Origin of the sequence: Algoriphagus hitonicola (assembly GCF_900113375.1) — a bacterium.
Classification (GTDB): Bacteria; Bacteroidota; Bacteroidia; order Cytophagales; family Cyclobacteriaceae; genus Algoriphagus; species Algoriphagus hitonicola.
In genome coordinates this window covers 1-57,671 of the sequence record NZ_FOPC01000012.1, presented here as the reverse complement: position 1 = coordinate 57,671, position 57,671 = coordinate 1, and the positions used below count along the sequence as shown (strand labels likewise).

At 40.9% G+C, this 57,671-nt stretch carries 57 protein-coding genes and 1 tRNA gene (1 of these 58 running past the window's edge); 17 read left to right on the top strand and 41 right to left on the bottom strand.

Annotation, left to right across the window (positions count from 1 at the left end; all coding sequences use genetic code 11):
- On the top strand, positions 1-267 hold the final stretch of the coding sequence (locus tag BM043_RS15470; protein WP_245753053.1) for a metallophosphoesterase. The gene continues 966 nt to the left of window position 1, outside the view; only the last 267 of its 1,233 coding nucleotides appear in the window; its start codon lies beyond the left edge, outside the window; the stop codon is at positions 265-267.
- Between the two features lie 245 nt (positions 268-512).
- On the opposite strand, the gene BM043_RS15465 is transcribed toward BM043_RS15470, so the two are convergent.
- The 3 genes from BM043_RS15465 to ettA form a co-directional block, all read right to left on the bottom strand.
- Positions 513-920: a hypothetical protein gene (locus BM043_RS15465; RefSeq protein WP_092793283.1), complete on the bottom strand. Its 408-nt coding sequence runs from the start codon at positions 918-920 to the stop codon at positions 513-515.
- A 534-nt stretch (positions 921-1,454) separates the two neighbouring features.
- A complete protein-coding gene (locus BM043_RS15460) occupies positions 1,455-2,648 on the bottom strand; it encodes a 6-bladed beta-propeller (RefSeq protein WP_092793281.1) in 1,194 nt (397 codons plus the stop codon).
- Positions 2,649-2,933: 285 nt separating this feature from the next.
- Positions 2,934-4,613: an energy-dependent translational throttle protein EttA gene (ettA, locus tag BM043_RS15455; protein WP_092793280.1), complete on the bottom strand. Its 1,680-nt coding sequence runs from the start codon at positions 4,611-4,613 to the stop codon at positions 2,934-2,936.
- Positions 4,614-4,743: 130 nt separating this feature from the next.
- Here ettA and BM043_RS15450 point away from each other — a divergent pair, with 130 nt between their 5' ends.
- Positions 4,744-5,991 carry a DUF349 domain-containing protein gene (locus tag BM043_RS15450; RefSeq protein WP_092793403.1) on the top strand — a complete coding sequence of 416 codons (1,248 nt, stop codon included), beginning with the start codon at positions 4,744-4,746 and terminating at the stop codon, positions 5,989-5,991.
- Between the two features lie 77 nt (positions 5,992-6,068).
- A complete protein-coding gene (locus BM043_RS15445; RefSeq protein ID WP_026952747.1) occupies positions 6,069-6,290 on the top strand; it encodes a DUF2795 domain-containing protein in 222 nt (73 codons plus the stop codon).
- A gap of 61 nt (positions 6,291-6,351) precedes the next feature.
- Here the strand turns inward: BM043_RS15445 and BM043_RS15440 are convergent, their stop codons facing one another.
- The 5 genes from BM043_RS15440 to queA all read right to left on the bottom strand — a co-directional run bounded on the left by BM043_RS15440 (position 6,352) and on the right by queA (position 10,947).
- Positions 6,352-7,074 (bottom strand): LytR/AlgR family response regulator transcription factor, encoded by a 723-nt coding sequence (locus BM043_RS15440; protein ID WP_092793278.1) that lies wholly within the window; start codon positions 7,072-7,074, stop codon positions 6,352-6,354.
- Positions 7,071-8,111, bottom strand: a complete 1,041-nt coding sequence (locus BM043_RS19730; protein WP_245753052.1) for a sensor histidine kinase — start codon at positions 8,109-8,111, stop codon at positions 7,071-7,073. Before BM043_RS19730 ends, BM043_RS15440 begins: the two co-directional genes overlap by 4 nt.
- Positions 8,112-8,139: 28 nt before the next feature.
- Positions 8,140-8,973, bottom strand: coding sequence for a LiaF transmembrane domain-containing protein (locus BM043_RS15430; RefSeq protein ID WP_092793277.1), 834 nt, complete (start codon positions 8,971-8,973; stop codon positions 8,140-8,142).
- Between the two features lie 121 nt (positions 8,974-9,094).
- Complete coding sequence (locus BM043_RS15425; protein WP_092793275.1) at positions 9,095-9,784, bottom strand: 2-C-methyl-D-erythritol 4-phosphate cytidylyltransferase; 690 nt, start codon at positions 9,782-9,784, stop codon at positions 9,095-9,097.
- 113 nt (positions 9,785-9,897) lie between these two features.
- Positions 9,898-10,947 (bottom strand): tRNA preQ1(34) S-adenosylmethionine ribosyltransferase-isomerase QueA, encoded by a 1,050-nt coding sequence (queA, locus tag BM043_RS15420; protein WP_092793273.1) that lies wholly within the window; start codon positions 10,945-10,947, stop codon positions 9,898-9,900.
- A gap of 125 nt (positions 10,948-11,072) precedes the next feature.
- On the opposite strand from queA, the gene BM043_RS15415 reads away from it, so the two are divergent.
- Positions 11,073-12,320 carry an ABC transporter permease gene (locus BM043_RS15415; RefSeq protein WP_092793271.1) on the top strand — a complete coding sequence of 416 codons (1,248 nt, stop codon included), beginning with the start codon at positions 11,073-11,075 and terminating at the stop codon, positions 12,318-12,320.
- A 63-nt stretch (positions 12,321-12,383) separates the two neighbouring features.
- On the opposite strand, the gene recA is transcribed toward BM043_RS15415, so the two are convergent.
- Complete coding sequence (gene recA, locus BM043_RS15410) at positions 12,384-13,412, bottom strand: recombinase RecA (protein ID WP_092793268.1); 1,029 nt, start codon at positions 13,410-13,412, stop codon at positions 12,384-12,386.
- 178 nt (positions 13,413-13,590) lie between these two features.
- Here recA and BM043_RS15405 point away from each other — a divergent pair, with 178 nt between their 5' ends.
- From BM043_RS15405 to tsf, 9 genes are all read left to right on the top strand, one after another.
- Entirely contained in the window at positions 13,591-14,373 is a 783-nt protein-coding gene (locus tag BM043_RS15405; protein ID WP_092793265.1) for a DUF3108 domain-containing protein, read from the top strand.
- A 150-nt stretch (positions 14,374-14,523) separates the two neighbouring features.
- The gene (locus BM043_RS15400; protein WP_092793400.1) at positions 14,524-15,216 is read left to right on the top strand and encodes a response regulator transcription factor; all 693 of its coding nucleotides are present in this window, start codon (positions 14,524-14,526) and stop codon (positions 15,214-15,216) included.
- 2 nt (positions 15,217-15,218) lie between these two features.
- A complete protein-coding gene (locus BM043_RS15395) occupies positions 15,219-16,298 on the top strand; it encodes a sensor histidine kinase (RefSeq protein WP_092793262.1) in 1,080 nt (359 codons plus the stop codon).
- Between the two features lie 164 nt (positions 16,299-16,462).
- On the top strand, positions 16,463-16,957 hold the full coding sequence (locus BM043_RS15390; RefSeq protein ID WP_092793260.1) for a hypothetical protein: 495 nt from the start codon (positions 16,463-16,465) through the stop codon (positions 16,955-16,957).
- 104 nt (positions 16,958-17,061) lie between these two features.
- Positions 17,062-17,772 (top strand): RluA family pseudouridine synthase, encoded by a 711-nt coding sequence (locus tag BM043_RS15385; protein WP_092793258.1) that lies wholly within the window; start codon positions 17,062-17,064, stop codon positions 17,770-17,772.
- A 167-nt stretch (positions 17,773-17,939) separates the two neighbouring features.
- Entirely contained in the window at positions 17,940-18,383 is a 444-nt protein-coding gene (gene rplM, locus BM043_RS15380) for a 50S ribosomal protein L13 (protein WP_092793256.1), read from the top strand.
- 12 nt (positions 18,384-18,395) lie between these two features.
- The gene (gene rpsI, locus BM043_RS15375) at positions 18,396-18,782 is read left to right on the top strand and encodes a 30S ribosomal protein S9 (protein WP_092793254.1); all 387 of its coding nucleotides are present in this window, start codon (positions 18,396-18,398) and stop codon (positions 18,780-18,782) included.
- A 39-nt stretch (positions 18,783-18,821) separates the two neighbouring features.
- Complete coding sequence (gene rpsB, locus BM043_RS15370) at positions 18,822-19,583, top strand: 30S ribosomal protein S2 (protein ID WP_092793252.1); 762 nt, start codon at positions 18,822-18,824, stop codon at positions 19,581-19,583.
- Between the two features lie 152 nt (positions 19,584-19,735).
- The gene (tsf, locus tag BM043_RS15365; RefSeq protein ID WP_092793249.1) at positions 19,736-20,566 is read left to right on the top strand and encodes a translation elongation factor Ts; all 831 of its coding nucleotides are present in this window, start codon (positions 19,736-19,738) and stop codon (positions 20,564-20,566) included.
- 183 nt (positions 20,567-20,749) lie between these two features.
- On the opposite strand, the gene BM043_RS15360 is transcribed toward tsf, so the two are convergent.
- The 12 genes from BM043_RS15360 to BM043_RS15305 form a co-directional block, all read right to left on the bottom strand.
- The gene (locus BM043_RS15360) at positions 20,750-21,949 is read right to left on the bottom strand and encodes a phosphoglycerate kinase (protein WP_092793247.1); all 1,200 of its coding nucleotides are present in this window, start codon (positions 21,947-21,949) and stop codon (positions 20,750-20,752) included.
- Between the two features lie 109 nt (positions 21,950-22,058).
- Positions 22,059-23,024 carry an L-threonylcarbamoyladenylate synthase gene (locus BM043_RS15355; RefSeq protein WP_092793245.1) on the bottom strand — a complete coding sequence of 322 codons (966 nt, stop codon included), beginning with the start codon at positions 23,022-23,024 and terminating at the stop codon, positions 22,059-22,061.
- Complete coding sequence (locus tag BM043_RS15350; protein WP_092793397.1) at positions 23,017-23,658, bottom strand: tetratricopeptide repeat protein; 642 nt, start codon at positions 23,656-23,658, stop codon at positions 23,017-23,019. Before BM043_RS15350 ends, BM043_RS15355 begins: the two co-directional genes overlap by 8 nt.
- Before the next feature lie 102 nt (positions 23,659-23,760).
- Entirely contained in the window at positions 23,761-24,198 is a 438-nt protein-coding gene (locus BM043_RS15345; protein WP_092793242.1) for an acyl-CoA thioesterase, read from the bottom strand.
- Positions 24,199-24,207: 9 nt separating this feature from the next.
- Positions 24,208-24,759 carry an NUDIX hydrolase gene (locus BM043_RS15340; protein WP_092793240.1) on the bottom strand — a complete coding sequence of 184 codons (552 nt, stop codon included), beginning with the start codon at positions 24,757-24,759 and terminating at the stop codon, positions 24,208-24,210.
- Positions 24,756-25,352 carry a hypothetical protein gene (locus tag BM043_RS15335; RefSeq protein ID WP_092793238.1) on the bottom strand — a complete coding sequence of 199 codons (597 nt, stop codon included), beginning with the start codon at positions 25,350-25,352 and terminating at the stop codon, positions 24,756-24,758. Before BM043_RS15335 ends, BM043_RS15340 begins: the two co-directional genes overlap by 4 nt.
- Positions 25,345-27,267, bottom strand: a complete 1,923-nt coding sequence (locus BM043_RS15330; protein WP_092793237.1) for a RecQ family ATP-dependent DNA helicase — start codon at positions 27,265-27,267, stop codon at positions 25,345-25,347. The genes BM043_RS15335 and BM043_RS15330 overlap by 8 nt, the downstream gene beginning before the upstream one ends.
- A complete protein-coding gene (locus tag BM043_RS15325; protein WP_092793394.1) occupies positions 27,268-28,044 on the bottom strand; it encodes an enoyl-CoA hydratase/isomerase family protein in 777 nt (258 codons plus the stop codon).
- 60 nt (positions 28,045-28,104) lie between these two features.
- Positions 28,105-30,033 carry a ComEC/Rec2 family competence protein gene (locus BM043_RS15320; RefSeq protein WP_092793235.1) on the bottom strand — a complete coding sequence of 643 codons (1,929 nt, stop codon included), beginning with the start codon at positions 30,031-30,033 and terminating at the stop codon, positions 28,105-28,107.
- An 86-nt stretch (positions 30,034-30,119) separates the two neighbouring features.
- A complete protein-coding gene (locus BM043_RS15315; RefSeq protein WP_092793232.1) occupies positions 30,120-30,692 on the bottom strand; it encodes a DUF3575 domain-containing protein in 573 nt (190 codons plus the stop codon).
- Positions 30,693-30,728: 36 nt separating this feature from the next.
- Complete coding sequence (locus tag BM043_RS15310; protein ID WP_092793227.1) at positions 30,729-31,163, bottom strand: GNAT family N-acetyltransferase; 435 nt, start codon at positions 31,161-31,163, stop codon at positions 30,729-30,731.
- Positions 31,129-32,121: a PhoH family protein gene (locus tag BM043_RS15305; RefSeq protein WP_092793224.1), complete on the bottom strand. Its 993-nt coding sequence runs from the start codon at positions 32,119-32,121 to the stop codon at positions 31,129-31,131. The genes BM043_RS15310 and BM043_RS15305 overlap by 35 nt, the downstream gene beginning before the upstream one ends.
- A 103-nt stretch (positions 32,122-32,224) precedes the next feature.
- Between BM043_RS15305 and BM043_RS15300 the strand changes: the two genes are divergently transcribed.
- The 3 genes from BM043_RS15300 (at position 32,225) to BM043_RS15290 (ending at position 33,758) form a co-directional block, all read left to right on the top strand.
- Positions 32,225-32,995 (top strand): SAM hydrolase/SAM-dependent halogenase family protein, encoded by a 771-nt coding sequence (locus tag BM043_RS15300; RefSeq protein ID WP_092793222.1) that lies wholly within the window; start codon positions 32,225-32,227, stop codon positions 32,993-32,995.
- Positions 32,996-32,997: 2 nt separating this feature from the next.
- Positions 32,998-33,297, top strand: a complete 300-nt coding sequence (locus BM043_RS15295; protein ID WP_092793220.1) for a putative quinol monooxygenase — start codon at positions 32,998-33,000, stop codon at positions 33,295-33,297.
- A 377-nt stretch (positions 33,298-33,674) separates the two neighbouring features.
- Positions 33,675-33,758, top strand: a tRNA-Leu gene (locus BM043_RS15290).
- Positions 33,759-33,827: 69 nt separating this feature from the next.
- On the opposite strand, the gene BM043_RS15285 is transcribed toward BM043_RS15290, so the two are convergent.
- The 20 genes from BM043_RS15285 to BM043_RS15185 all read right to left on the bottom strand — a co-directional run bounded on the left by BM043_RS15285 (position 33,828) and on the right by BM043_RS15185 (position 57,198).
- Entirely contained in the window at positions 33,828-34,568 is a 741-nt protein-coding gene (locus BM043_RS15285; protein ID WP_092793218.1) for a hypothetical protein, read from the bottom strand.
- Positions 34,569-34,730: 162 nt separating this feature from the next.
- A complete protein-coding gene (locus tag BM043_RS15280) occupies positions 34,731-35,615 on the bottom strand; it encodes a hypothetical protein (RefSeq protein WP_177188496.1) in 885 nt (294 codons plus the stop codon).
- 35 nt (positions 35,616-35,650) lie between these two features.
- Positions 35,651-36,055, bottom strand: a complete 405-nt coding sequence (locus BM043_RS15275) for a hypothetical protein (protein WP_092793215.1) — start codon at positions 36,053-36,055, stop codon at positions 35,651-35,653.
- Positions 36,052-36,348 carry a helix-turn-helix domain-containing protein gene (locus tag BM043_RS15270; RefSeq protein WP_092793214.1) on the bottom strand — a complete coding sequence of 99 codons (297 nt, stop codon included), beginning with the start codon at positions 36,346-36,348 and terminating at the stop codon, positions 36,052-36,054. The genes BM043_RS15275 and BM043_RS15270 overlap by 4 nt, the downstream gene beginning before the upstream one ends.
- A gap of 94 nt (positions 36,349-36,442) precedes the next feature.
- Positions 36,443-37,165, bottom strand: a complete 723-nt coding sequence (locus BM043_RS15265) for a hypothetical protein (protein ID WP_143189556.1) — start codon at positions 37,163-37,165, stop codon at positions 36,443-36,445.
- Between the two features lie 238 nt (positions 37,166-37,403).
- Positions 37,404-37,853 carry a terminase small subunit gene (locus BM043_RS15260; protein WP_092793210.1) on the bottom strand — a complete coding sequence of 150 codons (450 nt, stop codon included), beginning with the start codon at positions 37,851-37,853 and terminating at the stop codon, positions 37,404-37,406.
- Positions 37,854-37,951: 98 nt separating this feature from the next.
- A complete protein-coding gene (locus tag BM043_RS15255) occupies positions 37,952-39,850 on the bottom strand; it encodes a P-loop NTPase fold protein (protein ID WP_092793208.1) in 1,899 nt (632 codons plus the stop codon).
- 45 nt (positions 39,851-39,895) lie between these two features.
- Positions 39,896-40,699: a pentapeptide repeat-containing protein gene (locus BM043_RS15250; protein ID WP_143189555.1), complete on the bottom strand. Its 804-nt coding sequence runs from the start codon at positions 40,697-40,699 to the stop codon at positions 39,896-39,898.
- A 60-nt stretch (positions 40,700-40,759) separates the two neighbouring features.
- Entirely contained in the window at positions 40,760-41,992 is a 1,233-nt protein-coding gene (locus BM043_RS15245; protein WP_092793206.1) for a GIY-YIG nuclease family protein, read from the bottom strand.
- On the bottom strand, positions 41,985-43,922 hold the full coding sequence (locus BM043_RS15240; RefSeq protein ID WP_092793204.1) for a DEAD/DEAH box helicase: 1,938 nt from the start codon (positions 43,920-43,922) through the stop codon (positions 41,985-41,987). Before BM043_RS15240 ends, BM043_RS15245 begins: the two co-directional genes overlap by 8 nt.
- 243 nt (positions 43,923-44,165) lie before the next feature.
- On the bottom strand, positions 44,166-45,611 hold the full coding sequence (locus tag BM043_RS15235) for an ATP-binding protein (protein WP_092793203.1): 1,446 nt from the start codon (positions 45,609-45,611) through the stop codon (positions 44,166-44,168).
- 133 nt (positions 45,612-45,744) lie between these two features.
- The gene (locus BM043_RS15230) at positions 45,745-46,260 is read right to left on the bottom strand and encodes a hypothetical protein (protein ID WP_143189554.1); all 516 of its coding nucleotides are present in this window, start codon (positions 46,258-46,260) and stop codon (positions 45,745-45,747) included.
- Between the two features lie 4 nt (positions 46,261-46,264).
- Positions 46,265-49,039 (bottom strand): class I SAM-dependent DNA methyltransferase, encoded by a 2,775-nt coding sequence (locus tag BM043_RS15225; RefSeq protein WP_092793200.1) that lies wholly within the window; start codon positions 49,037-49,039, stop codon positions 46,265-46,267.
- A 20-nt stretch (positions 49,040-49,059) separates the two neighbouring features.
- Positions 49,060-49,650, bottom strand: a complete 591-nt coding sequence (locus tag BM043_RS15220; protein WP_092793198.1) for a hypothetical protein — start codon at positions 49,648-49,650, stop codon at positions 49,060-49,062.
- A gap of 172 nt (positions 49,651-49,822) precedes the next feature.
- Positions 49,823-51,001, bottom strand: a complete 1,179-nt coding sequence (locus tag BM043_RS15215; RefSeq protein WP_092793196.1) for a hypothetical protein — start codon at positions 50,999-51,001, stop codon at positions 49,823-49,825.
- A gap of 607 nt (positions 51,002-51,608) precedes the next feature.
- Positions 51,609-52,874, bottom strand: a complete 1,266-nt coding sequence (locus BM043_RS15210) for a tyrosine-type recombinase/integrase (protein WP_092793194.1) — start codon at positions 52,872-52,874, stop codon at positions 51,609-51,611.
- Between the two features lie 415 nt (positions 52,875-53,289).
- Entirely contained in the window at positions 53,290-54,027 is a 738-nt protein-coding gene (locus BM043_RS15200) for a hypothetical protein (RefSeq protein WP_092793190.1), read from the bottom strand.
- Positions 54,028-54,039: 12 nt separating this feature from the next.
- A complete protein-coding gene (locus BM043_RS15195) occupies positions 54,040-55,563 on the bottom strand; it encodes a class I SAM-dependent DNA methyltransferase (RefSeq protein WP_092793188.1) in 1,524 nt (507 codons plus the stop codon).
- Between the two features lie 9 nt (positions 55,564-55,572).
- The gene (locus BM043_RS15190) at positions 55,573-56,640 is read right to left on the bottom strand and encodes a hypothetical protein (RefSeq protein WP_092793186.1); all 1,068 of its coding nucleotides are present in this window, start codon (positions 56,638-56,640) and stop codon (positions 55,573-55,575) included.
- Positions 56,641-56,643: 3 nt separating this feature from the next.
- Positions 56,644-57,198: a restriction endonuclease subunit S domain-containing protein gene (locus BM043_RS15185; protein ID WP_143189553.1), complete on the bottom strand. Its 555-nt coding sequence runs from the start codon at positions 57,196-57,198 to the stop codon at positions 56,644-56,646.
- 220 nt (positions 57,199-57,418) lie between these two features.
- On the opposite strand from BM043_RS15185, the gene BM043_RS15180 reads away from it, so the two are divergent.
- Positions 57,419-57,671, top strand: a 253-nt coding sequence (locus tag BM043_RS15180; protein WP_143189494.1) for a transposase, incomplete at its 3' end; no start/stop codon positions are given.

Below are 57,671 nucleotides of genomic sequence, written 5' to 3'. Positions count from 1 at the left end.
CATTTCGATGAGCAGGTAAAGAATTTCTCTCAATTTATTCATCTCACCCTGAGTGGACATACTCATGGAATGCAGTTTGGGATCGAAATACCGGGCTGGGTCAAATGGAGCCCTGCCTCCTTTCGCTATCCCAAATGGGCTGGACTCTACGAAGAAATGGGGCGCTTCTTACATGTGAATCGGGGTTTTGGATTTCTTGCTTTTCCGGGACGGGTGGGAATTTGGCCGGAGATTACGGTATTGGAGTTGAGGAGGAAAAAGGGGTAATCCGAATTTCCTCGAATGTTATAATCATCAAAAGGAAAAAGCTTGTGTTAGTATTACACAATATCTTGTAGTACCAAAACAAGCCTTTTAAATTAATTGAAATTCAAAAATTTAGCTAGTTGAATTTCTTTCTATTTCGTATCACTTCCATAAAAAAAGCAATTGCTCCCCATGCAATAACTACTCCCAAAACCCATGTGGGCAGTGGAAAATGAAAGCATTCAGGTATTTGTATGGTTTTTGACTCATTTTCGCTTCAATAAATATCGAATATGCCCATTTGGGTAGCCTTTAAGCAAAGTATCACCGGAGAAGCCATATCGGATTTTCTGGCTACCTTGTCCAGAGTCTATTATTAAAACTTCGTTATTTTCAGTTTTCCAGGAAAACGTAGGAATAGAAGCATAATCCAAAGGCTCATTGATACCACGACTTTTCATATCATCCCTCAAAAATTGAGGATCTAAAATGTACTTGCCACTTTTTGTGAACGTTTCTACATAGTTTTTACCAAAGAGCATATCTCTTTGGATTTCACCTGTACCATTGGTAGAATATAAAGTAATCCACTGTCCTATCAATCTAGGATCCCGCTCTGCCTTTTGGCCGAAGGAAAAAAGTCCAATCAAAATCACGATTGAAAGGTATCTCATATTTTAAAATTCAAATCATTACTTTTTCTCCTTCAACCCAATTCGAAGCGCTATTCCCTGCGAGAAAACCAGAAAAACCATTGCAATCGCAGTAAAATTAGGAACATGATTTCTCCCTTCCATCCACACGCCACTTTGCCATTAGGAAAGGCCTCCGATGACCAAAGCTATCAGAATCATGGCTATGTGAAATCTAAATCTTCGCTGACTCATCGGCTGAAATCATTTTTTAACAATTTCTCAAACAAGCTTTTAAAAAGCAACATCTTATAAAATTTAATTGGGAGGAAAATTGTGAGTTCCCGATCAATAGCTAAATCTACTCTATTGATTATTTAACTAAAGAGGAAACAGGATGACGTTGATCCAGACTCCAATTAAGAGATAGACCACTTTTTGCCAAAAATCTTAGTTTGAGGTATCTAAAGAAAGAAAACATAAAAATCAATATTAGCGGGAATATAAAAAAGTGGGGTCATAGACATTAAATTTCCGTAGAAAAGAAAAGTGAAGAAATTGGAGAAAGGGCTAAAATTAAGGCCATTTCAAATTAACACTTTGTTTAAATCGATAAATGAACAGTATCGGATTATCATCTTTTTGGATATTCAGGGCTCTCAGTTTTTTTAAATAAACATTATCTTTTTCATCGATTCTTTCCAAAACATCAATTAACATTGGTGCCTCCAACATGAATATATAAAATCCTGGTTGAGCAGTAAGACCCGCACTCATCCCTATTGAATTGATATTTGGCAAGACCGCAAAGTCGTTTTCTATTTTTTCAACCGGATATGCGATATCCGACTTCTTATCCCAAATGGCCATTTTTGAAATAGGTCCATCACCATACCCTATAAATAGAAAATCAGGATGAACCTGAACTGCATTAGCAAAGTAAGTTAGATTTTGACTTCGGGCCAGGTTTAGTCTACCCTGGTCAGAGCCAGTACTTATTTTCGAATAGTCTATTTCTCGCTCAGAAAGTCGAACTCGATAAATGGTCTTCAGTAGATCATTTTCAAAATCCAAGAAATGTGGATTTTCTACATCAGAAAAATAAAACCCTTTACCATCCCATTTCGGAAAAAAGTAATTTTCCTTTCCCATCCCATATTTAGATTGGTCCTGAGAGAGGAATTTTTCATCCAACTTAATTTCTTCTAAAAGCTCAAAATCCGAATCAAAAACCAAAATCTGATTGGTGGTTTTTGATTCATTTTCTCTGGCAAAATAGTAGTTGCCATTCAACAGCTTAAAATCTTTTAATGGCCCCAAGGTATCCAAATTCAAATCTTGCCCCAGTTGCTCTGAAAATTTCTGATAAACCAGTTTATTTGTCGCACTGCTATACAACACAAATTCGTCTTTTGACAAAAGTTGAATATTTCGCTGGAATTTATATTCCCCGGGTCCTTCTCCCTCAGTACCCAAAAATTGAATTAGGCTTCCTTCCCAATCGTAAAGATAAATCTTCTGGGTACTCCTTTTATCTGTTATCAACATATGATTTTCATCTAAAAAAAGCTCACTTACCTCCCCGATCAATTCCCGATTATCTAAAGGGACAATAAAACAGGTGTCAAAAAACTGACTGGCTTTGAAATTTACAGGTTGATCTAAATCGATAAAAATTTCTTTGACTTGGATATCACCAGTTTTCTCAGAATTGGATTGGCAAGCAAAACCAGTTACTAAGAAGACTATGAAAAGTAAAAACCCCCTCATTTTTCTTTCATTTTTGGAAAAGGTACTAAAGACAATTGTACTATCTCAGTCTCTATTTCTAGTTCAAAGTTAAAGTAAGTTAACCGATAGTCAGGCTATTTCGAATTTAAGGCAAATAAACCCACTGAATATTCACAACACGGCATCATGCTTTAGAATAAAAATGATTTTAAATGACTGGTTTTTAATTATTTAACTTTTAAAACCTTAAAAAACCCCTCGAAGATTTCTCTTCAAGGGGTTTGGTTTCAGACTTCTGACTTTTTGCCAATTGCAGCTGCGCACTTATTTCAGGTTCTTATACCGAATCCGCTTCGGCGTCACATCACCGAGGCGCTTTTTCTTATTCTCTTCGTAGTCGGAGAAGTTACCCTCAAACCAATACACCTGAGAATCTCCCTCGAAAGCCAAAATATGGGTACAAATCCGATCCAAAAACCACCGGTCGTGGGAAATAATCACCGCACAGCCTCCGAAGTTTTCTAAAGCTTCCTCTAAAGCCCGAAGTGTATTCACATCAAGATCGTTGGTCGGTTCATCAAGAAGAAGTAAGTTTCCGCCTTCCTTGAGGGTAATGGCCAAGTGAACGCGGTTTCGCTCCCCACCAGACAGCACCCCAACTTTTTTCTCCTGATCAGAGCCTGCAAAGTTGAACTTGGATACATAAGCACGAGAATTAACCTCCTTATTTCCCAGCTTCATCAGCTCATTCCCTTCGGAAATCAGCTGATACACCGTTTTATTTGGATCTAGTGAATCATGCTCCTGATCGACATAGGCTAGCTTTACGGTTTCCCCTACTTCGAAATTCCCGGAATCGGCTTTTTCCTGTCCCGTGATCAATTTGAAAAGTGTAGATTTTCCTGCACCGTTTGGACCAATGATCCCTACAATACCTCCCTGAGGCAGTGAAAAGCTAAGGTCTTCAAACAACAGTTTATCTCCAAAAGCCTTGGATACATGATTTGCCTCGATGACTTTAGAGCCCAATCTCGGTCCCGGCGGGATAAATAATTCCAGCTTGGCTTCTTTCTCTTTTGCTTCCTCACCGACCAGTTTATCATAAGCATTGAGACGGGCTTTCCCTTTGGATTGACGAGCTTTGGGCGACATTCGGATCCATTCAAGTTCCCGCTCTAGCGTTTTTTGACGCTTGGATTCGGTTTTTTCCTCTTGCTTGAGACGCTGTTGCTTTTGGTCTAGCCAAGAAGAATAATTTCCTTTCCAGGGAATTCCCTCGCCACGATCGAGTTCGAGAATCCATCCTGCTACATTATCGAGGAAATATCGGTCGTGCGTCACAGCGATGACAGTTCCTTTATAGTTTTTCAGATGTTGCTCCAGCCAATGCACCGATTCTGCATCGAGGTGGTTGGTAGGTTCGTCAAGCAACAGGACATCCGGTTCTTGAAGCAAAAGCCGGCAAAGAGCCACGCGTCTCTTTTCTCCACCGGATAGGTTGGCGACATTGGCCTCAGCCGGAGGAAGACGCAGCGCATCCATGGCCTTGTCCAGCATGACATCAAGCTCCCAGGCATTGGCAGCATCGAGTTTCTCCTGTACCTCTCCTTGACGCGTGATCAATTTATCCATCGCATCCGGATCCTCCATCAGGGCCGGATCCATAAATTTCTCATTGATTTCCTCAAACTCCTTCAATAAATTGACGGTATCTGCCACTGCCTCTTCGACTACTTCTTTTACTGTTTTGGTAGGATCGAGTATGGGTTCCTGCTCCAGCATCCCTACGGTATAGCCGGGCGAAAACACGACTTCTCCCTGATATTCCTTATCCACCCCGGCAATAATGCGAAGAAGGGAGGATTTACCTGAGCCATTGAGGCCGAGAACGCCGATTTTGGCACCGTAAAAAAATGAGAGGTAGATATCTTTCAGGACTTTTTTCTGTGGTGGATAGATCTTGGAAACACCCGCCATGGAAAAGATGATTTTTTCTGCACTCATGAGTTGAATTTTTCTTGAAAATTTGCGTTAAACAGCAAAGATGCAAAAAAAGCTCTTTCTTAGGATAAGTGCTTTTGAATTAATTAATTTGCGGAAAATTGAGAACGACCACCTAACCTACTGTAGCGCAATGGAGCATCCCTACGGATACATTAAAGACAACAAAGTATATTTAAAAGGATTTCTGGGAAAGGCGGACAGGGAGATCGGCGAAGTAAAAGAGGATGAGGCCTCTACGATTGCCTATTTTGAAGGTCGTTTTGAGCAAATCAAAGAGAAAGTCGAAAAACTCAAATCCGATATTGCGGAAAATCAAAACAAGGGTTCCTTCTTGATGAAACTGATTCACCTACGGGACTCCCTGTATGAATCTGATGCCCTGGGTGATTTTATTCCCCTAATCGATGAACTCAATCAGCAGGAAGTCTACCTAAATGAAATCATCCAAGCCAATCGAGCTAAAAATCTTGAGGTAAAAAAAGTCCTTATCCAAGAAGCAGAATCCATGCGGGATGATACCGACTGGAAAGCGACCACCGAATTTTACAAAGATCTGAAAATGCGCTGGATCAAAACCGGTCCGGTGGATAAAGAAATCGAAGAAGAAATAGAGCAGGAGTTTAATGACCACGTGCAGCACTTCTTCGAAAACAGAAGACATTTCTTTGAGGGATTGGCTTTGCAGGCAGAGGAAAACATCAAAGTCTATGAAGCGCTCGTCGAGCAAGCTCGAGAGGCACATGATCTTCCTGATGCCAAAATGGCTTTCGAAATCAGCAAAAAAATCCAAAAAGAATGGAAATCAGCCGGTAAAGTTCCCGCCGAGAAGCGACAGCCGCTTTGGGATGAATTTTCGAAGCTGAACAACCGGATCTTTTCCCGCTATCGCAGGGCTTTGAATCCTGGGCCTCAAATGCATCCTCGCGAAGTAATGAAACAGGTCGAAAGCTTAACCGAGGAAATCAAAAAACTAGCAGGACAGCCCACCAGCTACGAACTGATCGGCCGGGCAAAGGAAATCCAGCAAGAATGGCGAAAGCTTCCTCCCCGAAAACCCAAAGACTCAAATTTATTGGCCAGATCTTTTCAGTTCTTTTCTGACATCGTTTTTGAGAAGGCATTTCTGGAAAAACTCCTTCATGGAAAATACCCGGACTTTGATCAAAAACCCGAAACGGAACAAAATCAGATCAAAGTCGCTTTACTCAAAGACCTCCTTCACCGGGATCAGACAGAATATGAGACTGCTCAAAATAATACAGACAATTTTCAAGTCAGGAGCAGCGATTTTGAGATCATGATGAAGAAAAAACTATCGGCACTGAAGCGGAAAGTTGACGTAAAAAATTACATTTTGAAGCAACTTTCTTTTAAATAATCAGTACACGATTACATATCTAAAAAAAAGGATAATTTTGCAACCTTAAAAATCCGGAACTACTTAAAACAAACACTATGTACTGGACACTTGAACTAGCTTCCTATTTAGAGGACGCTCCCTGGCCAGCCACCAAGGATGAGCTGATTGACTATGCCATCCGATCTGGCGCTCCGCTAGAAGTAGTAGAAAATCTTCAAGAATTGGAAGATGATGGAGAACCTTATGAGACCATCGAAGAGATTTGGCCGGATTACCCGACCAAAGATGACTTCTTCTTCAACGAGGACGAATATTAATACCAAAGCCCCGGATATTTTCGGGGCTTTTTTCGTTTTATTTGGTTAATCCTAATTTTTCTCATACGCCTAACACCTGTCTCAATCTCCCATAACCGGTTTTGCTTACGGGCAGCTTTTCCCCGTTTTTCAGAAAAACCAAGTAACTATCTTTCTCGTAGGGTTCGATCCGTGTGACCGCATTGACATTGAGCATGTAAGATCGATGGATCCGCGCAAAGCGATCCGGTGCCAAGGCTTCCTCCAATGATTTCATGGTCATTTTTTTCAAAAATTTACCTTTCTCCGTGTAGATGGCAATGTAATCATCCGCCCCTTCGAAATACAATACTTCTGAGACCGCTATGATTTTGATCTCATTTTTGACCCGAACGACCAGTCGATTGCTTTTCTCGGCCATTTCCTGAAGTCCCGAAGTCGGACGGGGAGCTCCTTGAGTGGCTAGAAACTTTTGGATGGCTTGATTAAATCGCTCCTGAGAAAATGGTTTTAACAGATAATCAATGGCTTTGGTATCAAAGGCTTTAAGGGCATATTGATCAAATGCCGTGGTGAAAATTACCGCAGGAGCCTCATCGAGTAGCTCGAGCATTTCAAAACCGGTGATTTTTGGCATCTGCACATCCAAAAAAATCAAATCCGGTTGATGTTTCTGTATGGCTTTTAGCCCTTCAAACCCGTCTGAGCATTGCTCCATCAGCTCAAACTGGGCATATTCGGATAAAAATTCCCTGACTACACTCGCAGCCAAAGGTTCATCGTCGATAATTAAGGTACGGATCATTTCAGTTGTGGGATTTTTAACTCAATACTAAAAGTGGAATTTTTTGCTTCCTTAGTCAATAAATCATTTCTTCCAAAAAGTAAATACAGCCTTCTCTCTACAGAGGAAAGTCCAAAACCGGTCCCATCCTGTGCGGGAGTTTCTGGATCGTAAGGATTTTCGATCATGATAATTAAATAATTTTGCTTTTTGGCTGCTTTGATAAGGATATTTACCTCTCCGGTGATGCCATAGAGTCCGTGTTTAATCGCATTTTCCAAAAGGGGCTGAATCAAGAGTTGAGGCAATTGCATTTGAGAAGCTTCCTCAGAAACCTCAAATTCAACCTGCAATCGATGGCCGAATCGGACTTTTTCGATCTCCAGATATAATTTTAAATAGGCCAATTCCTCCTCCAAACTAATCCAGGTTTGATGATCTTTTCGGATTGTTCCTCTCAAAAAATCAGATAGCTGCAAAACCATTTCTCTGGCTTTTTTGGATTCGGAAACCACCAGCGCATTGATTGAATTCAAACTATTGAAAAGAAAATGAGGCTGGAGCTGCTGCCGCAATTGAGTCAACTCGGCCTCTTTGGATAGCTCCATGATATGCAACTCACGCTTTTGACTAGCCTCCTGCTGCTCCAGCTTGGAAACCACGATGGCAAGCAACGTGACCATTGCCTCCATTATGGCGAGAATAGCCCACCGCAGGTAAAAATGATCCCCGAGCAATTTTCGATATAAATCATCTTCCTCAAAAATCCATGCCCCCACATATCGATGAAGCAATGTCCCGATCAAACTCAAAATCAAAGGTAAAATTAAAAGCAGCCAAGTATTTGCCCCCTTGGGAATGTAAAAGCTAAAAATACGATCAAGCACAACGACACCGCCTAAAAAAGCAAGGGCGTAAACCAAGGCATCCGTAAAAGCTAGAGCCAAACTCAATCCATAATAATTCAGAATCGAGGCGGTGACCAGAAGCCAGATCAAACCGGCTCCTTGAATCACCCAATTAGCGCGTGATGGAGTAGAGAATGCCTTGGAAAACAAATCGCTGATTTTTTAAAAGAAAAGGTCGTTAAAATGATTTGATTTCCAAACCTCCGAATAAAATCGTTCCTCTCAAGACCAATACCTTATCCGTATCGACTTCTGACTGACGGTAAATTCGCTTGTCCTCTACCCCGGCAGCAATATTGGTCACCTCGGTACGCACATCCCAGTGAGGAGGCACAATCAGTTTCATTCCACCAAAAATCACATCCACCTGCATGGTTTGAACTCCCTGTAGGTCTGCCTGAGACAGGTCCAAATCTATTCCTCCAAAGGCGGCAGTAAGTTTCCCGCCTTGAAAGTTTTTGGATAAAATCCGCTTATTTACTCCACTCAATATCGCATCGATATTCGCTTTGTCCGAATACGAAATCCCAGAAGTGCCTCCTATTCCGGATTTACTGCTTCCGAGGGTTGGTTCTGTCTCTATCGTATCACCCGAATGTTCGGTAGAGGCGAAGGAAGAAGAAGAACTTTTGAAAGATTTTTGTTGCATTTTAGACATCACGTCATCCATCACCCTATTTTCTTTTTGTTTTTGGGTAATCAAATAGATCCCCAAAAGAATCAGACCAATCGGTAGGATATATTGCTCCAAGCCAAGGTCAAAACCAAACTCCCGCTCTGCTAGAAAATAAAACCCAAAGCCAAGCATGACTGCTCCAAAGAAAGATTGAAATTGATGTTTAATCAAAACGATGGTACCGATAGCAATAAGAATCATGGGCCAGGAAAGAATCCAGCCGGGAAAGAAAATCCCCAGTTTGCGTAGTAGAATCAGGATACCTACTCCTAAGATGATAAATCCGAATATGAGCCCGCTTTCATTATTGGATTTAGGATTAGAATAATTTGCCATTTGCTTTTTGGTTTAAATGATATCCAAAAGTAGGTCTACTGCCAAAAATGACCGCATGGTCTTCGTCTAAAGCGAGAAAAAGTCGGTAAATGCTGCAAAAAAGTCGGTAAAGCCCAAACTGTTATATCTTGGGTGTTTTAGAGAGATTGATCAAAAAATCAGCATAAACCATATCCTCGGGTGTGGTCAGTTTGATATTTTCGGGATTGCCGGGGATAAGACTTACCTGCCAGCCCTGATGCTCATAGACTGTGGCATCATCGGTAAATTGTGGCAATTCGGTAACCTGGAAGGCTTTGCGAATTTTTGCCAACTGAAAGGTCTGCGGTGTCTGAACCAGTCGGAAATACTGCCGTTCCTGAAAAAATGATTTGCCGTCATCGGTGAGTTTACGGATGGAATCTTTTAAGGCTACTACTGCTATCGCACTCCCCGAGCGAGCAGCCTCTTCAAAACTCGCGGCAACCACTTCTTCTTTGACAAAAGGCCTAACTGCATCGTGGATGGCCACCAAGCCTTCATCAAAAGAAATACTTTTCAATCCATTTCGTACAGACTGAAACCGGGAGTTTCCTCCTGCCACACGATGATGGGGAACAGTAAATTGATGATTCTTTACTAATTCTTCCCAAAGCTCAAAGTCCGACTCAGGCAAAACAACAATCAGTTCTATGCTTGGGTCCACTCGATAAAATACCTCCAGCGTATGCATCAATACCGGTTTGCCTGCGATTGGCAAATATTGTTTTGAAATAGACCCACCCATTCGGGTTCCTTTTCCTCCTGCGACGAGTACGGCGGCTTTTTTCATGCTTCTAAATTTCAAGCAATTTAGTTTATTGTAATCAAATGGGCTGTTACTCCAGAATCACTAAAAAATGAAGTCGAAAAAAAAGCTCCCGGTTGGGAGCTTTCTGAATCTTTTTATAAAATCAACATCGCATCTCCATAGGAGAAGAAGCGGTATTTTTCTTTGATGGCCTCTTTATAAGCTTTCATAATCAAATCATATCCTCCAAAAGCAGAAGCGGTCATCAAAAGAGTTGACTCTGGCAAATGGAAATTGGTGATCAGCGCATTGGCGATTTTGAACTCGTAAGGTGGAATGATAAACTTATCTGTCCATCCACTGGAAGCTTTCAGATGATTGCTTGCAGTCACTGATGATTCCACGGTTTTTAACACAGTAGTTCCGACAGCTACGACTCGCTTTTTATGATCCAAGGCTTCATTGACCAATTTTACGGTAGCATCCGGAATGTTATAATTCTCAGAATCCATTTTATGCTTGGTCAGGTCTTCTACGTCCACTTGTCTAAAAGTCCCCAATCCCACGTGAAGCGTAATCGGAGTTACTTCCACACCCTGCAATTCCAGGCGCTTCAATAGATGAGGAGTGAAGTGCAAACCTGCCGTTGGAGCAGCTACAGCACCCACATTTTTAGCAAATACCGTCTGGTATCGCTCGCGATCTTCCGGCTCAATTTTTCGTTCGATGATTTCCTTGAGAAGTGGAGTCTCACCTAAAGTATCGATGGTCTTGTGAAATTCCTCTTCCGTGCCATCAAATAAGAAGCGGATTGTTCTTCCTCGCGAGGTCGTATTATCAATCACCTCAGCTACCAAATCCGAATCTCCAAAATAAAGCTTGTTCCCAACCCGGATTTTACGAGCTGGATCTACCAATACATCCCAAAGCCGAAGCTCAGGATTCAATTCTCTTAATAAAAAAACTTCGATTTCAGCACCTGTTTTTTCCTTATTTCCATACAGTCTGGCCGGAAAAACCTTGGTATCGTTGGTTACGAAAACATCTCCTTCTCCGAAATATTCGATAATGTCCTTGAAAGTTTTGTGCTCGATTTCCCCGGTTTTACGATGAACCACCATCAGCCTCGACTCGTCTCGGTTGTCTGTGGGATAAAGGGCAATTAACTTCTTGGGGACGTCAAATTTGAAATCAGATAATTTCATATATAAGCTTTAGATATCTACGCTTGATTAAATCTTTTAGAATAACTCTAAAAAATGCAAAGATAATAACAATAATCTCCAATTTCACGTAACTTGACAAATTGTTTTAACCAACTATTCAAAGCATGCTTTTTTTCCGACTTACCTGGGAAAGTTTTCTATTTGCCTTTAGTGCATTGAAATCCAATCTTACCCGGACGATTTTGTCCTTATTGGGGGTGACTGTAGGGATTTTTGCCATTATTGCGGTATTTACGCTCGTCGATTCGTTAGAAAACAACATCAAATCCTCCTTCTCTTTTCTCGGGACTAACGTGATTCGCATCGACCGTTTTCCTTTTGATGGACCCCCCCAAAACAGACCTTGGTGGGAATTTATCAGACGTCCCTATGCCACGGTTTCGGAATACCGGTTTTTAGAAGAAAATCTTCAAAACGCCGAGGGAGTGACCATTTCGGCATCTGCTCGCACTACCATGCAGGCTGGTAGCAATGCCTACGAGGGTACGCAACTTTCCGGAATAGCCTACACCTATCAGGATGTTTATGATGTAGCCTTGGAGGAAGGCCGGTATTTCACAGAAGTGGAAGTGGGAGGTGCCAGAAATCTGGCGATAATCGGTAAAAAAATTGCAAACACGCTCTATCCCAATCAGTCGATCATTGGCGAAGAAATAAAAATCCGAGGCTTGAAATTCATCGTCGTTGGGGTGTTGGAGGAAGAGGGCGAAGGCCTCTTTGACCTACCCTCAAAGGATGAAGCCTGTTTGATTCCATACGGAGCCTTCAATAAACTCTACTTTACAGGTAGAAATGGAGTTGAGCCCAATATAGCTGTCAAAGGAATGGAAGATGACATTGGCTTGGTGGCTTTAGAAAATGAAATGATTGGCTTGCTCCGCGCAAAAAGAGGACTGAAACCCACGGAGGAAGATAATTTTTCTCTAAACAAAACTGAGTTTATCCAAAATACCATCGGATCGATATTTGACGTGATTTCTTCTGCAGGCTGGGTGATTGGAGGCTTTTCCATTTTGGTGGGAGGATTTGGCATTGCTAATATTATGTTTGTTTCGGTGCGGGAGCGAACCAACATTATCGGCATCCAAAAGTCCCTCGGGGCAAAAAATTACTTTATCCTTTTTCAGTTTCTGTTTGAGGCGGTTTGCCTTAGCCTGATAGGTGGGGGCACAGGAATCATTCTCGTGTATTTCCTGAGTTTCATTCAGCTAGGAAGTTTGGATTTGATCCTTTCATTCCAAAACATCATTCTTGGCCTCGGAGTATCTTCCATCATTGGCGTAGTGTCTGGAATAGTCCCGGCCACACTTGCTGCACGGATGGATCCCGTAGAAGCAATTCGTACCACCTAATCCAGTTCTTTAGAAATAAAAAAGGGAGGCCGAAGCTTCCCTTTTTTTATCTCCTGTTGGTCTTTATTCTTCAACCGCATCTTTTCCAACTTTAGGCAAAAGTCCAGATGCCGATTTGATTTTAAGCTCCAATTCGTCCATCAATTCCGGATTATCCAGCAGTAGATTCTTTACCGCATCCCGGCCCTGACCGAGCTTCTCTCCATTGTAAGAGAACCAGGATCCGGCTTTTTTGATGATGTCAAACTCCACTCCCAAATCAATGATTTCGCCGACTTTGGAGATTCCCTGTCCGTACATGATGTCAAATTCAACCACTTTAAATGGAGGTGCTACTTTATTTTTGACCACTTTGACTCGGGTACGGTTGCCAAGAATATTATCCGCACTTTCTTTGATTTGACCGATTCTTCGGATGTCCAATCGCACGGAAGCGTAGAATTTCAGGGCATTACCGCCCGTAGTGGTTTCTGGATTACCAAACATCACCCCGATTTTTTCCCGAAGCTGATTGATAAAGATGCAAGAGCACCCGGTTTTGTTGATTGCGCCGGTGAGCTTTCGCAAAGCCTGGGACATCAATCGGGCCTGAAGTCCCATTTTGCTGTCCCCCATTTCTCCTTCGAGCTCGCCTTTGGGTACCAATGCCGCCACGGAGTCAATCACAATAATGTCTATCGCTCCTGATCGGATCAAATGCTCAGCGATTTCCAGCGCTTGCTCCCCATTGTCCGGCTGTGAGATCAACAGGTTTTCGATATCGATTCCCAGTTTTTCGGCATAGCTTTTATCAAATGCATGCTCGGCATCGATGAAGGCTGCCAAACCTCCTGCCTTCTGCGCCTCGGCAATGCAATGCATGGTCAAGGTCGTCTTACCGGAAGATTCCGGACCATAGATCTCAATGACCCGTCCGCGGGGAATTCCCCCTATTCCCAAGGCCATATCCAAACCTAGAGAACCCGTAGAAATGGCGGGAACGTCTTGCACTTTATTATCACTAAGCTTCATCACGGTACCTTTACCGTAGGTTTTTTCCAACTTATCGATGGTCAGTTGAAGCGCTTTTAATTTTTCTGCGTTATTACTCATTTATTTAGGATTTTAAAAGAATGAAAACAATGAATTTACAAGAAGAGAATCCATTTGCCAAAACTGGCTTACTTTTGAATTCGGATACCAAATTCGTACTTTTCGTCACTATTCGGCACGTTTTTTCGTATTACCTATAAAAATAACTTCTTTTTGTCAGGTATTGTCAAAAAAAATCATGATTCAGTTTAGATTACTCCTTCTCTTCTTTCTTTTACCAACTTTGGGCTTGACTCAGCAAGCACCGACCGTTCCTTTTACATTTGGAGAGGAGCTGAATTTTGAAGTGAGTTATGGCTGGATCAATCTCGCGGATGCCAAAATGCAAGTCAGCAATCAACCCCATATCCACGACCAAAAACCGCATTACAAAATCGACGTGTATGGACAGACCAAAGGTGCGGCGGCACTTTTTGGCAGGGTCAATGACAACTGGGGAACCTATTGGGACGGTGATACTCGGCTGCCTAAAATCTCCTATCGTCACATTGAGGAAGGCAAATACCGAAAGCATGAAAAAGTCTTCTTTGATCAGAAAAATCGAAAAGCCAAAATGCAGCTTTTTGACCGGGAAAATAAGGTGTTGACAGAAGTCAAAGAGTTTGACTTACCGGGACAGGTGCAGGATTTGGTCAGTGGATTTTATTATCTGCGCAGTTTGGATCTTCGAGATATTAAGGCTGGAGATTACGTCACGATCAAAGGTTTCTTTGATAAAGAAATATATAACATAAAGTTAATCTTTGAAGGGACCGAACGCATCAAAACGGAGCTCGGCGAGAAGGACACCTTTATCTTTTCTCCCCAAGTTCCCAAAAACAAACTCTTCCGCGGAGAATACCCGGTAAAAGTGTGGGTCACACAGGATCAGAACAAAATTCCTGTTAAAATCAAAGCAAACCTGTTTTTAGGTTCGCTTAATTTTGACATTATCTCCGCTAAGGGATTACGGTATAATTAGGAAACATTCGGGTAATTTTCGGGTAATATTTACTCACTTTTTCAATTGGCCTTCCTTCAAAAGCAAAATCAAACCCTAAGTGATGACAAATTGTTTGGTGGGTATGCTAGAATATTGTTTAATTTTATCCAGCAAACAAGAACAATCCAAATGGGCGAAAAACAGAAAATCAAAGTTCTGGTCGTAGATGACGAACCGGATATCGTTGAAATTCTTAAATACAACCTGCAAAAAGAGGGATACGATGTAGCCACCGCAGAAGACGGAATCAAGGGGGTCAAGACCGCTTCCAAATTTCTACCTGATGTCATCCTTTTGGATATCATGATGCCCAATCAGGACGGAGTGGAAACCTGTCTTCAGCTTCGGCAGATTCCAGAGTTGAAAAACACCTTTATTATTTTTCTGACTGCCCGAATGGAAGAATACTCCGAAGTAGCCGCTTTTGACGTGGGTGCTGATGACTACATCACCAAGCCAATCAAACCCCGGGCTTTGATGAGTAGGATCGCAGCGCTTTTCCGCAGGGAATCCAAAAAAGAACAAGAGCAATCCCAGATCAAAATCCGGGACTTGATCATCGATCGGGGCAGCTACACCATCGAAAAATCCGGCAAAACCATCACACTGCCCAAGAAGGAGTTTGAATTATTGTATTTCCTCGCCAAAAACCCTAATATGGTATTCAGTAGAGATGAGCTTCTTCAGAATATCTGGGGTTCGGATGTCTTTGTACTCGCCCGCACAGTCGATGTACACATCCGCAAAGTCCGGGAAAAAATCGGAGATGACTACATCACTACAGTAAAAGGTGTAGGATATAAATTCGAGTTGGGCTCCTAAAAATGCTTGTAAGTTCCCGTGGTATTTCATTGATATTGGCTTTGGCTATTTCGGCCTTAGTGGGTGCTTTTTTGTCCTTGATGGATGATTCCACGGCGGTGTTGATTTTTGTGGCATCCGGACTGGCATTTTCTGCCTCTTACTTATTAATCAATATTACCCTGGAGTTTTTGGTCTTCAGGGAGATTGCCAATATCTATTCATTGTTGGAAAAAATCCAAAAGAAAGAGCTCTCTCAAATCCCTGAAAAAAGTGGTAAAAGCTCCATCTCTCCCCTTCGGAGAATCAATGCCGTGATTAATTCCTATGCCCTAGCCCGACAAAAGGAAATCGATGCACTTCAGAAAAACGCCGAATTCCGAAGGGAGTTTATCGCCGATATTTCGCATGAATTGAAAACCCCCATTTTTGCTACACAGGGTTACATCCATACGCTACTTGATGGAGCGATTGATGATAAGCAGGTGCGGATGAAATTTCTCAAGCGTGCAGCCAAAAGCCTGGATTCGCTCGACAATCTTGTCCAGGACCTGCTGACCCTGAATCAGATGGAAAGTGGGGTGATCAAGTTTGTTTTCAAAGATTTTGACCTGAAGGAAGTCATCGAGGAAGTCATCGAAGAACTTGAGCATAAAGCGAGCAAGCGTCATGTTCATATTGACTTCAAATACGAACCGGATAAAAACTACTTGACCCATGCCGACCGGCAAAAAATCTATCGAGTTTGTCAAAATCTGATTTTCAACGCAGTCAAATACAACCACGACGAGGGAGAAGTCAAAATCTCCCTCAAAGCGCATAAAAATCATATCCAAGTGGATATCAAAGACGATGGGCAGGGAATTCCTCCAGAAGACTTGAAGCGGATTTTTGAAAGGTTTTACCGGGTAGAAAAAAGCCGAAACAAAAAAGAAGGAGGAACCGGGCTCGGCTTGGCCATCGTGAAGCATATTCTGGAAGGCCACAAAAGTAAGATTTCTGTCAGTTCTACTGTGGGCAAAGGGTCAATTTTTAGCTTTTCTTTGCCTTTAGCGAAAGAGAAGGAGCTGGATCAGACTACCAAAGCAGAACAGCCTGCTTAAAAAAGTTAGTTTGAACTCTTGGCTTTTTTGAAGTTAAGCGGAGCTTGTTTGAATCAATTACCCTATTATAATTGGCTAATCCCTAGTTTAGAGTCAATTAAATTCACCGAAGTGTTTTTTTTAGAACCTTTTTATTAGTTTTAATAACCAAACTTTTCAGACTAATGAAAAAGCTAATACTTGTTTTCCTAATCATTTTTGCAGGGTTTATCATTTCTTGCAAAGAAGAGAATTTACCCCATTACCCTATAGATGATAATCGAGTATTCATCAAAGTTCTGGATGAACAGGGCGTTGATTTATTGGATCAAACCCAAGCAAAATCCTACAAGGCGAATGTCATCAAAATTTTCTATGAGCGAGAGGGTCAACTCGAAGAATTCTACAATGGTGGCCTAACCAATATGCGTCGAAACTTTCGGATCGATCCTCCAGAACTGGATGAAAAGCAGCATCGAATGAAATTAATTATAGAATCCGAAGTTAAGGTAATCCAGTGGAATGAATTAGAGGCAGACACCCTTTACTCGGAAATCGACTATGACGAGAAATATAATAAAATGTCGGTTCGTAAGGTCTATCATCAAGGAGAGTTAAAACACAGCAACATACCTGCACTGTCGCGAAGGGAATTTACAATCATCAAACAACGGCAATAATCCTCCTGAAAGAATTCTTACTAAATCCTTCCCGCCGGAAGGATTTTTTTTGACCTTTCCTTTCCCTACCTTTGCAAGCTCGTTGAAGAGACACGGGAGAATCCATGAAGAAAGTAGATTTTCAGAAACTTATTCTGTTTGAAAACAAGGATTACCTGGTAATCAACAAGCCGCCTTACCTGTCGAGCTTAGACGATAGACATGAGGCGCAGAACATCCTGGACCTTGCCAAAATGCACACAGCAGATGCCCAGCTGTGTCATCGCTTGGATAAGGAGACCTCCGGCTGTCTGGTGATTGCCAAGAATCCCATCGCTTACCGGCACTTGGCGATGCAGTTTGAAAACCGAAAAGTGAACAAAGTCTACCATGCTGTCGTCGATGGAATTCGGGAATACGATAAGCAGCTCGTAGACCGCAATCTCATCGCATCGGCCAAAGGAGTCGCCAAAGTTGGCAAAGAAGGCAAGCCCGCCCAGACGGTGTTTCACACCATCAAAACCTACCGGGCACATTCGCTGATCGAGTGCAGACCCATTACGGGAAGATTACATCAGATCCGAATACACTTGGCCTACCTTCAGTCACCGATATGCGGGGACGAACTTTACGGTGGGAAACCGCTCTATCTTTCTTCACTCAAGCGTCGCTTCAATTTGAAAAAAGAGACAGAAGAATTACCCATTATGCAGCGGGTTTCTTTGCATGCCTTTTCGATCGGGTTTGAAGGTCTGGACGGAAAAGAAATCACCGTACAGGCACCCTATCCCAAGGATTTTCAGGTTTTGATCCAACAGTTGGAGAAAACAGCCTGATTTTCATCGAAAAAGACAACTAGAAATTTGGCGTTTTAAGGCTAATCCAATGAAAATTAGGAAGTAGTCTTGGAAATATTTTGCATAGAAAATAAAATACTTCTATCTTTGTGTCCCTTTTTGGGGGTCGAACATATTTAACAAGCTAAAAATTAAACAGTTACACAGTGGATACTTTAAGCTATAAGACCGTATCGGCTAACAACTCGACTGTAGAGAAGCAATGGGTGATTGTGGATGCCCAAGCTGCAGTTTTGGGTCGGTTGGCCAGTGAGGTAGCAAAAATCTTAAGGGGAAAAAATAAGCCTAGCTTTACCCCACACGTGGATTGCGGAGACAATGTCATCGTAATCAACTCAGACAAGGTCAGATTGACCGGTGATAAGTGGGATGCCAAAGTTTATGTGCGTCACACCGGTTACCCAGGTGGTCAGCGAATTTCAACTCCAAAATTATTGAAGCAGAAGTCTTCAACTATTTTGATTGAAAAAGCTGTCAGAGGCATGCTTCCTAAAAACAGATTAGGAAGAAAATTGTACGGAAATCTGTACGTATATGAAGGATCTGAGCATCCTCATGCAGCACAGCAGCCCAAAACCATCACTCTTTAATCGACTGAATTCATGGAAATGATCAACAAAATCGGTAGAAGAAAAACCTCCGTAGCCCGTATTTACATGGCTCCGGGAAAAGGTAATATCACCGTAAACAATCAGGAACTGAACGTGTACTTCCCATTTGATCTGCATCAGATCGTCGTGAAGCAACCTCTTGCCCTAGTCGGTGAGGACGGTAACTACGACATCCAAATCAATGTGGACGGTGGCGGAATCAAAGGACAAGCTGAGGCTGCCCGTATGGCGATCTCCAGAGCTTTGTGTGATTTCAACGAAGAGCACAGAGGTCCTTTGAAAAAAGAAGGATTCTTAACTCGTGACCCGAGAATGGTCGAGCGTAAGAAGCCAGGACGTAGAAAAGCAAGAAGAAAGTTCCAGTTCTCCAAGCGTTAATCGGATCTATTCTTCCATCAATAGAAAACAATTTTATTCATGTCAAAAATCGAATACAAAGACTTACTGGATGCTGGTGTTCACTTCGGACACTTGACGAGAAAGTGGGATCCCCGTATGTCTCCATATATTTTTATGGAGAAAAACGGTATCCACATTATCGACCTTAATAAAACGCTTGCCTGCCTCGACGAAGCATCCGCTGCAGTGAAGCAAATCGTACGCTCCGGCAAAAAAGTGATGTTTGTCGCTACTAAGAAACAAGCTAAAGACTTGGTAGCTGATGAAGCTCGTCGTCTTAACATGCCATACGTAACCGAAAGATGGTTAGGTGGGATGTTGACTAACTTCGCTACGATCCGCAAATCCTTGAAAAAGATGTCCTCCCTCGAAAAAATGATGAAGGAAGACGCCTACAAGAATATGGCGAAGAAAGAACGACTGATGATCACACGTCAAAAGGAGAAAATGGAATCTGTTCTCGGCGGTATCGCTGACCTAAGCAGACTTCCTGCGGCCCTTTTTGTGGTGGACATCAAAAGAGAACACATCGCGATCGCCGAAGCACAAAAGCTTGGTATCCCTGTTTTCGCATTGGTCGATACAAACTCCAACCCGAACGAGGTGGATTTCCCTATCCCAGCCAATGATGATGCATTCAAATCAGTTAACTTATTAGTAAAAGCTTTCGGAGTAGCCATCGAAGAAGGTCTTTCTGAGCGCAAGAAGGACAAAGATGACGCTAAACTTTCTGAAGAGGAAGAAGCAAAGAGAGCCGTAGATGCTGACACCAAAGAATAAGTCACATCACTCCTAGATTTGATATATAATAAAATTGAACATCAGGCTCCGGTCGATGTTCAATTTTTTGTTTTATCTACTTTCGGATGGTTTTTTTAAACTCTCCGTACCTAACACACAGAATCGTTTAATTCAAAAAAACAGCTCATAAAATGGCAATTACTGCACAAGAAGTAAACAAGCTGCGCCAAATGACCGGTGCAGGAATGATGGATTGTAAAAAAGCATTGACCGAAGCAGAAGGCGACTTCGAAAAAGCAGTCGATATCCTTCGTAAGAAAGGTCAGAAAGTCTCCGCTTCCAGAGCAGACAGAGAAACCAAAGAAGGTGCTGTCGTGACCAAGGTGACTGAAAATGGCGCCAAAGGAACACTACTTTCCTTGACTTGCGAAACTGATTTCGTTGCTAAAAATGAGGAATTCGGTGCTTTCGCCAATACTCTTCTCGATTTGGCAGTGGAAAAAGGCGCGTCTTCTATTGAAGAAATTGTTGCCTTGCCTTTCGAAAGCATTACAGTAGCAGAGAAAATCATCGAAATGACCGGTAAAATCGGTGAGAAAATCGAAATCTCCCACTATGAAATCGTCATCGCTGAAGCCGTCGTTCCATACATTCACTCCAATGGCAAATTGGGTGTTTTGGTAGGATTGACCAACACTAGCGGTGCTGATGTAGAAGAAGCAGGTAAAGATGTCGCCATGCAAATCGCAGCGATGAATCCGGTAGCTGTAGACAAAGACGGTGTGGATGCTTCTACGGTAGAAAGAGAAATCGAAGTAGGAAAAGAGCAGGCTAGAGCAGAAGGAAAGCCAGAAGAAATGTTGGAAAAAATTGCCTTGGGTAAATTGAACAAGTTCTACAAGGAAAATACCTTGCTCAGCCAGCAATTTGTCAAAGACAATAGCAAGACCATCGCTCAGTACCTTGACAGCGTAAGCAAAGGAATGACCGTTTCTGCGTTCAAACGCGTTTCTATCGGGTAATTTTCCTGATCTAATGGATACCAAAAACCCTTCTGGAGAAATCTAGAAGGGTTTTTCTTTGGATCAGCACAAAGAAAAAGGCCACTGTTTCCAGCGACCTTTTTCTTATTTTTTCCTTTTCATAAACAGAAAGGATTTGAGAGCAATTTTCTATTCTCTATTATCTTGTATCTTGACTCTTCCTTAGGGCTCCAATGCCGCTACTCCCGGCAAAACCTTGCCCTCCATATGCTCCAGCAAGGCTCCTCCACCGGTAGATACGAAAGAAACCTGATCTCCATAGCCAAACTTATTGACCGCAGCAGCGGAATCTCCACCACCGATCAGTGAGTAAGCCCCGTTTCGGGTAGCCTCAGCGACGGCCTCAGCAATGGCTTTGGTTCCCTTATCAAAGGACTCCATTTCGAAGACACCCATGGGACCATTCCAAAGGATAGTTTTAGACTTAAGCACTGTTTCTGCAAAAATCTTTCTGGTGTCAGGTCCGATATCCAAGCCCATCCAGCCATCAGGAATTTCTCCTTTTTTCGCCAAACCTTGCTCTGCATCATTGGCAAAGGCTTTGGAAATCACCGTATCCACGGGAAGAATCAAGTTTACACCTTTGGTTTTTGCCTTTTCCATCAGCTGCAAGACAAAGTCCAACTTATCCGGCTCCAACAACGAATCTCCGATACTGCCGCCTTGCGCTTTGGCAAAGGTATAAGACATTCCTCCTCCAATAATGAGATTATCCACTTTGTCCAGAAGCCGTTCGATAATCAGAATTTTATCCGAAATCTTAGCGCCACCCATAATTGCCGTGTAAGGCCGCTCAGGATTACCCAAAACTTTGTCCGCATTTTTTAACTCAGACAGCATCAGATATCCACAAACTTTAATGTCAAAATATTGGGCTATTACCGCTGTGGAAGCATGTGCTCGGTGCGCTGTTCCAAAAGCATCATTGACATAAATATCCCCAAGGCTTGCTAGTTTTTTGGCAAAATCCGCATCTCCTTTTTCCTCTTCTTTGTAAAAACGAAGGTTCTCAAGAAGCAAAACCTCTCCTGCCTTTAAGCCTTCAGCCAAGTTCTTTGCTTCACTTCCAATACAATCAGGGGCAAATTTGACCGATTTTCCCAGGGCTTTCTCCAAAGTCAGCACGATATGTTTCAGGGAAAATTTATCCTCTGGGCCTGACTTTGGTCTTCCCAGGTGAGACATCAAGATGACCGCTCCCCCATCATTCAGAATTTTATTAATCGTGGGAAGGGCAGCTTCAATTCGGGTATCGTCGGTGACATGAAAATGATCGTCAAGAGGCACATTAAAATCAACCCGGATCAGGGCTTTCATCCCTTTAAAACTCAAATTGTCAACGTTTTTGATTCTAGGATTCATAAAATAGGTTTTATATAAATTTCGGTTTTTCTACTTATCAGACTTCAAGTTATTAAAAATTTGGTCAAAAATCAGCCGTCTTTACCGGCCATTTAAACTTTCCACCCAATTAGTTTCCAGCTGAAGCCCGCTGAAGCCGATCATTAATCGCCTTCCCCAAACCTTCATCTGGAAGCCGTTCGGCAAGAATGCAATCCACTTCTAGCTCGTCCAGCTCCCGCATGGCGGAAAATAACTTTTGTGCCGCCTCTCTCAAATTCCCGGATTCGCTCAATTGAACCTGTCGATTGTGTGGCACATCCCTGAATTTTCTTTGAAAACTCAACACTCCAAAATCCAATTCCTTATGAATATGTGCTGAAACCATGGCTTCAAGATCACCAAGGATCAACCGCTTACGGGGCGCATAGTGGGACTCCAAAAGTCCCGGTGCCGAAGGATTGCTACTGCTGTGAGTTTTAACCTGCACCTGCCCAACCCGAGCTTCGATCGCGGAAAGCTCCAATCCACCTAATCGATAAATGATTATCTCTCCGTCCTCCATTCCCACAATGGTACTTTCCAAGCCCACTTCGCACTTTCCTCCATCCAAAATATAGGGGATTTTTTCCCCTAACTGCTTTTGAACATGTGCTGCAGAGGTAGGACTGATATAACCAAATGGATTGGCACTGGGAGCCGCCAGGGGAAAATCCAACGTAGACAAAAGTGATTTTGTCAAGGGATGACTGGGTATCCGAACGGCAACTTGGTCTAGCCCGGAGGTGACCAAATCAGGAATGATAGGTCTTCTAGGCAAAAGCAAGGTCAAAGGCCCCGGCCAAAATGCCTCGGCAAGTAATTTTAAGGGATCAGGAAACTCCAATACGAAGCGACCCACTTTTTCAATCGCATCTGTATGAATGATCAGGGGATCAAAAGCTGGTCTATTTTTAGTTTCAAAAATGCGACTGACTGAATCGGGATTTAAGGCATTTGCCGCCAATCCATAAACTGTTTCGGTAGGAATAGCGACCAACTCCCCTTGCTCCAAAAGCTGTTTTGCCAGCGCGATATCTTGACCGATTTTAGCCATTTTCACAGAATTCGTCAATCCATGATTTTGCTTCGGTATAGCCGAGACTTAATGCCATTTTCAGGTCTGCGCATCCCTCTTCTTCTTCTCCGAGTGCACTCATTCGAGTGACTCCAAGAAGATAATATGCTGCTGCATTTTTCCCGTCTAGATTCACGGCATTCGTCAGGGATTCCATTGCTCCCATAGGATCATTATTGCCCAGTTGGGCCTTCCCTTTGTTGAAATGAACCAATGCCTGATTGGGATTGACCTGTAGGGCCATATCGAAATCAAACAAAGCATCCTCGTATTCCTCCAAGCCTAAAAGCGCCAAACCCCGGTTGTAATAAACGTCCGTTTGCTCGGGATCCAAGCCATTGGCCATATTGTAATCGGCCACCGCTTCTTTGAAATTTTTGAGTTCTAAATTCGCATTGGCCCGGTTAAACCAAGGCTTGTAACTGGCGGAATCAGCTTCAATTGCTGCTGAAAAAACCGGAATGGCTTCCTGATATTCACTCTGCTGAAAAAGCGCCACACCCTTGGCGTTTAATGCCGTAGCTTGTGTGGGATTTTGCTCAAGGACTCGATCAAAATAGCTGATCGCTTCCGGCCAGTTTTGCTCGTCCATTTTCTGAATGCCTGCTTGCATCAATTCTTCCTCACTGGGACTACAAGCACTAATGATCAGGGTCAAAAACCACACTATCCAAAGATTCTTCACGGTAAATTAATTTGCCGCAAAGATAGGCATTCAGGCGGTCTTTTCAGGCATTTCCTCCAATTTTGCCCGCTGTGCGACAGGAATGGAAACTGGCTTCATATTTTTCATATTCACCGAAACCATCACGCAGTGACAACTGGCAAATAGCTGATCTTTGCCAGAACCGTCATTGCCAAAAAGAACTTGCTCTAGGGCAAAAGAGGAATTTCCGATCCTAGCCACTCTCACTCCTATTTTCAACTGATCGTGCAAATGAACTGGACGAAAGTAATTGATTTCAATTTTGGCGACTACTGTGCCGGTTTCCATGATATTCCAGTCGCAGTGTCGATACAAAAAATCTGCTCTAGCATGCTCAAAATAGTTGAAATAAACCCCATTATTGACATGCATGTAGCCATCAATGTCAGAAAAACGGATTTGAATAGGGGTGAAAAAATGAAAATCCGCGAGATTAGGCTGATCCATTTGAATTATTTAAAGGAGAATTTCTGACTTACTGGTTTTCTCCAGCATTCGAAGGATAGAGGGGTTGTACCCGATCATATCCACTACAGAGTCAAATGTAAACCAAGCTAGCGAAACACTCTCGGTACTGATGACCAGTTTCTCCTGAATATCTGCTTCGATCAGAAAACGAACATCATAATGAAAGTGCTCCGGCACATGCGGACGCTCCGGGATAATGTGTTTGTCCAAATCAAAAATGGAAGTTTCTACCAGACGAAGATTTTTCAAGCCGCTTTCTTCCTCGGCTTCATTCATCGCCACTTCGAGGAGATTTTCATTACCATCGGCATGCCCTCCAAGCTGAAGCCACCTTCCGAGTTTGCGATGCAAGGTCAAAAGCGTATGGGTTCGCTGCGGATTTACAATCCAAGCAGAAGCCGTAAAATGCCCCGCCAAACGCTCACGGCTGTAAGCCAATGGATCATCTGTCAACCCAATAAACCCCTCAATGAATGCCGCTTCCTCCTCGTAGGGAGTACGGTATTTCTGTAGTTGATCTTTTAGAGTAAGTCTGTTCATGTTTCTAAATTGAATACCTTGTCCATCAATTGCTCAAAGGGCATAGCGTCTTGATATAATCGATCGGAGTAAACGGTGACTACTAATTTGAGGTAACTGGGCTGATTGTTGATACTGATTTTTTCGATACTGACATTCCCGTATAGCTGGGTAATCTTCTCATTCGGCAGTGGAGCTTGAATGGGTGGTTTGAGGTAAAACTTCTCGGTTGTCCTTACCTGCTCATTGATTTCCTCAATTTTTCGATCCAAGCTTACCTGCTGATACCCCAAAGCTAAGACGCGGCGGGAAAAAGCCAAGAAAAGTTTGGAAAAACTTTCGGGAGTCAGCGGATGATCATACGTCACTGCGAAGCCATTGGCATAAGGGGATTCCAACAAATGAACCTGCGGAGAATCGTTGATTTGAGATTTTTTGAAATGATAGTTTTTGTAAATTTTACCAAAAACCTCCATTCCTTCGGAAGAATAGATCCACTGATCAATTCCATCCAAATCAGCGGGCTTCAGAGTGAAATTCTCTTTGTGATTTACCGGGATTTTTTCAGATCCTTTAAAAACTTTGCTCAATAAATCTTCTAGAAAATTACCCATGATTTTGAATTGAAATGGTCCCTGATTGATCTATCCGGATTAATCCCTCCTCGGAAATTTTTCGAAGAACTCCCAAGGTATACGCATTTGTCGGAATCCGCATCGCGTCAAATAAATCTCTCTGATTTAACTCTCCCGATTCAGCTAAAGTTTTCAGGATTTTCTCAATCAATACTTTTTCCCGGCTTTCGGGATCCCGGCTTTTTTTGGTTTCAACACACCAATCACAAATCCCACAGCCCTCTGAAGTATTTTCTCCAAAGTATTCCTGAATAAACTGAGTTCTGCAAATGACCTCCTGATTAGCATAAGCTACAATACTTTTGGCCTTTTCGATGGTTAATTCCCTTCGCTGAGCGATCCTTCGTGTATTCATGGGCAGTTTACCTGCATCGTATCTAGCTGTCAAAAAAGTGATTTGTGGTTTATCCTTTCGCTTCTCATAGTCGATGACTTCCATTTGGGCGAGTTGTTCCAGAAAACGGATCAGCTGATTTTCGGGAATAGTCAAGGTTTTGGCCAGCTTGGATTCATTGATGGCCATGTATTCAGAAAAGAGATTTCCACCATAGGTACGAAGAAGAATTTTGATGACTGGGTCCAGTTTTGCATGAGCGATCTGTACTTCATATAGCTGCTGGGAATTTACCGAAAAATTGATTTTGGAAGGGCTAAAAAAACTTTCATTCATCCCGATAAACCCCTCCTCCTCGAGTACTTTCAGCGCGTAAAAAGTCTCCAAAACGCCCAGATTATAGGTTTTGGCAAATTCTCCCCATTCAAAATCAAAGCTACTGAGCATATTACTCCCGACAGCTATCCGAAAATAATTTGCCAGACACTGATATACTTTTCGCACAAAATCGATCGAGGGATAAACCAATACGGACCGACCCAAAACCAGTTCAAAATCTTCTTCATTGGTGAGCAGGACCGCATAGGATTTCTTCAAGTCCCTACCGGCTCTACCTGCCTCCTGATAGTAATTTTCAAGGTTTTCGGGTAAATCTGAGTGAATCACCACCCGCACGTCAGATTTGTCTATTCCCATCCCAAAGGCATTGGTGCTGACCATTACCCGGATCTGATTGCTCATCCATTCCTCCTGACGTTTCACCCGATCAGTCATAGGCAAACCCGCATGATAAGCCCCTGCCGAAATTCCCATTTGACTTAGTGCTTTGGCAATCTGATGGGTGGATTGTCGGTTTCTGACGTACCAAATCGCCGTTCCTGGAATCCGGTCAAGGATTTCCTTCCCTTTCTCCAGTTTATTTTCTACAATTCGGACATTAAAACTGAGGTTTTTCCGGGCAAAACTCTGTCGAAAAATTGCTGGCTTTTTCATCTCCAGCTTTTCCTGAATATCCTCCTGAACCTGTGGGGTGGCTGAGGCAGTTAAAGCCAAAATATTCACGTTGGGATGATGGGGTCGGATCGCCGCTATCTCCAAATAGGGAGGTCGGAAATCATACCCCCACTGAGAAATACAATGCGCCTCATCGACCGCGATCAAATTGACCTTCATCTGCTTGAAGCGCTCAAGAAATAAGTCTGATTTTAACCGCTCCGGAGAAACAAAAAGGAATTTAAAATCGCCATAAATACAATTATCCAAAGTTCGGTCTATTTCCCGGTAACTCATCCCCGAATAAATTGCCGTGGCTTTAATTCCCCTTTTTCGAAGCTGATCGACCTGATCTTTCATCAATGCAATCAAAGGACTCACCACCAAACAAATCCCTTCTTTAACTAATCCGGGAATCTGATAGCAAAGAGATTTTCCTCCTCCTGTGGGCATCAGGGCAAGCGTATCCTGATCTGCAATGACTGCATCGATCACGTCTTTTTGGACAGGACGAAAATCATCCCAACCAAAAAACTTTTTTAATACCTCCTTGGCCTGTTTTTCCACTTACCAGTTGATTGTCTCTTTGTTTAAAAATGAAGCGATTCCTTTTTTGCAATCGGCATGCGAGCGCGCCTTGGCATTGACCTCAGCGGCATAATCCAAGGCAAGTTTTCGCTCCTTAGCGTGAAAGCTACGCAAAAGTGCCTTGGTTTCGGTCATGGAGTTTCCTGAGTTTTGGTTAGTTAATTTAATGGCAAAATCCAAGACCGATTTCTCCAAAAAATCCGAAGGGACGACTGAGGTGATCAATCCTAATTCGGCTGCTTTGGAAGCTGAAATGAGCTCTCCAGAAAGCAGCAACTCCTGAGCTCTCGAGGCCCCAATTTGCTCTTGCAGAAAAACAGAAACCAAGGCTGGGATAAACCCGATTCGTACCTCGGTATAGCCAAAAAGCGCCTCAGGGACAGAAAAAGCAAAATCACATACCGTCACCAAACCACAGCCTCCGGCTAAAGCATGACCTTGGATCTCCGCGATCACCACCTTTGGAAATTCATAAATCCGGTTAAACAAGCTCATCAGCTGCCGGCTGTCAGCTAAGTTTTCTTCCTCCGAAAACTGCTGCAATTTTTGCAAGTATCCCAAATCTGCCCCTGCACAAAAAGCCTTTCCCTCCGCACGGATTCTGACGATTTTAACCGCTGTGTCCTGCTCAAATTCATCCAAGACCTCCAGCAGAGCCCGGACCAAATCCTGGCTCATGGCATTTCTCTTTTCAGGACGATTGAGGGTAATAGTGCCGATTCGATTCTCAATAGATTTTAAAACTACATTTTCCATGGTTGGGGTTTTTCTGAGCATTCAAGTTAGCAGTAGAAAGCCCTTTCGCCAAAACCGACCTTAAAAAAGAATTCGATAGGATTTACCCTCGAGCGATAAGGAATCCCGATTGGATTCGGCTTGCCATTTCCCATTAGTCCAATACTGTAGCTTACCTCTTTGAGTTGGACTTCCAAAAAAGATCTTTTTCTTAGAATCGACTTTTAAATCCAAACTGGGGAAATAGAGCAATCCTGCTTGATTTTTATACACTGCCAAAGGCTTGGGAAAGTTTTTCCATTGGTTTTGGATTCGATTGGGTTTGACCAAAAAATCCAGATTTTCGGGATCCACTTGATGATTCCAAGAGTAAAGGCTTTCATTTTCCCAATAATCCAGAAACCATCCTCGCTCGGATGAATACAGGACAAGCTGTCGATCAGGATAGTTTACTTGGTCAATCCCTGTTTTTATCACCCAACCCACCAGCAGGATTGCAGCAAATCGAATAATTCTTTTCTTGGGATAATTTTCCCATGCCGCCCAAAGCAATAACAACATCCAGACCGCAAGCATGCCATAAACAGAAATCGTTAAAAACTGAAAACTGCTGAATGGCAATTCTTTGAACCCATCCAAAACCCAAATTTCGAGTCGTAAAAACAGCTCCGTAATAAAGCCTAAAAAATTACCCAGCGACTCAATCCAACCCACCATCATCAGTGGAATTCCTAGCTGCATACTGATGAATGTCAAGGGAATGACTATCATATTGGCAAGTAAAAACCAAGTTGGGAAAGTGTGAAAATAATAAATCGACAAGGGAAACGTCGCCAATTGTGCTGCAATGCTAACGCTGGCAAGCTGCCAAAAATACTCAGTGATTACAGTTTGGGGAAGCCAAAGTCTAGCGATCAAAGGCTGAATCAAAACGATCCCTGCAACTGCCAAATAAGAAAGCTGAAAGCCCACCTCGAAAATCACATCCGGGTCAAGCACAATCATCAAAATAGCCGAAAATGCTAAAATATTAAAAATGGACGGACGCCTTTCCCGTAACTGCCCTAGGGTCAACAATGAAAACATCACCGAAGCCCTAATCACCGACGGAGCCATACCCGTCAGCATGGCATAAATCCAAATCACCAACAACACACCGATGAGGTAAAATCGCTTCGGCCCTTTTTTTAGCTTCAGAGGCTTAATTAACAGCAATAATACGCCCACCAAAATCCCGACATGGAGTCCCGAAACTGCCAAAACATGCATTACACCCGCTTCAGAAAATGCCTTTTTGGTATCTCGATCGAGTTCCTGCTTTTGACCTAAAAGTAAAGCCAAAGCAATTTGTTGGGCCTTTTCATGTTGGATGTGACGACTAAGCATGGTGGCCATTTCCTTACGCCAATACACCATCAAAAAAGAAAAATCAAAACCTGCATTCTGTTCGATCAGAGTAAAATTCTCACCTAAAAATTGGCGATAGTAAATTCCCTGCTTGGCCAAATAGCCCCGGTAATCAAATTCATGCGGATTTACAGGGGAAGGGACTTCTTCGGGCTTTTCTCTTACCCAAATCAAATCTCCCGGATTCAGGGGTTTCTCTGACTGATGATACACCAAAATATTGCCGCCGGCAGGGAGCCATTCGTCTTCTGTTTGAATAAATCGTAGCGAAAGCAAGTTTTGAAAGGAATTGGGTTTTTGGAGGTCATACTCCTGAACTTCGGCGATATAGCCTTGATTTATTGCTACTTGAGATTGGCCTGAAACGAATTCCCGCTGAAAGGACTCACAAAATAAACCGAGAAGCAATAATTGAAAATAAGCCAAGATTGACCGAGTCTTCATTGATTTCCTATGGATCACCAAAAAGCCAAATAGAAAACTGACTCCAATCAAACTAATAGCCAATAGCTCCCATTCCACATGGATACCTGATTTTCCCAAAAAGATTCCTAATAGCAAAAACGGTAAATACCTCAAGAAAGGAAAATCTGAAAACCTCATTGTAAAAATCCTTTAAACCTTAAGTTAAAAAAAATAGAGCAAAAAAATAGCCCCAAAAGGGGCTGGATTAATTCAAAAATTTCTGATTAAAAGCGGTATCCTAAGCTAAATCCACCGTTTAGTTCGATTCGGGTAAACCGGTTGGAGACCTCATCGCTGAAATTTCGAGCTACACTGACAAAAGGTCCAAAGGCAAAATTGGAAGAAAGCTCCCATTTGTATCCACCTCCAAGCCCGATCATAAAGGAATTCATATTGGTGGTAATCACTCCCTCTACTCCCGGCTCCTCAAATTCTCCAAAACGCAATTTGGCTAAAGGAAAAAGATGAAACCGCCCGTTTAGTCCATTTCCAAAATAGAAATTCATCCCTGCCTGAAGTGAATTGGTTTTATACTCTTTGCCGCTTCCTTGGGAGTTAAACCCAAAACGATCATTAATATGAACCTGAAAATCAAGGGAATGATCTTCGGAGAGGTATTTTTCATAGCCAGCTTCGATAGATCCCAATGCGATTAGATTAAGAAAATTCAGCTTTACCTCATTGCTAAAATCACCACGGGAGGTGCTGATCGTATTTCCGCTGCTTGAGATCACTTGCTGTGCCTGTACTGTTCCCAGACCCAATACAAAAACGAGAGCAAAAATTATCTTTTTCATACCTAAATAGTTTTGTTTACTGAATTATTTCAAAACTCAAGCCAATTCCATTTTATAATGCAGGATGGCACATTCTTCGAACATATCCCCAACTTTCTGAAACCCAAATTTGGCATATAAGGGAACCGCCTGAAGCTGAGCGTGTAGATAGCGTTTTTTGCCTTGTGCCTCGGGATGAACCATGATATCCCGCAATACGGCCGACACCAACGCTTCACCAACGCCTTTTCCACGCGCTTCCTTTAAAACCGCAAAACGCTCCAATTTGATTCCATATTCTGTAAATCTCCATCGGGCGGTACCGACGGGAATGCCATCTTTAGATGCCAAAAAGTGAACCGATTCCTCCTCAAACTCATCGTATTCGTCCTCCGGATTCACTCCTTGCTCATCCACAAAAACCTCCCGTCTAATCTTGAAGGCTAGTTCAAACCCCTTATTCCCCGTTACCTTTTCTACCAGAAGGCTCATGTCTCACTTGTGATTTTTCTGCTTGATTCTTTTCGTAAGCTTCGATAATTGCTTTGACCAATTTATGCCGAATGACGTCTTTGCCACTGAGGTTGACGATCCCGATGCCTTTGACATCTTTAAGGATACGGAGTGCTTCTGACAGACCAGATTTTTGCCTCACTGGCAAATCCACCTGTGTTTGATCTCCGGTGATAATGACCTTGGAGTTGGGGCCCATTCGAGTTAGGAACATTTTGATTTGCTCGGAAGTCGTATTTTGAGCTTCGTCTAGTAAGACAAAAGCATCATGAAGCGTTCGCCCACGCATGTAGGCCAAGGGGGCAATTTCGATCACCCGGGTTTCCTGATAATATTTGAGCTTTTCGGGCGGCACCATATCTTGAAGTGCATCATAGATCGGGCGCAGATAGGGATCTAGTTTTTCCTGAAGATCTCCCGGCAAAAATCCAAGATTTTCCCCTGCCTCTACCGCTGGCCGAGTGATGATGATCCGTTTGACTTCTCGATTTTTCAAAGCCCTCACCGCAAGGGCCACGGCAATGTATGTCTTACCCGTACCTGCCGGTCCCAAGGCAAAAACCAAATCATTTTTTACGGCTGCTTCAACCAGTTTGCGCTGATTGGGTGATTTAGGCTTGATGACTAGCCCTTTGTTTCCAAAAACGATCACCTGATCCCGGTTTGCTTCCTCAAAGGGCACCCCTTCTACATCCAAGTAGTCCTTGACTGTATCCGGAGTCAGATGCCCAAAGCGATCCACATGCTCCAAGAGTAAGTTGATCAGATTATTGATTCTGAGGATTTCCGGCGCACCGCCCTGAATGCGGATTTCATTGCCCCGGGAGATGATTTTGCTTTGTGGAAAAGCCTGAGCTACCTGTCGGATATTTTCATTGGCCTGTCCAAGAAACTCCGTCAAGGGTACATTTTCAAGTGTGATTACTTTTTCTACCAATCTTTTTCTTTAATTAAATATGCTTGAATGGGTACGGATAAAATTTCTATTTTTGTCCCTAGCCCCTCTAACAAAAGTACATAATTTTAATCGACTTGCTTCTATGGCATTGGTGACATTCCTCTCTGACTTTGGGGAAAAAGACTACTACGTACCTGCAGTGAAAGCCAAAATGCTGGCAATTAATCCGCAGTTGAATATTATCGACATTTCCCATCAAATCGACACCTTCGATCTGGCCCATGCGGCCTTTATTCTCAGGTCCACTTTTCGGGATTTCCCCAAAGGCACAGTTCACCTCGTTGCCATCAATACAACTGGATCGATGACGCAGGGTTATATCGGCGTCAAACTGGAGGAGCACATTTTTATCGGACCGAACAATGGCATTCTGAGCTTGCTTGCCGACCAAGAGCCGGGAATCATGGTGCAGTTTGCAGATATTCATTTGAAAGACACTTCATTTCCAAGTAAAGATATATTGGCTCCTATCGCGGCAAAAGTTGCCTCAGGAGCGGCAATTCATGATTTTGGTGGCCCCTTGACCAATTTTAGGAAATTGATGCCACGAAACCCCAAAGCAACGCGAGAGCAAATCATCGGACATGTCGTTCGGGTGGATCGCTACGGAAATCTAATTACCAATATCCGAAAGGAAATTTTCGAAAAACTCAACCCAGGGAAATTCACCATCGAATTTGGACGGGAGTCCGTCGATAAACTCCACACGGGCTGTGATCAAGTAGAGCCGGGCGACTGCTTTGCTTTTTTCAATAGCTTGGACCTACTGGAAATCGGCATCAATCATGGTCATGGGGGCAATCTGCTGGGATTGAAGTTTGACTCGGTCGTTTATGTCAATTTTATCCCCTAGGCATGTTGATTAGAATCGTACGGATGACATTTCAAAAAGATCGGATAGCTGATTTTTTGGAAAATTTCGAAGACAACAAAGAGAAAATTCGAAGCTTTCCAGGATGTCATCATTTGGAACTTTGGCAAGACGAAAATCAGGAAAATATTTTCTTGACGTATTCATACTGGGAAAGCGAGGAAGCCTTAAATCAATACCGTGATTCTGAGCTTTTTAAATCCGTTTGGGCGTTTACCAAGCAGTTATTTGCGGAGAAACCACAGGCATTCAGCTCAAAAAAATTGCAGGAAGTGGGAAGTTGAGTTTGTAGGAAAAAAAATTTGTACTCATATTTGCATCCCGTTCGGCAAGGAACGGGAAAGTTTAAGTTCAAAAACTTGTTTGAAATGCCCAGGTGGCGGTCCCGATAACTATCGGGATGGTAGACCTGCCTTTGCCGGCAGGCAGGCGCGTTGGTCTCAAACACCAACTAGTAGAAATTGAAAATAAGTACCTGCCCAGATGGCGGAATTGGTAGACCTGCCTTTGCCGGCAGGCAGGCGCGTTGGTCTCAAACACCAACTAGTAGAAATTGAAAATAAGTACCTGCCCAGATGGCGGAATTGGTAGACCTGCCTTTGCCGGCAGGCAGGTGCGTTGGTCTCAAACACCAACTAGTAGAAATTGAAAATAAGTACCTGCCCAGATGGCGGAATTGGTAGACGCGTTGGTCTCAAACACCAATGAGGTTACACTCGTGCCGGTTCGACTCCGGCTCTGGGTACAAAAACCCCTCTCAAAAGTAATTTTGAAGGGGTTTTTCCATTTTTTGGCAAACTATTGGCAAACATTTTCAAAAAATAAGATTTCTGTGGCCTAACGAAATCAAATAATCGTCAGGAATACTTTTGAAGAAACCGGACTTGAAGAGCTTTATTCCAAAATCTTTTTGATCCAGAAAAGTGGCCGAATAAACCAAGATTGCTTTCTCACCATCACTGAGTAGATTTTCAAGATATTTGAGCTTATTATCTAGCTTCCCTCTTTCTGCAATTTCTAGCAATGGATAAATCATCCTAATGAAATCCTCATATTGGCCTGACCCCTTGTTGAAAGAACTTTTTGTCAAATGATGTTTCAAGGAATGGAGAAAAGCCTTAGGATCATCAATGTCAAATTTTTCAGTTGCTGAATTGCTTTGAACAGATCCTTTTACATTGCCCCAGAAAGAATCAAAAGCTTTAGATCCTGTTTGCTTATCCCAGTTGTAAAACACTTTTGATCTAAACTCATTCCAAAGATTCAAGTATTCTGAAAACTCTTTGGATGCCTCATCTCGATCAAGCCTTTCCCTCTGCTCATCCAGTTGCCTTTGTTGACCAAGAAAAGTCAGGTACACATAAATAAACCCGACCAAGGATGCTAAAGGCCCTGCTAATCCACCAACAAAAACTGCATAATCCAATGATGCGTAGCAGAACCTTTCTGGCAAATATAGAGGCACTAAAAAAATGGAAATTACTAAACCGATCAGAATCCAAGATACTGATTTCAAAACCTTTTCTTGATCGGTAAATTGATCTACCTTTTTCATACTTGAAAGTAATAATTTTTGAATACTGATTAAACGGGTAAAAAACACACTACTTTTCCACTATACTACATGTTTGAAGCTCGAAGCCTTTCCATTTTTCACCTGAGGCAGTAATCATTGTATTTGATGCCAACCTTTCAAAAAGAAAAAACCATGCAAAAATTACATGGTTTTTTGGGCGAAACTTGCAGGCTTTAAAAAATCAAGCTTTTCTTTAAGCAAGGAATTCAAAACGTCAATGTAATTCTCAACCTTGAACTCATTTCGCAATTCCTCATACCGCCGTTCATGATTCTTGTATGTTCGGTAATTCGACTTTTTCTTCAACACCCTCCTGTAATCAGGATCACCCATAAATACCACTACAGTCGCATCATGGAAATCTTTAACTGCCATTGGATCTAGACCATACGAAAAGCCTAAAGACCAAACGGTCCTGTAGAGCTCGAAAGCAAGCATTTCAAAAGAGCTTGGCTCCAAAAGATCCATTGGCGTGTAAATCCTAATTGGGTTCTTCCTCCTTTTCTGGAAATAGGTCATTTTCATTTCTTTCTCAATCCGGAGTGTAGGTGGAATTTCTATTCCCGCTACCTTTTTTACCTCAAATCCTTTATTGTAAACCTTGACATTGTAGTTTGTTGAGGCGAATCTTTTCCCATACACCAAGCGGCTAGTTCTTGGCCTCATAGGTTCCATTGGAATGCCATCGAACGAAATTAACCTTGACATGACCTGCTCCGCATCAATAGACAGATTAATCGACACGGTAAGCTTAGTTATTCTGGATTTCCAAAATTCTTCTCCAAATACCTCTGCCAAAGTCTCCATACACACCTGCAATTCCAACCAAGTAAAATCCGAGTAGTTTTCGCCATAGCAGAACTTATGCCAAGAGTTCATTACCAAAAGCTTCCCTGAAATCATTTTTACAAACAGATTTCTGCAATGGCCGGAATAGGAAACCACATCTCCGTTTTTATTGAAATCAGGGCTAAATACAAAACCATTCAATTGAAAGGGATGGGTCACTTTTTCCTTGAATTCCATCGGTGGTTCAATTGGAATTTCAATTTTCAAATCATCTACCATACCCCTCTCAATTTTAGGGTTTCCAAATGAACCAGCCCTACCGGAAATTCAACCCGGAGAGTCAATCTTTCCCAGCTGAACTTTAATTTAACGGTCAAATCTTGGAGCCCTGTCTCCGGAAGAAATGGACTGGTGATTACATCCTTGAATTCAAACTTACTCTCTTCTGGAACTTGGGTCAGAAAATACCTAGACGGTTCATTCGAATTAAAAACCACATTTCTATTTGCCAACTGGCTAAATCTAACTGTAAGGGATGCAGGCAAACGATCAAGCACCAAAGCAACCCAAAGCACATCAGCCTGACTAGATTTCCAATCTTGTAATTGGAATTGATCATTGTGAGCATTACATCTTTGGTATGTAATGACCATAGAGGGAGAGGCGTTCTTTTTCATAGCCCCTTCTGATTTAGTGGTACTAAGGCCTTTTCAATATCTGATCGGAGAAAATAAACCCGGTTCCCGATTCCGTAAGGCTTGAGTTTCCCTTTCTTGCACCAATTGTGCAAAGTACTAAGCTCGATCTTAAGAAGGTCAGCGACCTCTTTCCTACTTAGGTATTCCTCTTTTGGCTGAATCGGAGCGATTTCCTTTCTCAAGAAATCCAATTGGGATTTAACCGCTTTCTTGATGGTCTCCTCGAATTGATCAGGAGTCAGTTGAGTGATTTGAATTGTTTGTATTTGCATGGCTATATTCCTTTAACCCACGCAAATTCCTGGTAAGTGCGTACCCTTCAAGGTACTAAACCGTACCATTTTTAAGAGGCTTTAAAAAATGGGGCTATTTTAATCCAATAGCACTTTTTGCGGACAAATAAGCCTGCCTTCTTTTTTCAGTATTGATATCATTCCATACTTTAAATTTTCCCATAGGCTCCAAATAGGGGTATTCATCAGCAAGAAATTCTTTGAATCTTTTTTGCTTAGCATGAATCAACTGATCTCGTTCCTCCATAACTCTGTAGAAAAATGAAACATCAGATTGCCATCCTTTTCCTGAGGTAAGGTGATTTTTCATCAAAAAATTAAATAGCCGAAAGCCATTTGGCTTAAAAATATCTGGATGGGAATTAACCTCATCATAGTTTTCTTTGATCTTGCCTTGGATAGATAGTAATGCTTTTTCAGCCGACTTCTCCGCCAAAAGTTGATTTATTTTAGCTTCAAAAATGTCTCTCTCTTTTCCGAAAAAGAGGACGAAATTTGCATCAGACTTTAAGTCTTGAAGCAAATTGGAGATATAGGATAATTCTTCTTCTACGGACTCAAATAGACCTCCAATTTGTTTTAGAATACCCTCTCTGGAATACATCCATCTCAAATTCTTAATGGTGAATAGAATCCGTTCTTGTTCCTCCTGATCCTGCTTGAAAAAATAGTTAAACACTTCGTAAGATTTTCTCAAGTTGACCTTTAGCAACGTAACGTATTCCACCCTTTCGGCCAATCTATTGTCAATAACTTCAAAATAACATTCCTCTGTCTCAAGAAATGATAGCAGCATTTTGATTGCTGATTTGTATTGAAAAAAATCATTTAAGTAAATAGGGTTTGGACCAATAATAAAGAGCATTGCAAATGTCCCTGGATCATGAACAATCAGCCTTTTTTGACAAATAGCATCAATAAAGTTAGATGCTTTTGCTTTCAGTTCGTCTACTTTTTCAGGCGAAATAGTGCCTTCAAAACTTACAACCTCTTCCAAGAACTTGTTTACATACTTTTCTTGCATCGCTCAAAAATCACCTATCCTTCACTAACTCCCAAAGTTTTAACAAAGCACCTAATTTATCATGCATTTCTACTTTTACTCCTGTTTCGGTTTTCATCAGATTTTTGACGGCTGATAAACTCCCTTTTGGGATATCGGATTGACTTTTTAATTGCCAATCACCTTCAAACAAATCTGTCACATTTGCAAAAGCAATTTTGGCAAACTCTGCTAGAATCCTTTCCTGGGTTATACCCATTTTGTCCAGAACACTTTGCGACTTCTTCTGGATGTACTTTTCAATGTAAACATTTGTCAACAATCTGGAACCTTGCTGCCGGGCTGTTCGCTCGCTGTAACCTGCAAGTTTTGCCGCTTCAGTGGCGTTGAACCGTGCTTCACCGAGGTAGTAATTTGCAAATCGATACTCTTTGTCAGTTAATTCAATGTGTTCTTTATCATTTTGGATTTGATGTCGCATGGTAAAATTAGTTTTTCGAGAATAAACTCTGTGATTAGAAAAACCATAGATCTTATTCAAAGTAAAGCATACGTCTGAGGGATTACTTAATTCGGCACCTACAAAATTTTAGGTGAGGTAAACCTCTCGATCGCTTTTTCTACCTTGGGTAGAATTCTTGTTTTAAATTCATGGCATATAATATTCGAATTTTGATCAGAATATGAGTTTATCTCTGTTTTAAGTCTCTTTAAGAATATTTCTTCTCTAGAATAATTGAATACGTTGTGACTCCTTAGATAACGTGAATCAATAAGTTGCTGTAACTTCCAAGTCTCTTCCCATTTTATACCTTTTACAAAGCTCTCAATTTCATCTTTTGTTAAAATATCAAGGTATGAATTATACACGTACTTACCATCACCTACACTATTTTCATCGGTAAATTGATTTACAAAATCAGAAAAATCAGATTTAAATAATGCAATAATTTCATTCCTTTCTTGTTGTTTCAATTGAACCTTTCTCTCATTCAATGTATAATTTGCGATATCTACAAGGTCTTTGAGTTCATCATTCATATTTCCACCTAAAGCCATTTCTAATGTAGTTATATCTCTTTCTACAAAATCTGATTTCATCATACCCAATCTAAGCCCTTCGCCAATTTTCTGTTTTATTTCGTCTCTATTGTAACCAATAAAACCTGCATACTCAAGAGAGACAGCTGCTATATTGATATAATCTAATGGACCAACAAACTCTCCAATTTCTACTAAGGATAGTAACCTTTTCAATTTTGAGATAAAATCTTGAGAGGACATATCCATTCGTTCCCTTAAAACCTCATTTAAGAGTATGTAAGATTCTTTTACTTCTCCTTCTTCCAAGTGGAATGCATTTTCCAATGTTGCGGAAAACTTACTTTGCTCAATTGGAAATCCTCCTAGTAGGAAATCATATATCTCTGGATAGAAAATATATTTCTCACCAAGACGGTTGTAGTACTTATCTTTAAATGATTTTGAGTAATTCTCTTTTGGCTCTTCAGTATCTTTTGATTCTTCAAAAATTTCAGATAAATCAAGGTCTAAAAAAGTTGTAACCTGTTTGTCTATATTCTTTTTGTCATGAAGAGTTAAACTATTTGACTTAAATTCCGCAGATACTGAAAGAACAAAAATCCAAATATTCTTTAATTGACTGATTTCAACTTCCGAAAGTTTACTGTCATTGAAAAAGGTTTCAAAAATGAATTTAAAATGCTCCAGGGCAAATTTTAAGGTCCTTATGTTAGAAAATGCTTCAGTAATCTCACGGTTTAAGGAATCATCATCTGTTTTCTTTATTAATGATTCGATTATTAAATCCTTATGGTTGTTCAAAAAATCCCCAATGCTGGTATTCTTGTAAACTTCATTGAGAGATTCGAAAACCTCCACTAAGTCTGGTGAAAACTCAAGTGACCTCTCAATAGTTTTTTCTTCAAATTTAAGATCTTCTGGGTTTATCTGTTTCTTATTTGCAACTAGAATGACTTTAATTTCCGAATTTTCTACCAAGTCATTTACAAGACCGAGTAAATCCTCCATTCTCAATTTATCGCTTTTCCTCTCCAAATCGTCCAATACAACTAAAACTTTTTCACTTGGTAAAAACCTAAGAATATTTTCCTCAGATCCATCAATTATCTTCGACAAATCAACATAGTCGTTTATTTTAGGAATATAAGGCGCTGCTTTACTAATCCAACCTGCAATCTTTTGAAATGAGAATTTACCTATTCCAACTTTTGAGTCTAAGAACCCATAAATAATTTTTTTTGCAATCCCCGACCTAGTTTCTTCACCATACAAAGAGACCATAACGGGTAAAAACTCTGTATGATCCTTAACATAAGGAAGTACTTTATTTTTCAAAAAATATGATTTTCCACTACCCCAATCTCCAGATATCAGAATTGCTCCAGAGTGCTTCATTTTTAAATAATTAAGGATACTTTCAGAAATATTTCTCATGCTTTTTAAAGTAATTGAGGCGTAAGTTTAGATAAGAGTCGTAGGTTAATTCCAGTTTTGGTCAAGTCTTACATCCTGCAAAGTTGCTCTCTGGAAAGAAATGTAATCTGTTTTAGCACCTTGAAAGCTAGAATTTCTAATAATTGCTCCTTCGAAATTTGAATGTGTAAGATTAGATCCAAAAAAATCTACTCCTTCCACCTTTGATCCTGAAAAATCTACTCCTTCGATATTTGAAAATCGAAAATCTGAAGATTTAATTGATGCGTTTCTAAAATTTGACCAAGAAAGATCAGAATCTATAAAGCTCCCACTTTTGATATTAATACCTTCTAGATTTGAATCTGTTAATATGGCTTTTTCAAAATTGATATAATCTAGGTAAGAAAAGGATAGATTTACACCATTTAGATTAGCTCGCTCGAAACTAGAGTTAATTAAAATGACTTTCTGCAACTTTGCTTCATAAATATTAGCATCTTCAAAGTCAGAAGAGGTGATTTTTGCACCATTTAATATGGAATTCCTTAACGACGAAAATGAAAAATCTGTATTCCGGATAGTTGACTGAGATAAATTAGCATGGTCTAATTTAGTCCTAAAAAAATAGCTATTCAATAAATCGGTCTTTTCTAAATTAGCATTTTCCAAAATGGCCCATTGCATATCAGCTTCATGAAGCCTAGATTCTGAAAGGTTTATCTTTGATAAATTGCCTTTGAAAAACATTAAATTTTTTAACCAGAGTTTTGATAAGTCTATGCCAGACAAATTTGCACCTGCTAGATTAATTATTCCACTAGGAGAGACAATTAACTTTTGTATTTCTTTTCTAGAAAAATCAGCCACCTTTTATATTGGGTTTAGGGATTTCAATTATTTTCAGTAATTACAATTTCAGAAACTGTTTCACCTCCTCACAATCATTTCACTCTCCCCATCATACCTGTAATTTACAATTTTCCCATTAATGATTAATTCAATGGCTTGTTCGATCACAGCTAGAGGTGCAATGAACCATTCCCGAGGGGTGTGTCGCTGTCCTCGCTCGTCAAATATATCTATGTTTAAACAAGAGGTTCCAAAGAAGGTATGAATCAACTGCTCGAACTTCTGGGGATTCATATTGTAGCATTTCCATCCGGCTATATACTCCACTTTCGCCATTAAATAAGTAGGCTCACGCTCCGCATTCTTGATTCTGTCTTCAATATCAACTTTGGAATACCCGATTTTGTACAGATTGCTGATGGATTGGATTTGCTTATCCTGACTTTGGGATTTCAACACATAGATGTATCCAGCTTCTTCATCTTCCTCTGAGATTTGGCCAAATGTTTCTGCAAATCCCTCATTAACCTTCTCGAAATTCTGTGTGACAGCCTTGCCATTCATCAATAAGACTTTGTAAAGGGACCGATAGAGCATGTTCGATTCGGTACCGTTTTCAAATATGGTCCGGGTCCTTCCATCTTTTCTTTGTCTTGAACCACTTTTGAATTTCTGCACGTCTTCATCTAAATTCACATTCTCCAGGTACAGCAAAACACCATTGTTGACATAAAAATCACCTGCTCTCAGATTGTCTTGCTTGAAGGGAATCAGCTTCCTTTTTCCTTGTGAAAGCTCCTGCTGCACGGCTTTAAAAATTGCTTCATACTGATCGAAATTCTTGCAAGGTCGGCGCTGTGCAACAAAATCTGCCTGCGCTCTATCATAATCTTTCGGAGTATGTTTGAACTCAAACAGCCCCAAATCATCATCTAACAAGCCTAATTGATCACCTGAGAAAATATCATCAATGGACTCAATCTTCTTTGGTTTGAAATAGTTTTCTTTTGGCTCTGCAACAAATCCACTTGGCTCTTTCAGCAATTCAAATTCATCCAAATCACGTAGCATATTAGCTTTGTCAGGATCACCCCTGAATCCCTTCAACCTCAAATACAATTGATATTCTGAAATGTCACTGGTGTTGGGCAAGGGTTCTCGCCCGTTTGTTTTGTAGAATTGATTAATCTCATCAAAAGATGATTTCATACGCTCATCCGGTGTCCGAGTCGAATAGGATTTAGGTTTGGTCGCCAATAACCCGAACGGATCATTTTCAAAAATCTCATTTAAAACACGGTCCTTATCCATTTGCCATTCGTTTACGTTTTTCCTCCTTTAGGTAAATCACGCATTCGGCCATTCTACGCTCCAATGGATTATTAGAATTGATATTCGGTTCTTTTTGATAGGTCTTTACAAACTCCTGAATCTTGGGCCAAAGGATCTTGGCCTCCTCAAAATCCATTTTAATCCGTGTGGCATAAATCGTTTCCTGAATCACTTTTAAAACCTTGGTGTCTACAGATTTTGACAGCACTTCAAATGCTCGCTGAAATGGATTCACCTGATCAATCAAATCAATGTGCAAGTCGTCAAGATTGACAAACTGATCTGCCATCTTGATAAACCGCTTGTCCCCTTGCTCTACAATCTCGGCTTTCTTGACTACAGAGTCTGTCACCACATACTGGCGCACTTCTTCCACTTCTTCTTCTGACAGCTCCGGATATTTCACCCGGATAATTTTTGGTGTCAATACCTTATTGATTACTTCCGGCTCCACCACGTTTCCGGATATTGCTTTCATGATCTGATCGTCTTGCAGGATGGCTGCTTTCAGATCATTCAAGTCTGATTCAATGATTTCCTTCACCCGCTTGCTGCTTGGCTCTTTTAGCCCACGGATCTTCAATTCACCCGGCTTGGCTTTGTCTGTGTCTGAAACTTTTGTTTTGAAAGACCAATTCGGAGCCAAAACCTGCTCCATCAAGAGCGAGGCTGTAATGGCTTTCAGCATGTTGTTGACAGACAACTTCACCAAATCATCAGCTGCATCGGGCTGTGCAATCAGGTTGGTGAACTGTGCATGGGTCTTGTTTTCGCTGTCACGGGTGGCACGGCCAATAATCTGAATGATCTCTGTCAGGGAACCTCTGTAACCGACCGTCAGCGCATGTTCGCAATAAGGCCAGTCAAAGCCTTCTTTCGCCATCCCCAATGCAATGATCAAATCCATGTCATCCACTAATTTGATGTTTCTAAGGTAGGCGACAATCTTATCTCGCTCTTTGGAACTATCCTCCACTAAATCTGCAACCTTGAGGACTTTGCCATCCTTAGCACGTTTCAAAAAGATCACGCCAGTTGTAGGGTCCTGTCCGATAACATCACCGATTGAATCGAGGATGAAATCTACCTCATCGTGTTTTTTCTTGGTCGATTCCCCTGCATTCACATTGGGGATGTGGAGGATGGTTTTTTTGTCTGTATCGAGGATTTCGGAGATTGCTTCCGTATATCTGCCCTGATAAAAGTGATATCCAATTCCCAGAGACTTCAGATACTGGTATCCGTTAAGCTGCTGGTAATAGTTGTAGGTTACTTTGGTAAATCGTGCTTCATCCTCCGGAGTCAGGATCGGTACCGAGTCGCCCCTGAAATAAGATCCAGTCATCGCAATGATGTGCGCTGTGGACTTGTCTATGATGTTTCGAAGCAAATCACCCAGGCGATTGTTTACATCGGCAGAAACATGGTGAAATTCATCAATGGCAATCAGCGTATCATTGAAGGCTGTTTCATCCAGTTCCTCGAAGGCAAAGCGCAAGGTTGCATGGGTACAAATCAGAATCCGCTCATTGGGCTTGCGCATGAAATTGTGAAATGCCTGCACCTTGCTATTGCTGCCATCACTGCCGGGAGTACACAGGTTGTACTGATCGTTGGGCTCCCAATTGGCAAAAAAGCCATGGCGCATCAAGTCTGTTCGTTCAAAAGAACCTCCAATGGATCGTTCGGGAACAGCGACAATCACTTTTTTGATTCCCTGATTGTTCAGCTTGTCCAGAGCCAAAAACATCAAGGCTCGGGATTTCCCGGAGGCTGGTGGAGCCTTCAAAAGTAAATACTGCGCATCACGGGCTTCAAATGCCTTAGCTTGCATATCCCGCATTCCTATGGGATTGGTGACTGTGCTTTCGCCTGTCTGATGGTAGTTGACTTCTACTATGTTGGGCATTACAAAAAGGTTTTTCGTCTAAAGTTCGTCTAAATCAAAAATCACAAAACATTGATTTTCAATTGTTTTTATTCATTTTTCGTCTAAAAGTTCGTCTAAACCACTTGAACGTATTTTATAATTAGATAAACTTTAGACCTTTTTCAAATCATGCGATCACATAAGCATCACATAAAATACACTTGTAAATCAATCACTTACAAATCACCTAGGCTAATCTGTCACATGACCGTCACATAAGAATTAAGCCCAGAAAGGAATATAGCTAGCGTACTTCCTGGACTTGTTCTCCGGATCTTCTTCTTTGATTACTCCTTCCTGAATGGCATCCCGGATTATCCTGGATGCAACTGAATAATTATGATCTTCGATTTTAAACCTATCTCGGAGACTTTGATTAGTCATTTTTTCATTGGAAACGTACTTCAAACAGGAATGCTGATAACAAGCTCTTATTTTTTCCTTTTTATCAAGATCGTTCAATGATTTGTAGCTGTATAGGGAAACCCTAGTCCTGTTTTCTGAAACCACCACATTGATAGGAGGTAATTGGAATAGCTCATTGTAGAAAATTACTTTATCCATTCCACTTCCTTTTTCCTCACAAAAGCCCATTCTTCGCATCAAATCGGCTAATTTCTCATTTCTGGAAAGGTAAGCATCTATAAATCTATCGGGAGTAACCAACGGATTTCCTGGATTGGAAATCTCAATTCGATCACTAAACACCTCTATCATCGGAAAGCCTTTCACAGAAAAATCCTGATGAATCAATGCATTTGCAACCAACTCTCGGATAGCTACTTCAGGATACATCCTTGTTTCTGTTCGAAGGGCCTTGCCGATTTCTTCATTGGCAGGCAATTGACTGTTTATCCAATCCACAAGACCTTCAAAACCCAAGGCATAGCCCTTTCCTCCGATCTGTTCCCGCTCAGTTTCTACTTTATTCTTCCCTTTGTAAACAATTACCCGTACAGCCTTTCTTTCGGTGCTCTCAAAATCCCGGAGTTGTTTTGCGAATAAAATTGCTCCCAGCTTGGTAATAGCATAAGTCTTATGCTTTACAATCAGCCCTTCCTCCAAAAACTTTGAGATTACACCCTCAATCGTGGAGGGATATGGGATTTTCATCAAGTCAAAATAAGTCTCTCCACTCAGGTATTTCGTAATGTCTGAAATAGAAAGATTGTCTAAGGCAATCTCCTTTTCAAACGCCACACTTTCCTTTTTCCAGATTTTTGCCTGCTTCTCTGGAAACTCATTCAGCTTTCTGGTAATGGTGTTTACTCGAATGTATGCCTGATGAAGAAATTCTACGGGTTGACTTTTGGTAGCTGGAATAACGAAAAGTGAAATATGCCGGGTGGAATCATAATCAAATTCATAAACCTGGAAATCAATTCGGGGATTGAGCCTAGTAGCCAACCAATGCTCTAAATCCTCTTTCCCTTTTGTATGCGATTTCGCTTTAAAGGTGGTCCCTTTGATGATATGTGTTTTGTCCTCTACCCCAAAAATCAAATAGCCAAATGGCTGATTGTGAATACAAGCTCCATTCGACAGGGCAGAAAGTCGCTCGCCTATTTCTTCAGCTGAATGAAAATTGAGCTTAAACTCAACCCATTCGCTTTCATTTGGCTGCTTGACCAAATCATTCAACAAGGATTTTAACTGGTCTTGATTCATTTAATCAACTCTTTGCGCTTACTTATTTTCGGTTATTTTCTTTAGAAAAGGCTTAAATCAGATCAATTGAGCCTATTTCGGGAAGTTTATTTTTAATTTATTTTTTTTAGCCAAAGTATAACTTCAGCATTTCTCACATCCTTCCATAAAGCAAGGGATTAGAAAGAATACCAGCAACCACATTAGCCAAAACATCTCCACCGAAGCTTTTTAATTTCTGCTTTACTCCCGGTTTTCCATTCTGTTTTAATGCTTCCATTACCTCTTTTAATTGCTCTGGAGTCAAGGCTGCCTCTAAGGATTCCTTTACAATTTTAATATTGATCTGATCAAAGCTGTAATTAACGGAACCTTGGTTTACTTGACCAATATTGTGAGCATGGAACGTATTATTGAATACTTGAAGAGGTTTGGGTTGGTATTCAAAATCAAACTCCTCAACCGGAACATCTTGCGCCATGAGGGTCTTCCCGTATTTATAAAATCTCGTATCAGGCTTGTATGATCCTTTTTCCTTTCTCAAAACCCCAAAAGACTCAAGCTTTCTCAATATCTGAAACTCCTCATTTGAAATGCTATCATTGATCGGAATCATCCCAATCTGTGATTCAAAAAGATCCTTTAATATTTTGGTTTGAACTGATTCCATATCCTTACTTCTTATTTTTGGACGCTTTCTTTACCTTCTCAAACAAACTCCCCCTCGTCTGCTCCTCGGCAATCATCTTTTCATACATCTTAAACAGGTGCTCTAGGCGTTCCTCATCGGACTCAAAGGGCTTACTGCGGTAGCATCGCTCGATCACCTCATCATTGGCTTGGTGCGCTGCACGAAGTCCGGCAGGCATTTTATCGGGATCATATAGCTCGGCTAGTGTTTTCTCAGGGTGCTTTTCTCGTTCTTCAAGGATTCTTAAAACACTTCGATTTATTTCCTCTTTTCGTTCCTTTGTGATTTCAGGAAATGGGAATGTATTATATGAAAGTTCAGCAGAATACCTGATCCTAGACTCTAATCTTCCAGAAACAGTGTTAACCCAAATCAAATGGATTCTTGAAGTGATAATTCCCAAATGGAAAGCTTCAGCGTTATAAATTGCTTGGGTAGAATTATTTACCACAGTCCCTTTTGGAAGAAAACCCATAGGAATGTACTCACGGCCTTCCGAAGAAGTGGCTGGAATTACAATAAAACTTGATTCCTTATGCCTTACTTCTCCAAACCTATAAGGAATATTAGACAATTTTCTTGTTGCTTCTCTTTTACTTTCTAGTCGATATTTTTCCACCTTTTTTATCCGTTCTTCAATGGATTTAATTTCCATTGCCTCTGCAAATTGATCTGATTCAATCCATAAACAATATCTTTTTTTCCCATACAAAAAATCTTGTCCTCCATACATCGTCTTAGTAAACTTTTTAATTCTAGAATCCTTTTCAACAGCTTCTTCAAGCTCTTCTTCTGTGTTAAAAATCAAATGTCCTCCATCATTAGGCATACTTCCGAAAACAATTTTTGGAAGATTTGAAAGGGGATTGCTTCTACTCAATACTAAAATTGTGGAGCCCTGTACCAAATAAGGTGAAATTACCGAAGTAGGTATTTTCAATTCATTAGTGAAAATAATTTTCTTTTGAGAACTGGTTGATCCCAATCCAAGAATGATTACGGTAACTCCTGCTTGATTTTTGGCATTATTCGCCCATTTGAAAGGCTGGTATGCGAATCGTATTTCCGAATGCCTTAAAATAAAAGGCCAAAGAACAGCTACCTGTGATCCCTGACAAATTGAGTTCGTTGAAACAAATGCTGCTTCTGAAATTGAATTCTCAACAAATAAACTTGCTTTTAAAAACCAACAGGTTATGTAGTCAAGATCATTGAAAGATATTTTCGTGTTCTCAAAGACTTTTGCCATGTCATCCTTTTGTTCTGGCTTTAAAAGTCTTGCTCCATAATAAGGAGGATTCCCCAAAATATAAATCTCCGAATCAGGACTTTTAGGGCAAACCGATTCCCAATCAATTCGACAGGCATTGCCATGGACGATATGCCCGGATTCTTTAAGCGGAAGAGTAGGTGAAGTCTGACCAAACTCCTTTTTGAATTCCACATTCATCTGATGCTCCGCAAGCCAAAGAGATAATTGAGCAATCTCATGTGCAAAGTCATCCAACTCGATCCCGTAAAACTGGGATAGATGAATCCTGGAAAACAGCTCTACCTGAAAGGATGCAGCCAAGCTCAGTTGAGATTTTGGAATAAAGCTCATCTGCTCCGACTTGGGGCTGAATCCTGCTGCCATTCGCTGAAGTTCCTGCAAATGGTAGATAATGGCGATTTCCAGCTTGCGAAGCTCTTTGTATGCTATAATCAGGAAGTTTCCACTACCGCAAGCGGGATCAAATATTTTAATCTTGCTCAGTCGATACAGGAGTTCATTTAGCTTTTTGGGATTGCCCTTAGCGGCTTCAAACGCCTCATAGAGTTCATTCAGAAACAGGGGCTCAATCACCTTCATGATATTGGGCACGGAGGTATAGTGCATCCCCAAGCCTCCACGGTGCTCAGGTGTGATCACCGCCTGAATCATCGATCCGAAAATATCCGGATTGATAGCACTCCAGTCGAGTTCCCCGCTATCAATGATTACCTGCCTGGATCTCCGTGTAAATACCGGAGAGGGATGCTTGTGCCTAAACAGACCACCGTTGACATAGGGAAAATCATTCAGGTAGTGGGGAAGGTCTTTGCGCTGCTCTTTGGGTGTATTCAGCACCTCAAACAGTCGGTCCAAATACACATGCAGATCGGTCCCGTCTGCCTGCGTATGTGAGGCAATGGCCCCTGTAAATTGCTTTTCCTTGAAAATATTGGTATCCTCTGCAAAAAAGCAAAACAACAATCGGGAAAGGAATACATTCAGCCCATGGACAAATTCCGGTGCGGTATCGGGATTGTCCTTTCGGATTTCATCGTACAGACGGGCCATCTTTTCAGCAGCCCTGACATCTGCGGGATTCTCCTCGGCATATTGAGCCTTTTCCATTCCTGCCCAAGGAAGAAAGAAATCCAAGTGCTTGGGCAGATTCTCGATTTCTGCATCGAGTGAATCGGCTGTCTTGGTATCGAATGCCGCCAACTGCCTGTAATCAGTCACGATCACAAAGCGTTGGTCATGGATGGCTTGAGGCTTCAGGTCGGCAAGTGCCTGATGCAAATCCTGCTCAAAGACCTCCTTGAACAATACCTTCTTTTTCCAATTGACCACTCCGGGACCTTTGAACAGATTGAGATTTCCGTTTTGCAGCCGGGCAATCGAAGCCTTGGATGTACCATAGGCCAAAAGCAAGTCAAAAATGAATGTTTCCTGATTAAAATTGGAAATCAGCTTTTGGAGGTTTTTCTCGATTTGCGTAATGGTCATAACTTAAAATAAGGAAAATTTCAGGAAGTTTGTATCAAATCTCGGATGGATTCGACGGTAATATGAGGATCGGTCAGCTTTGAAGCATTCAATTCCCCCAATTCAATTTTTCGCATGACTGATCTAACCGCATCTGCAAAATCTTCATAAAAATCCTCTAATACCAAAATCAATCTACCTTGGTGGTCAAAAGCAAGATGCAATTCGCCCTGAAAGTCTGATGAAGTTCTTTCAGAAAGCCTAAATTTGGATTGATTTGGCCGAAACTGGTGAACCATTGGACTTCTCAAATCTTCAAAAAACTTGATGCTACTTCCTTCTCCAGTAAATGGGTGGTATTCTTTCCTAAAATTTCTCAAGCCCTTGTTAAATCGGTCTTTTGGCAATTTTCTTTCGTAAAGTTCAAAGGGTTTATCATCCTCACAGGCTCCTAAAAATTCTACTCCCTGAATAATCAATAGAAATTTCAGGTATGCATTTCCGAAACTCCCAATTATACCTCCAAGCTCATGTAAAAAAAGCACCTCCAAGAATTTAGACGCTTCCAATGGTCTGTATTCAATACTGTCTATTTGCTCCTTGGTTAGCTGGATATGTTTTTTCTTTTCCATTTTTCAAAAAATCTATATGTACTGCAAACTAAAGAATTGTAATTAATAAAAAACACCCATTTCAGATTATTTTTAAATTTGGAGAAGATCAGTTTAGATCATAAAGAAAATCCGTAGCTTCAATGGAGAAAATGAAAACAACCCAATTTCCTATAAATCAAAAAGAAAATGGTTAATCAATGTTCCAATACCAATCAGGATCAGCCGAAAACAAATCATCCAACCCATCTCGAATTTCATCTTTTTCATTCGAAAGATATTTATTTTCCAAAAAACGTTCTTCATAATCGTCTTCCTCCTTATCATTTTTCATTTTTAACTTTTCTTCTAAATCAATAGAAACATATCTATATAATTCATAAAATGGGATTTGAAGCAAAGAACTATCTTTATATACACTTTCAGCTCCACTTTTTTGCAATTGTAAAACTATGGTGTCTAAATAATTTAAAAATGATTTATCCACAATATTACCTTGAATATTTTTTAGTTCGTATCCGAAAATTTCTTTTTCATCATTATAAATTTTGAAAATCTCATCACGCCATGGATTATTTCTAAATAATACCGCAGACAAATGTTCCCAATCTAAAAATCCAGACTTACAATTATTTGAAACAAAATAACTAAACGACGGAGAGAATTTCATTAGATCTACTAATCTAACTGGGACCAAAAATTTTTCTTGTACTTTAAAATTCAAATATTGAACTACTTTCACATTTCCACAGGACCAATTATCGAATGAAAGAAATGAATCAATATTGTCTTGATCAACAACAAAGGCTCCAACTCTTGAAATTTTATCAATATTAGCCTTTAAATAATGATGAAATTCATTCCACTCAGATTTTTTTACGGGGAAAATCAAATTACTATGTGAAGGAATGATAATTAAATCTGAGAGGTCCAACAAATGATAAACTAAAAAAAAATCCAATAAAGCAACTTCTGATAATTTATCAGAATCACTATAGTCCAATTTATATTTTTGAAAAAAAACGTCTCTAGGACTTAAGTTTTTTACTCCGTTTTCCAATTCACTAATTATACCTGAGTAACTCTTATTTATTCTCTCAAATGAATCATTTATTTTTCTTCTCACTTCCATTTCCAAAGCTCCAAACTTTCGGATTTTCTTTAAGTTAAATAAATCAATATAATCTAAAACATGAATTTCATTAATAGCTTTTAAATCCCAAACTTTTAAAAATCGGGATCCGGCTGTATCAATTCTATCCCAAGAAGGTTTAAAAAAATTCTCATCCCCAAACTCAAACCTTTTAAAAAAATGAATTTCACAGTTATTATCCATTGGAAGTAAACCAATTTTTACATATATTTTTTTCATAAATTTTTATTTTAAAATAGAGAGAAATAACCCATCTCCATCCTTTGGCTTATTAGTGTAATGTAAATCAGTATTGTGGCACTAACTTTCAAAATAAATCACTGAAACGGAAGGGAATCTTATCCCCTGTTCTCTTTCTTCTAGGACGACTTTCAAATATTAATCGCAGTCCTTTGAAAAATTGCTAATCCGAACATGATGAGCACAGGACTCTGGCGTGAAGTCAAAAAGCCTCCGATGTAGTATTGAAGGAAAGAAATGCCCGATTTTCTCATAAATATGATAGCAAATAAAGAGTGCGATGGAAAATCCCCCTTTGTCATCTGTCCCAATTGAAATGACTCTACAGGCTGTACCGACTTGCTCTAAGGTGTATTGAACCCTTTCGTCTTTTGAATAATTCGATAAGACGAAAATCCTCCACCATTTATCCTCGAACCAATATTGGACCCTATAAATACACTCTTTCATAAAATACACTCTTTCATATTCTCAGAGGCATTGATCAGGAATTCGCTCTCCTTTTTGGCAAGGCCTGATAAATTGTGTTGCATACTTTTTAATTCACTAGAATCATTATTCGAGTTTAAATAAAAATCTGAATTTATCAATAAACTTTTGTCCCAATATATTTCAAAAATAACTTTGCATTCTCATCCTTATCCTTTGGCTTTCCAATGTATTGAAGGAAGGTGCTTTCCTTGACATGCCCAGTGATTCCCATGATCACAGTTGTCGGGATTTTCTTGTAGTAGTTGGTGGAAAAGGACCTACGGCAGGTATGGGTAGTTATCAGATCATGTTTGGGGTATTTCCCAAACACCTTGCGTTTGGTGTCCTTGTCGTACTTCTTCCCCTCGATTAGCTCATTAAGGTTGGCAGCTTTGGCCACTTCTTTGATATAGTCGTTTAGGTTCTGCAAGGCAATTCGTTCTGGAAACCCTTGATCCAAAATTTGCTTTGCTCTGGGAGTAACTGGTACAGAAACATGCTTTTTACCTTTCTGCTGATTCACATCTATAAATTGTCCCTCTGGTATACTCCGAATATCGGAGGGTTTGATTTTTAGTAAATCCTCTCCTCTCTGACCCAATTCACAGCCAAGTAAAAGCCACTTTCTGGCATTGATCAATGCTTCTCTTTTCAATTCGGCTTCTTCAATTTGCTTTAATTCATCCGGTGAAAGGGTGACGATATTCCTATCCTCATTTGATTCGGTGAATGATTCAATTTTCATAGCATTGGGATGCACCGTGACTCCAAGCTTTTCTGCATCCTTGGAAATGCTTTTCAGGAATGCTAATGACTTCCCTGCATGATTGACTGAGTATCCTTTCTCCTTCAGCAACCATTTTTTAAACTTCTCTACCATTTCCGGAGACAAGTCTCCAAACCTAAAGGGCTTCCTGATATACTTTTCAAAGTCAAGAATGATTTGTTTGAAGGTTTGGTAATTCTTGACTGTATTAGCGGCCAACCCGATCTTACTTTTTCCTGGAATCTTTCGAGTATCTGCATTGTCGATGATGTATTGGACCTGATAGGATACAAGAGAAATATCTGTCTGCTTTTTCCGCTTGAAACACTCGTTTGTTTTACGTTCCAGAAACTCATTGTTGATTTCGATTCCATTCGCTTGGGCATCATTGATACATTCAAGCAGATACTTCTCAAGCGTTTTCAAATTAGTTGCCACCTTCTTATTGGCTTCATCATTCTGCTTGGGAAAACCTTTGGCTTCACTCCAGTTTGATGGATGAATTGAAAAACCTGTCCGTATTCTAAAAAACGAACCTCTTCCCATGGATAGGTAAAAGTAAATTGGAACAGCCTTGTTTGCCTCGCTCCTTAGCTGAAATTTGATTGTCGCCATTTAATTGATGTTTGCCAAATTTATATTTTTGGCAAACTATTGGCAAACATTCTGTGGATTTCTTTGGATCGTATACTATCTTATACTACTAATCCAATCTTGAAAAACAGCTTTAATTCATCCATTTAATTGATTTAAAGACTATTTTGGAAGAATTTTAAACGAATAAAAAGTTAGAAAATTCAATAGGTTCGACTCCGGCCCTACCTTCGGTAGGCAGGCCTGGGTACAAAGGCTCACAGAAATGTGGGCCTTTTTTTTTGCCCATTGCGGGAGGAGAAGGCTATCCCGATGAAGTGTAGCGGATATCGGGAACTCCGGCCCTACCTTTGACAGAGGGCCTGGGTACAAAAACCCCTTCAGAAGCAATTTTGAAGGGGTTTTTTCATTTTTAGGCAAACTATTGGCAAACATTTCAGAAAATCAGGTTTCGATGCTCCTTAGAAATCAAATATTCGTTAGAGATACTCTTACAGAAACCAGACTTGAAGAGCTTTATTCCAAAATCTTTTTGATCCAAAAAAGTGGCCGAATAAACCAAGATTGCTTTCTCACCATCGCTGAGTAGATTTTCAAGATATTTGAGCTTATTGTCAAGCTTGCCTCTTTCTGCAATTTCTAGCAATGGATAAATCATCCTAATGAAATCCTCATATTGGCCAGAATTCTTGTTAAAAGCACTTTTTGTTAAATGATTTCTCAACGAATTTCGGAATTCATCCGGTCTATTTAAATCAAATCCCAAATCCTTTTTAGAATCACCTCTTACAGCCTTTCTGACATTCTTCCAATAGGAATCAAATGCCTTTGAACCTGAATTCTGATCCCATGTATATATAACCTCGGCTCTAAACTCATTCCAAAGGTTTAGATACTCCGCAAACTCCTTAGAAGCATCTTCCTTATCTAATCTTTCCCTCTGCTCATCCAATTGTCTTTGCTGACCTAGAAAAGTTAGATACACATAAATAAAGCCTACCAAAGCTGCTAATGGCCCTGCGAGGCCACCAACATAGATAGCATAATCGATAGAGGCAATACAGAAGCTCTCGGGAAGAAATAATGGGACTAAAAAAATTGAAACAATTATACCTAGAAGCAACCAAGCAAATCCCTTGAGAATACTGTCATTTCCATTTGAAGAGTACCCCATTTTAAATTATAATTAGTTTGAACTCGTATTAATTATCCCCACAATCCCCCTAAACCCATCCAAAGCAGCCTCCACATCTTCCAAGATTTCTAGAGCCAACTCATCAGAATCAGGAAGATTGTCTAAGTCAGCAAGGCTCTTGTCTTTGAGCCAGAATATATCGAGGTTGGTTTTGTCTCTGGCAATGATTTCCTCATAGCTGAATTTTCTCCAACGTCCGTCGGGGTTCGATTCCGAAAAAGTTTCTTTTCGCTTGTGTCGGTTGGACGGATTGTAGAGCGTGATAAAATCTCGCAAGTCCTCCAGCTGCATAGTCCCCTTCTTCAGGGTGTGATGAATGTTTGTCCGGTAATCGTAAATCCACACTTCCTTGGTCCAAGCTTCTTTGGATGCAGGCTTGTTATCAAAAAACAGCACGTTTGCTTTCACTCCATTGGCATAGAAGATTCCTGTTGGAAGTCGTAGTATCGTATGAAGCTCAGTTGTTTTCAGTAATTCCTTTCGAACTGTTTCACCTGCGCCACCTTCAAACAACACGTTGTCTGGTAATACCACAGCAGCCTCACCTGTGATCTTCATCAATGATCGGATATGCTGCAAGAAGTTCAGTTGCTTGTTGGATGTGGAGGCCCAGAAGTCTTGTCTGTTATAGCTGAGGTCTTGTTTCTCTTGTTCGCCTTCCTCATTGGTGATTGTCATGCTGCTCTTCTTTCCAAACGGAGGATTGGCAAGCACATAATCTACCCGTATCCCCTCGTCTGCTATCAATGCATCATTCGGTGAGATAAAGGTCTCTCCATCAATTTCTCCGATGTTGTGGAGAAACATATTCATCAGACACAGCCTTCTTGTTCCGGCAACAATCTCGTTTCCTGAGAAAGTGCTGTTTTTAAGGAACTTCTTTTGGTCGCTGTCTAGAGAATGGTGATTGATGATGTAATCGTAAGCAGCTAGGAAAAAGCCTCCCGTACCGCAACTTGGATCATGGATTTTCTTGCCTGGCTTAGGTGCCAAACATTCCACCATAGCTTGAATCAATGCTCTTGGTGTGAAATACTGTCCTGCACCGGATTTGGTATCGGATGCATTTTTCTCTAAAAGCCCTTCGTAGATGTCCCCTTTGATATCTGCGCCTACCATGGTCCATTGCTCCTTGCCGATCATGTCGATCACCCGAAGCAATTTTGCCGGATCTTGGATTTTGTTCTGTGACTTCGTGAAGATCTGGCCAAGAATCCCTTTCTCTGTCCCTAGCGAACGAAGCATCTGTGAATAATAAGCTTCGAGTTCTGCCCCTCTTTTCTTGGAAAGTGTCTCCCAATCACACAGTTCTCCATCTTCGAGCTCAGTTCCTTCGGTATCCTTTATCCGGGGAAAAGTCATTTTTTTGGAATAGGGTGGCTTGGACATTTCGTCGGCCATCTTGAGGAATAGCAAATAGGTAATCTGCTCCAGATAGTCTCCATAACCAACGCCATCATCACGGAGCACGTTGGCAAAATTCCAGACTTTTGATATTAATGCTGATTCGGTCATTTTTCTTTTTTAGTAAATCAAAAATCTGTTTTCAAGGTCCTTTTCGTTTTTCTGGTAAGCCCAATATTCCAGCCTCACACTGATTACTGACCGAATTTGATTTAAATACGAATTTTCGAAATCCTTTAATTTTACAGGACCAACGATGACCAGTTTTTTAATTTTAATACCATTATCAAGGAATGCATATTCAAATAATTGGCCTAAAGCTTGTCGAAAATTTAAAAGTCCAGTACTACTTGTCTTAGCTTCAAAAATGCTAACCAGTCCTTTTTCGTTAATTGCAAAATCAACGATACAATCTCCAACAGTTGATTTTTCAGCTGATAAAAACTCAGGGTCAACTTTTAAGAAATTCTTATGATATTTATATAGGTCTTGTGTCAATGAAGAGTGAGAGCGAGTAATGTCCTTCTTTGACTGACTTGTAATTCGTTTATGAGAACCCGAAAAAATTATTTCTCCTGGATTAAACTTAAAAGAAGGGGATTTAATCGCTTCTAAAGCTAACTCAGACTCTTGATCCGCTGTTAGTTTGAATGGCTTAAACCTCCTGTAACTCTTTTCATTTTTATCTAAAAAAGGACTTCTAATAAGGTCAGAATACAAAAAAGCATCCTCCATTTTAAATCTAACATTAACCCAATAGCCCTCTTTTTTCGCACTTTTATAATCAGCTTTTACTTCTTTTAACTGATCGATTACGATGTTTAATTCTTTCTCAAATTGATCTTGATAATCTAAATCGTCGTCTAAAATCTCAACTTTTCGAAGCTCTCCGACAAGGTATCTTGCTTTATTCTCATTATTAATTGTAAACAAAATCACTTTCTCGATTACCTTATCATCACTAGGCATATCATCTACCCCTCGGATGTACCCATACTGATATCCTTCGAAATTGAAATCGAGATTGAAAAGCCACTCCTCATGACCAAATCCATATTGATGTTCATAAGCATATGCGGTATCTCCTTGCTTGGACTTTGACCAAACATGTCCCTGAGGTCTTTCCCAGTTGAATCTATTCCACGTTAAACGCATCAAGCGAGCAGTGATTTCTTTCTTCTTAGCCATGTTTTACTTGTTTATTTTTCTATCCCCCTTAATCCTCTCCAACAGTTTCTCCGCTGGCTCCCAGTCCGCCTCCTTGCGACAGGCTTCCAACTCTGCTTCAGTAAGCAACTTCCCTTCAAAGGCTTGCTTCAATATACTTTGTCGTAGGGATTCTGATTTCAGTAGATTAGTCTGAATGGTCTCAGCCAACTTATCCGCTACTGAAAGCCGAGATTCGATTTCTTGGACGATTTGGATTTGCTCTATAATCTCAGGAAGTTCTATATTAAGATCTAAAAGACGATTTTGGGTTAAATTAACCCCACTGTCATTTCCTCCTGTTTTAATTTCTTCAATTTTGTTTATGAATTCTGCAGAGTTAATTTTTAGCATAAAAAATGAAAGATTAACCGATTCCTTTAACCTTATCAGATAAACCTTATCACAGTTAAGTAGTCTTGGTCTAATTTTCTTTACTTCGCAACATACTCCAACCCGACTTCTTGGTCCCGCACGAGTGATTAATATATCTCCTACTTTAATTTCGTGCTGGATTCTAGGTTCAAGATGAGTAGGCAAAATTTTGTTTTCTTCTTCGACAAACTTCCCGTGTTGAATGGAAGATGTCTTAATAACAGCCCATTCATTTGGATCGCTGGAAGCTTGGTTTATACATTTTGGACTCCATCCCTGTGTAAGTTTCTCAACTATGTTTTGGAGCTTGTAGAATTTCCAATCCCCTGATATGGATCTGCTACATTTGATTGGACAGTAAGTTAAGCCCCTTAACTTAGAACCAATGAAAGAAGGAACAAGAAGAAGTTTTGACAAGGAATTCAAGAAGATGGTTGTCCAGCTTCACAAGAGTGGTAAATCATCGAATGAGATTGGCAGAGAATTGGGTATTCCCGGAGACATGGTTCGCCGTTGGAGTAGAGAGTATGAGTCCAGTGGAGATCAGAGTTTTGCAGGTAATGGCAAGCCGATTCTGAGTGCGGAACAGCGGGAAATAGCCGAATTGAAGAAAGCCTTGAAAGAGGCCCAAATCGAAC

What these genes read in the sequence shown, in the direction of transcription:
- BM043_RS15465 (WP_092793283.1), bottom strand. Translation starts at nt 920, where the DNA reads ATGAGATACCTTTCAATCGTGATTTTGATTGGACTTTTTTCCTTCGGC.
- BM043_RS15460 (WP_092793281.1), bottom strand. Translation starts at nt 2,648, where the DNA reads ATGAGGGGGTTTTTACTTTTCATAGTCTTCTTAGTAACTGGTTTTGCT.
- ettA (WP_092793280.1), bottom strand. Translation starts at nt 4,613, where the DNA reads ATGAGTGCAGAAAAAATCATCTTTTCCATGGCGGGTGTTTCCAAGATC.
- BM043_RS15450 (WP_092793403.1), top strand. Translation starts at nt 4,744, where the DNA reads ATGGAGCATCCCTACGGATACATTAAAGACAACAAAGTATATTTAAAA.
- BM043_RS15445 (WP_026952747.1), top strand. Translation starts at nt 6,069, where the DNA reads ATGTACTGGACACTTGAACTAGCTTCCTATTTAGAGGACGCTCCCTGG.
- BM043_RS15440 (WP_092793278.1), bottom strand. Translation starts at nt 7,074, where the DNA reads ATGATCCGTACCTTAATTATCGACGATGAACCTTTGGCTGCGAGTGTA.
- BM043_RS15430 (WP_092793277.1), bottom strand. Translation starts at nt 8,973, where the DNA reads ATGGCAAATTATTCTAATCCTAAATCCAATAATGAAAGCGGGCTCATA.
- BM043_RS15425 (WP_092793275.1), bottom strand. Translation starts at nt 9,784, where the DNA reads ATGAAAAAAGCCGCCGTACTCGTCGCAGGAGGAAAAGGAACCCGAATG.
- queA (WP_092793273.1), bottom strand. Translation starts at nt 10,947, where the DNA reads ATGAAATTATCTGATTTCAAATTTGACGTCCCCAAGAAGTTAATTGCC.
- BM043_RS15415 (WP_092793271.1), top strand. Translation starts at nt 11,073, where the DNA reads ATGCTTTTTTTCCGACTTACCTGGGAAAGTTTTCTATTTGCCTTTAGT.
- recA (WP_092793268.1), bottom strand. Translation starts at nt 13,412, where the DNA reads ATGAGTAATAACGCAGAAAAATTAAAAGCGCTTCAACTGACCATCGAT.
- BM043_RS15405 (WP_092793265.1), top strand. Translation starts at nt 13,591, where the DNA reads ATGATTCAGTTTAGATTACTCCTTCTCTTCTTTCTTTTACCAACTTTG.
- BM043_RS15400 (WP_092793400.1), top strand. Translation starts at nt 14,524, where the DNA reads ATGGGCGAAAAACAGAAAATCAAAGTTCTGGTCGTAGATGACGAACCG.
- BM043_RS15395 (WP_092793262.1), top strand. Translation starts at nt 15,219, where the DNA reads ATGCTTGTAAGTTCCCGTGGTATTTCATTGATATTGGCTTTGGCTATT.
- BM043_RS15390 (WP_092793260.1), top strand. Translation starts at nt 16,463, where the DNA reads ATGAAAAAGCTAATACTTGTTTTCCTAATCATTTTTGCAGGGTTTATC.
- BM043_RS15385 (WP_092793258.1), top strand. Translation starts at nt 17,062, where the DNA reads ATGAAGAAAGTAGATTTTCAGAAACTTATTCTGTTTGAAAACAAGGAT.
- rpsI (WP_092793254.1), top strand. Translation starts at nt 18,396, where the DNA reads ATGGAAATGATCAACAAAATCGGTAGAAGAAAAACCTCCGTAGCCCGT.
- rpsB (WP_092793252.1), top strand. Translation starts at nt 18,822, where the DNA reads ATGTCAAAAATCGAATACAAAGACTTACTGGATGCTGGTGTTCACTTC.
- tsf (WP_092793249.1), top strand. Translation starts at nt 19,736, where the DNA reads ATGGCAATTACTGCACAAGAAGTAAACAAGCTGCGCCAAATGACCGGT.
- BM043_RS15360 (WP_092793247.1), bottom strand. Translation starts at nt 21,949, where the DNA reads ATGAATCCTAGAATCAAAAACGTTGACAATTTGAGTTTTAAAGGGATG.
- BM043_RS15355 (WP_092793245.1), bottom strand. Translation starts at nt 23,024, where the DNA reads ATGGCTAAAATCGGTCAAGATATCGCGCTGGCAAAACAGCTTTTGGAG.
- BM043_RS15350 (WP_092793397.1), bottom strand. Translation starts at nt 23,658, where the DNA reads ATGCAAGCAGGCATTCAGAAAATGGACGAGCAAAACTGGCCGGAAGCG.
- BM043_RS15345 (WP_092793242.1), bottom strand. Translation starts at nt 24,198, where the DNA reads ATGGATCAGCCTAATCTCGCGGATTTTCATTTTTTCACCCCTATTCAA.
- BM043_RS15340 (WP_092793240.1), bottom strand. Translation starts at nt 24,759, where the DNA reads ATGAACAGACTTACTCTAAAAGATCAACTACAGAAATACCGTACTCCC.
- BM043_RS15335 (WP_092793238.1), bottom strand. Translation starts at nt 25,352, where the DNA reads ATGGGTAATTTTCTAGAAGATTTATTGAGCAAAGTTTTTAAAGGATCT.
- BM043_RS15325 (WP_092793394.1), bottom strand. Translation starts at nt 28,044, where the DNA reads ATGGAAAATGTAGTTTTAAAATCTATTGAGAATCGAATCGGCACTATT.
- BM043_RS15320 (WP_092793235.1), bottom strand. Translation starts at nt 30,033, where the DNA reads ATGAGGTTTTCAGATTTTCCTTTCTTGAGGTATTTACCGTTTTTGCTA.
- BM043_RS15315 (WP_092793232.1), bottom strand. Translation starts at nt 30,692, where the DNA reads ATGAAAAAGATAATTTTTGCTCTCGTTTTTGTATTGGGTCTGGGAACA.
- BM043_RS15310 (WP_092793227.1), bottom strand. Translation starts at nt 31,163, where the DNA reads ATGAGCCTTCTGGTAGAAAAGGTAACGGGGAATAAGGGGTTTGAACTA.
- BM043_RS15300 (WP_092793222.1), top strand. Translation starts at nt 32,225, where the DNA reads ATGGCATTGGTGACATTCCTCTCTGACTTTGGGGAAAAAGACTACTAC.
- BM043_RS15295 (WP_092793220.1), top strand. Translation starts at nt 32,998, where the DNA reads ATGTTGATTAGAATCGTACGGATGACATTTCAAAAAGATCGGATAGCT.
- BM043_RS15285 (WP_092793218.1), bottom strand. Translation starts at nt 34,568, where the DNA reads ATGAAAAAGGTAGATCAATTTACCGATCAAGAAAAGGTTTTGAAATCA.
- BM043_RS15280 (WP_177188496.1), bottom strand. Translation starts at nt 35,615, where the DNA reads ATGGAATTCAAGGAAAAAGTGACCCATCCCTTTCAATTGAATGGTTTT.
- BM043_RS15275 (WP_092793215.1), bottom strand. Translation starts at nt 36,055, where the DNA reads ATGAAAAAGAACGCCTCTCCCTCTATGGTCATTACATACCAAAGATGT.
- BM043_RS15270 (WP_092793214.1), bottom strand. Translation starts at nt 36,348, where the DNA reads ATGCAAATACAAACAATTCAAATCACTCAACTGACTCCTGATCAATTC.
- BM043_RS15265 (WP_143189556.1), bottom strand. Translation starts at nt 37,165, where the DNA reads ATGCTGCTATCATTTCTTGAGACAGAGGAATGTTATTTTGAAGTTATT.
- BM043_RS15260 (WP_092793210.1), bottom strand. Translation starts at nt 37,853, where the DNA reads ATGCGACATCAAATCCAAAATGATAAAGAACACATTGAATTAACTGAC.
- BM043_RS15255 (WP_092793208.1), bottom strand. Translation starts at nt 39,850, where the DNA reads ATGAGAAATATTTCTGAAAGTATCCTTAATTATTTAAAAATGAAGCAC.
- BM043_RS15245 (WP_092793206.1), bottom strand. Translation starts at nt 41,992, where the DNA reads ATGGATAAGGACCGTGTTTTAAATGAGATTTTTGAAAATGATCCGTTC.
- BM043_RS15240 (WP_092793204.1), bottom strand. Translation starts at nt 43,922, where the DNA reads ATGCCCAACATAGTAGAAGTCAACTACCATCAGACAGGCGAAAGCACA.
- BM043_RS15235 (WP_092793203.1), bottom strand. Translation starts at nt 45,611, where the DNA reads ATGAATCAAGACCAGTTAAAATCCTTGTTGAATGATTTGGTCAAGCAG.
- BM043_RS15230 (WP_143189554.1), bottom strand. Translation starts at nt 46,260, where the DNA reads ATGGAATCAGTTCAAACCAAAATATTAAAGGATCTTTTTGAATCACAG.
- BM043_RS15225 (WP_092793200.1), bottom strand. Translation starts at nt 49,039, where the DNA reads ATGACCATTACGCAAATCGAGAAAAACCTCCAAAAGCTGATTTCCAAT.
- BM043_RS15220 (WP_092793198.1), bottom strand. Translation starts at nt 49,650, where the DNA reads ATGGAAAAGAAAAAACATATCCAGCTAACCAAGGAGCAAATAGACAGT.
- BM043_RS15215 (WP_092793196.1), bottom strand. Translation starts at nt 51,001, where the DNA reads ATGAAAAAAATATATGTAAAAATTGGTTTACTTCCAATGGATAATAAC.
- BM043_RS15210 (WP_092793194.1), bottom strand. Translation starts at nt 52,874, where the DNA reads ATGGCGACAATCAAATTTCAGCTAAGGAGCGAGGCAAACAAGGCTGTT.
- BM043_RS15200 (WP_092793190.1), bottom strand. Translation starts at nt 54,027, where the DNA reads ATGGGGTACTCTTCAAATGGAAATGACAGTATTCTCAAGGGATTTGCT.
- BM043_RS15195 (WP_092793188.1), bottom strand. Translation starts at nt 55,563, where the DNA reads ATGACCGAATCAGCATTAATATCAAAAGTCTGGAATTTTGCCAACGTG.
- BM043_RS15190 (WP_092793186.1), bottom strand. Translation starts at nt 56,640, where the DNA reads ATGGCTAAGAAGAAAGAAATCACTGCTCGCTTGATGCGTTTAACGTGG.